The organism is Bradyrhizobium sp. AZCC 1678, assembly GCF_036924765.1.
Lineage (GTDB): Bacteria > Pseudomonadota > Alphaproteobacteria > Rhizobiales > Xanthobacteraceae > Bradyrhizobium > Bradyrhizobium algeriense.
Map to the genome: position 1 here is coordinate 4,439,232 of NZ_JAZHSE010000001.1, position 56,094 is coordinate 4,495,325.

Consider the following 56,094-nt stretch of genomic DNA (forward strand, 5'->3'; position numbering starts at 1 on the left):
ATTGCGTTGCTGGCGGGGTTCCGCAGCCTGCGTCGCTTCAATGCGGTCTTTGCAGAAGTGTACAAGCGTCCCCCGACCGAAATTCGGCGGGCGCAGCGGAACGGTTAGAAATCTTGGGATCAAAAGCAAACGCGCGCCGGGTGGGCGCGCGGTGACATCGCTTCGACAGTTTAAGTCAATTACAGGCGAACCGCTTGACCGAATGTTTGGTCACGAATCCGTAACCGCAGGTGTCGCAGGTCCAGAGATAGCTGATCACGTTGTCGTTGAGGTAGGCGGAAGCTTCCGCAGCCACCATGGTATCGGCGCACACAGGGCACGTCGGCAGATCACAGCCGCGCGGATCGGGCTTATACGCTACGGTCGACAGGATTTCAGCAATAGCTGGCATCGTGACCCTCCTTCGCGATCTGAACTTCTGGGGACCTCTGGCTCAGTTCGCGACGAAAGTATAACCAAAACCCTTGACGATGTCGCAACACAAATGAGTTGATTTCGCGATATTTAGCGACGTTCTTGTTTGCAATGCAGCGAACTCTTCGCTCCGGCAATTCCGACTTGCGCATCGGTGCGGCCGCCTCCTAAGTAAGAGAGCCGCCAATTCCCCGCACATGATTTGTTACAGGAGTGTTGAGATGGATGCGTCGTCGGTAACGAGTGCAGTGCAACGTCCGGGGCGGGGTCGGGTTTTCGATTCCATCGTCGATGCGATCGGCGACACGCCGATTGTCCGCCTGCGCAAATTGCCGGAGGCGCATGGTGTTAGCGCAACCATCCTGGCCAAGCTCGAATATTTCAATCCCGCCGCGAGCGTGAAAGACCGCATCGGCGCGGCGATGGTGATCGCGATGGAGAAAGCCGGCGTGATCAACGCCGACACCGTGCTGATCGAGCCGACGTCAGGCAATACCGGTATCGCGCTCGCCTTCGTCGCGGCCTCGCGCGGCTACCGGCTGAAACTGGTGATGCCGGAGTCGATGTCGATCGAGCGGCGCAAGATGCTGGCCTTCCTCGGCGCCGAGATCATCCTGACGCCGGCAGCCCAGGGCATGAAGGGCTCGATCGCGACCGCGGAGGAACTGGTGCGGACCACGCCCAACGCCGTGATGCCGCAGCAGTTCAAGAACCTCGCCAACCCCGAAATTCACCGCCGCACCACGGCGGAAGAAATCTGGAATGACACCGGCGGCAATATCGATTTCTTCGTCGCCGGCGTCGGCACCGGCGGCACCATTACCGGCGTCGGACAGGTGCTCAAGCCGCGCAAGCCGTCGTTGCGGATCGTCGCTGTCGAGCCGGAAGAAAGCCCGGTACTGTCGGGCGGGCAGCATACGCCGCATAAGATTCAAGGCATCGGCGCCGGCTTCGTTCCGGACATTCTGGATCGCTCTGTTATCGACGAGATCGTTAGGGTCAACGGGCCGACTGCGATCGAGATGTCGCGCGCGCTGGCGCGCATGGAAGGCATTCCCGGCGGCATTTCCTCGGGCGCCGCGATCGCGGCGGCACTCGAGATCGGCAAAAGGCCCGAGAGCGCCGGCAAGACCATCCTCGCGATCGTGCCGTCATTCTCCGAGCGTTATTTGTCAACCGCACTGTTTGAAGGAATCTAGCGATGGCGGACCAGCCGCGGCGGCCGAGAACCCTGAACGACGCGCGCACCGAGGCTGAGGCGGCGTTCAAGCGCACCACCACCAAGGTGGCGGAAGCGCCGCCGAAGACGCCCACGCTTCCCGGCGTGAGGGAATTGGTCTCGCTGCGCATCGATCAGGATGTGCTGGAATATTTCCAGGAGGGCGGCCCCGGCTGGCAGGACCGCATCAACGAGGCATTGCGAAAGGCCGCGGGCAAATAGATCGCCGCGAGCATTTTAATTTTGCGAAGTGCAGAATGAAGAAGCGCAGAATGAAAAAGGCCCGGGATGAACCCGGGCCTTTTTGTAAATGGATCGCTTGCGCCTTAGCGTAGCATGCCGCCCACGACGCCGCCGATGAAGCGCCCGGCGCCGGCGGGGTCAGGACCGGGCGCACTGTGCTGGCGCGGTTGCGGTTGAGCTTGCACTTGCGGTTGAGCTTGCGGTGGGCTGCTGGCACGGCGCTTGGCAGGACGCTCCTCGTCGGAACTCGCGGTCGGCGCGGCCGCGACGATCTCGGTCAGCAGCGCCTTGTGCTGCAGCTTGTTGAGGTAGCCGCTCTTGGGATAGCCGCGGGCGGCCTGCCAGCGCGCGATCACGCCGCGGGTGGCCGGATCGAACTGGCCAGTGGCCTTGGTGTCGAAGCCGAGCCCGGTGAGGCGGCGCTGCACGTCGCGGCGCTGGCCCTTGTCGAGGCCGATCTGGTCCTCGGTGGTCTGGTCCGCTTCCTCCTTGAAGGTCGCGGGATCGATGCCGGTGCTCAGGTTGCGGGTGGCATCGGGTTTGGGACCGGACTCAAGCGAAGCAATGCGCGACAAGGCCAGCGAGCGGAACTGACCGTTGGGATAGTTGGTCAGATAGGCGTTGAGTTCTTCCGGCTTGTTGGAATCCTTGATCGAGCGCCAGAACTCCAGTTCCACGTCCGACGCCTTTGAAGCGGACCCCGCCGGCGCTGCCGCCGCCACGGCGCCAGGCGCGGGCGCGCCGTTCAGGTAGACCGTACCGATCAGGTTGGTGTGACCCCAGGGCAATTGTCCCTTGTTGGTCTCCTCATTGACCTGGGCGCGGACCTTAGTCATCGCCTGCTGGATCTCGACACCGGGCTGGGTGAGGTTGGCGAGCAGGGCGCGCGTGAACGGGCTGTTGCTACCTTCCTGGCCGTCGAGCGCGGTCTGGCCCGGGCCGGTCGCGAACGCGATCAGCGTGCCTTCGCCGGATTTCATTTCGGCCAGACCCGTCTGCACGTTGACGCTGCGGGTCGCGGCGTTCGACTTGATCTTGGCTGCAAACGGGTTGTCGCGGCAGGCATCGAGGAACACCAGCTTGACCTTGGCGTCGCCCATGGTCTGCTCGAGGGTGAGGTCGATGTTGATCGCGGCGCCGAGCTTGACGTCCATTTCGGATTTGATGTCGGCGTCGATCGGCAACAGATAGTTGGTGCCGGAGATGGCAATGCCGTGACCGGCGTAGAAGAACAGCGCGACGTCGGCGCCTTGCGCCTTCTTGCCGAAGTCGAGCAGCCGCTCGGTCATCTTGTCGCGCGTGAGATTGGAGCCCTCGACGACTTCGAATCCGACATTGCGCAGTGTCGCGGCTATCGCTTTCGCATCGACCGACGGGTTCGGCAGCGGGGCGACGTTCTTGTAGGCGCCGTTACCGACGACGAAGGCAACACGCTTGTCGGCGCTGGCTGTGCCCGCCGTAAAAAGCATGCAGATGGCGGACAAAATGAGGGTTGGGTAGCGCATAGGAAATCCCCCTGCAGAATCGATAAAGGCTTTGGTTCTAACTCTAGACGGACAGTACCGAAAATCACCCGCTTCGCGCCACAAAAAAGCGGGCGAATAACCAAATCCGGGGCCATCCGTTACCGTTGTGCCACGCGCTGTCGCGTGATCTAGATCACAGCCCGGCAAATAAATTTCAGCTTTGGGCGGATGCCTTAGTCGAAGGATTCGGTTTTAGGTTCAACAGATTGCCGGTGAGGATCAGCGCCGCGCCGAGCACGGTGAACAGGTCCAGCCGTTCCGAATAGATCAGCCAGCCGGCGGCGGCGCTCAGTGGAACCCGCAGAAAATCCATCGGGATCACCACAGTGGCATCCGCATGCAGCATCGCGCGCGCCATGCAGTAGTGGGAGAACGTGCCGCAAAACGCGATCACCACGACCCAGCCCCACAGATAGGTCGGCGGCCACGTCCAGACGTAGAGCGCGGGAAAGAGACCTGCCACCGATTGCACCACCAGCATCCAGAACATGATCGAGAGCGGCTGCTCGGTCCGGGTGAGCGACTTGACCATCGCGACCGACACGCCGAATCCGACGGCTGCGGCAAGCGCGATCAACTGGCCCGGATTGACCTCGCTGGTGGCGGGGCGAACGATCACGACGACACCGACGATGCCGAGCACGATCGCCGCGATCTTCCAGATCGTCATGCGCTCGCCGAGAAACGTCACGGCCAGGATCGCGGTCCAGATCGGCATGGTGAATTCGATCGCCACCACCTGGCCGATCGGGATCAGCGTCAGCGCAAAGAACCAGCCGAGCTGCGCGCCGTAGTGGATGAGGTTGCGCGCCACGTGCTGCGGCAGTCGCGTCGTCTTCATCGCGCCAAATCCGCCGCTGGCGCGGATCAGCGGGTACAGCATCAGGAAGCCGAGGATCGAGCGCATCTCCATGAGCTGGAACACGTTGATCTCGCGCGCCGCCTCGCGTCCGGCGACCGCCATGATCAGCATCAGGCTGAGCCAGCCGGCCATCCACAGCGCGGCCAGGGTTTTGGATTGTGTGCGGTCCATTCGGCAGGAGATCGGTTGAGGGCAGACCGGTATCGGCGAGCACGCCACAATTTGCAATGCGTATATGCAGCGGGGCAGCGATGCGCCGACCCAATTTCACTGTGGGAGCGCGCCTCCGTTCAATGCTAAGGGATCGTCCAACATTGTCGGTCACGGGAATTGAGGAGGACTTACGCATGCGTATCTTGCAACCGGCCGAATGGTCGAAACCCCGCGGCTTCTCGCACGGTGTCGAGGTGGACGGTCCCGGCAAATGGATTGTGCTGGCCGGCCAGACCGGCGGCGACGAGAAGGGCGATTATGCCCCTGACATGGCCGCCCAGGTCGGTACGGCGCTGAAGCGCATCGTCAAGCTGCTCGGAGAAGCCGGCGCGGGACCGGAGCACATCGTGCGCCTGACCTGGTATCTGACCAGCCGCAGCGAATACGAAGCCGCAGGTCCCGGCATCGGCGCAGCCTGGAAGGAAACGCTCGGCCGCAATTTCCCGCCATCGACGCTGCTCTACATCGACGGGCTGGTCGACGTCAGGGCGAAGGTCGAAATCGAAGTCACCGCCTATGTGCCCAAGCCCTAGAGCCCAAGGCCTAGTGCCAAAGGCTTAGTGGCCAAGGCGGAACCAGACATCACAAGGAGCGGGCGCTTTCCACGTCAGGCGCGCCGGAAAAGACAAAAGGATATCGTGAGCCAATGACCAGTCGATCGACCTCTGCAGACTTCGTGACCGCCTTCGCAACCGGCTGGCCCGAGCACCAGCCCGACATCATGGTGCTGTCGCTGACCACCCAGCGGGGCGTGCAGGATTTTGCGTTCAACAAGGAGCAGGCTTTGTTGATCGCCAAGACGATCAAGGAGACCGCGGCGAAGCTCGAGAAGCCAAAGACGAGTTAGTGCGACGGCACAACTGTCATCGCCAGCCTTGTGCGCAATTGCGCACTGGAGCGGGCGAGCCAGTATTCCAGAGATGTTATGACTGAAACGCCAGGGCGCGGCGTACTGGGTACCCCGCTTTCGCGGGGTACGACAGCCAGGCCTACTTCGACAGCGAGATATTGGCAGCGCGGAACTGGCTGTCGGCCTTCATGGCGATGTGCTGCTTGTTGCCGGTGGTCTTCAGCGCGATGCTGGCGCCGAAGCCCGCCGCCTGGGCGATCACCTGGAAGCTGCCGTTGGCGCCACGGCCCTGGATGTTGCCGCCGACATTGCGGCTGGTCTCGCTCCAGGTGCCGCTGACTTCGCCGCCCGCCGCGACCACCGCCGCTTGCAGGTTGAACCGGTAGGCGTCGCTGGCGCAGGTGAGGACCATTTCCATGGTGGGGCCGTTCACCTTGTAGGTCGCTCGGCAGCGGATCCGCTCGCTCGAACCATCATCCAGCGTCACGGTGCCGGGGCCGGACCAGGTGCCTGCCATGCCGGCGAACGCGCTGGACTGGGCGTAGCTGGTGGAGGCCGCGAAAGCCGTCAAAAAAAACGCGACGGCTGCGAATGTCAGCCGCCGCGCTTTGGCGAAAAATTCTGAAGTCTGGCTTGCCTTACTGACGGGACGCTTCCCATCGACCGCTGCACGCGACACCAGCTGAAGCCCCATTCCATTTCCCCGATCCGGAGTTGCCACTGAGTTGACCGTTCGCATATGCACCATTGATCGAGACTCGCACAAGTCCCCCGCTGCCGACGCTGCCGGAAACCGGACCGCCCGAAATCTTGCCGTCGGCGACATTCACGGTCGACGTAGTCTGCGCATCGCAACTGCCCGTTTTTGTGACAACGGTAACCTGCCAAAGGCCGTCATAGGGCGACTGGGCGGAGGCTGGAGCTGCGGCCAAGGTCGCGGCGGCGGCAAGAAACGAGGCAAACAAAATGTCGCTGATGCGATTGGCGCGCATGGATCAATTCCTTGAGATGTGTGTGATGGCGTGCCTTATCTGGTCACAATGTGTCCAAACTTGGGTGCGACGCAATACTGTGGAAAGTTCCCGGGATTTCAAACACATCAAGGTGAATCTGGTTCCGGTCGGGGAACGAAAAAATCGTCCCTTTGATGCCAAATTCGGCGCGAACCGGAGGCTTGAGGTATTTTGGTAAGGGTCAGTGCTTGCCGTCGGACAGGCTCGGCGCTTGGGTGGCGAATTCTTCCTCCTGCGGCGTAGCAGGGAGGTTGTGGTGGGTCCTGGCGTGAAAGATGACGTCAGCGAGCAGTTTCTGGCCCAGCGGGGCCAGCGCGCGCTCCCAGAGCTCGCGGGCGGTCTCTCCCTTTCTGACGAAGACCCACTCCTGCGCGGCGATGGCGCCGGCATCCATCCGGTCGGCGAGGTGGTAGACCGTGCCGCCTGTGATCGGATCGCCTTCCTTGATGGTCCATTCCACGGCGGCGATGCCGCGATGCCGGGGCAGGAGCGAAGGGTGATAGCCGATGCCGCCGAGTTTGGCGGCAGCCAGCGCTTCCCGGGTGACGCGGGCATGGCTATGGGCGGTCACGATCAGGTCGGTATTGGGTGCGATTTCCGATGCGGCCACGCGTTTCGGATCGGCCTGCACGACGACCTCGATCCCGGCGGCCCGCGCGGCAGCGGCAAGCCGGTCCTCGCCATCGTGAACGACGACGAGGACGATATCGACCCCGTGTTGGCGCAGCGTATTGAATGTCGTCACGCCGAAATGGCGGGAACCGACCAGGGTGATCCGCATGTGTTCTGTCCGTCGTCGTTAATCAGGCCGTTATGCCGATAGCACACCATGGCGGCCTGTTTCGACGCCGGCCCCGGGGCGTGGGGGTTATCAACAGGGTGGCGATAGCGTTTTCCAGCGAAGTGGAGGCCGGTTCGCGGCAGGAAAACGCGTCAAATCAGAAATCTAGCCTTTGACGGCGCAACTCGGGTAGGGCGCGGCCTCGCCGGGGACGATCGGGCAGAAGCGGATCGGCTGCGCCAGGCATAGGCCGGTTCTCGTCATCGCAGATCCCCCAATGCGCCTGCGACTATCGAGCGGAGCCTGAGCACCAGCCAGCGTGAGTGGCATCACAGCGGCAACGAACGACGCAGCGCTACAGTTCGGGCCAGGATTAGCAACCACGGACTGTCAGCATGAAACGCTTTCTGATCTTCGCCGCCGTCGCGCCGCCGCTTGGCTTCATCGTCGCGTTCTGGGTGATGCTGCAGATTGCCAATTGGCTTGCGGGCAGCCCGACCACGTTCGATGTCGCCCAGATCATGATGCTGCCGACGATATATCTGGTCGGGTTGATCCCGGCGCTATCGGCCGCGTGGTTCGACCATGCGCTGGCAAAGCGCAACGTCTCGTACCGCATCGCGCTCACGGCGCTGTTCGGCTACACGATCAGCTACCTGCCGTTTGCAGCGGCGTTCTGGATCGGCTTCGGCCACGGTCCGTATGTCCTGCTGCTCGGCCTCATCGGCGCGGTGCCGTCAGCGCTGTGTTCGTGGCTGGCGGCCGAACGGCAGGCGCCTGACCTTGTTCCGTCACCATGAAAGGATTCGCAGCGCTGACCGGGAGTAGGTCGGGATCGGTTGCTCGACCGGCCCGGACTGTTGTTCGGCCGCCATCTGCAGCCGTGCCCGCAGGTCGGCGCTGCACTGCTTCATCTGGTTGCGCAACTCGCGCCGGCTGAAGGTGGTGAGGGAGGGATCGCCAAGCTGCCGCCAGGCAGCGCGCAGCCACTGCTGCAGGGCGTGGATATCGGAATCGAGGACCTCAGGCTGGTTCATTGCCGCCGAAATCTCAAAACGTGACCGCGCCATGATTAGGTCTGATTCTTTCGCCGACGCCTACTCCGTAGCAGGGCGGACGGCAGAAAAAGCCGACGCGCTGGAAGCAGAGGATCTGGAGCCAAGGATCTGGAGGCGAGGGAACGCGCGCCCCATATGATCGTTGCATGAGTGCCTCCTGGAGCGATCTCGATGTCCCGCAATCCGGCGCTTGTTCTTTTCGTGGCGCTCGTCCTGATCGCCCCCGCCAGGGCATTCGCACAATTGACGCCGCCAGCCGGCTCGGCCGGCGCCGGCAACTCGTCGATATCAGGTGTACCGTTCGGCCCGGCCAATCCCAGGGCGCTCTCCGATCCCAGCGGCATCGGCAACGCCGCGAATATCCCGCCGCTCAGGCCCAACCCTCCACCGCCGCCCGTCTCCTACGGATCGGTTGATCAGCCGGCGCGGGCACGCCTGGTGACGCCGCCCTATGCGGGCGCTTCGCAGCGGATCATCAGCCCGCGTCAGGCTCGCCAGCAAAAGCCGCCGGTTCGGCGGCGGACGCGACCGGAGGTGAGCAGTTTCACGGGGATCTGCCGGGGTTGCTAGAGCATGATCCGGAAAAGTAGCCCCCCGGTTTTCCCTCGCGACAAACCCGGAGCGTTTGCCCGGAGATCATGCTCTATCGGTCGAATTGCGATCCATTCCGCAAGCAGCGACCACGCAAGGAAACGGACGTTTCGATGCCCGGCCTTCGCGGGGAACGATTGTCTCTTGCTGGACTTAAGAGCTTGGCGGTCATGCGTGCTGATCCTGCATGTGCTGAAGCCGAGTATCGTGTGATGCAAGATTGCCCCCACGGGGCAGGAATAGCGGGAATGAACATCCAGCAACGGACGGCCAAGACTCTTTCCCCGCCGGGCCAGTCCGCCACTCCGGACGTCGCTCGGGCGCTTCGCGAACGAAGGCTGCGCGCGCGCGAAGAGAGGCTGGCTGTCACAGCCGAACAGGCGCTGGCGCGCCGCAGCGAAGAGCAGGCGGCCCTGTTCCACTTCTCCGAAAGGCTCCAATACGCCACGTCACTTCCAGATGTTTACGACGCCGGCCTGGATGCCATCCTCGCGGCACTCGCCTGCGAGCGCGCCTCCATCCTCCTGTTTGACGACAGCGATGCGATGCGTTTCGTCGGATGGCGGGGCCTGTCGGACGGGTACCGGATGGCCGTCGAAGGCCATTCGCCATGGAACAGGGACGAAGCAAATCCGCGTCCGGTCACCTTCGAGGATATCGGCGTTTCAGCACTTTCGGATGCGCTCAAGGAAACGATCGCGCGAGAACATATCGCAGCGGTTGCTTTTATTCCGATCATGATCGGCGGCCGGCTCGCCGGAAAATTCATGGCCTATTACGACAGGCCGCATCACTTCGTCGAACCGGAGATCGACGTCGCGTTGACGCTGGCGCGGCAACTGGGCTTCGGCATCGCGAGATTGAGGACGGAACAGGCGCGGTGCGCCGCCGAAGAGCGTGCGAGGCAGCTCGTGTCCATCGTGGAATCCTCCGACGATGCGATCATCAGTAAAGACCTGGACGGGATCATCCGGAGCTGGAATCCAGGCGCCGAGCGGCTGTTCGGCTATACGGCCGGCGAGGCGATCGGCAAGCCCGTGACCATTCTTTTCCCACCAGGACACGAGGATGAGGAACTCGGGATACTCGCGCGCATCGCGCGCGGCGAACGCATCCACCATTATGAAACCGTTCGCCGGCGCAAGGACGGCAGCCTTCTGGATATTTCGCTGACCGTCTCGCCCGTGTGCGACGGCACGGGGCGCATTGTCGGCGCATCGAAGATCGCCCGCGACATCACCGATCGCAAGGACGCCGAACGCAAGCTTCGGGAGAGCGAGCAGCGTCTCACCGAATTGCTCGCGGCTATACCGGCCGCGATCTACACGACCGACGCGCAGGGGAAAATTACCTATTTCAACCAGGCGGCGGTCGAATTCTCCGGCCGGACGCCGACACTCGGCAGCGACGAATGGTGTATCACCTGGAAGCTGTTCATGCCGGACGGCACGCCGCTCCCGCACGATGAGTGTCCGATGGCTATCGCGCTCAGGGAAGGGCGCGCCGTGCGTGGCGCCGAAGCGGTCGCCGAGCGGCCGGACGGGACGCGGGTGCCCTTCATTCCGTTCCCGACGCCGCTGCGGGATGCTTTCGGCAGGATCACCGGCGCCATCAACATGCTGGTGGATATCAGCGAGCGGCGGCAGGCGGAAACCCAGCAGCGGCTTCTGCTCGATGAACTCAACCATCGCACCAAGAACAACATGCAGATGCTGCAGTCGCTGCTGTTCTGCGCGGCAAGGACCGCGCACAGCGAGGAGGCGCGGAAAGTCCTGAAGGAGGCCAGCGCGCGGATCGCGGCGATGGCGGCGGCGCAGCGTGTGCTGTACGGCCGCAGCGATGCAAGCCATTTCGCAGCGGAAGAATTCCTGCTGGCGGTCTGCGGAACCATCCGGCAATTGCTGCCGCCGGATGCGCGAATTGAATGCGGTATTGCGCGCGGCGTGCTTTCCAACGACGTGGCGATGCCGCTCGCACTGATATTGAACGAGCTGCTGACAAACGCCGTAAAGCACGGCGTCAAGGATCATGCGAGGCAGGGCGTCCGGGTCAACTTGACCGGCGAGGGCGGGCGGCTGGCGCTCTGCGTCGAAGATGACGGGGAAGGGTTCGACCTCGAGGAGGTACGCAAGACCTCGTCCGGACTGCAACTCGTGCTCGGCCTCGCGCGCCAGCTGCATGGAACGCTCTACGTCACGAAAAATCCCTCGCGGGCGTGCCTCGATTTCCCCGCTGCGAAAATCTAGAGCGGTGACCGATGACGCCTCAGCAGCGCGCAGGGCATTTTGCGTTGCCGTCCAAGCCGGACCGGAACCCGCCGCCTGCCGAAGAGGCTCGGCGGATAGAAGACAAGAAGGGCCCACTACGCGTTCTCGTCGTCGAGGATGATTTTCTGATCGCCATGCAAACCGAAGTCGCGCTGACGGCAGCCGGCTTTGAGGTTGTCGGGCCGGCCATGACCGCCGAGGAAGCCGTCGCGCTGGCCGGCGAGGCGCAACCGACGCTCGCCGTGATGGACATTCGTCTCGCCAGCACCCGCGACGGCATCGACGCCGCACGGCAACTCTATCAGGACTTCGCCATTCGCTGCATCTTTGCGACCGCGCATGACGATGCGCACACGCGCGGACGCGCCGAACCCTATGCCCCGCTCGGATGGCTGCCGAAGCCGTACACCATGGCTTCGCTCGTCGCGGTGGTTGCCGATGCTGTCGCGGAGCTGCGCCGCCGACCGTAGCGCTCCGGCAAGCGCGCTTGCAGGTGCTTTCCCGTTCCCGATCCGCTTCAGTCGACCGGAAGGCTCAGTCTCGATAGTAGTACCGGCCCCGCGGCGGGCGTTGGTAGTACCCGTCGCCGTAATACTGTTGACGCCCCTGCTGATATTGCGGCGGTACCATCCCGTTCGGGTAACATTGGCCATCCCTGACATCGAGGTCGGCGCCATGGCCACAAGGAACGGGGTAGCGGCCGCCGCGATAGTAACGCGGATATTGCCTTGCGGCCTGGTCCTGCGGCGGCAGATAGCCGTTCGGATAGCAGAGGCCATCGCGCGCGCTCAGGTCCCAGCCATGGCCGCATGGCGGCGGATGGGCGGGGACACCGTATTGCACGGCTTGAGGCAAGACAGGTGCATCCAAGACGGGTGCAACAGCGCTTCCAGGCGTCATGCTCAACTGAACGGCCAGTGCTGCGGCGGCAATGCTGACGATCATGGTCCTTCTCCGATCAAACCAGAAGCTGCCGGCGTCTCCACGACGTGCTTACCGGTCGCTGCGTTGCGTCCATACAAAACGCGCGCTGAATATCCGGTGAACGCATTTCAAGTATCGGAAGTCAAATCCCTGCAACGACCGCCACGGGACAGCCGCTGTACGGCGAACAGCTGTTCAGCGTCGCCGCGCTAGCGCATTTCGTAGTAGCCGTTTCGTCGATAGTGATAGCCCGGGCGGCCTTCCTGATACTGCCGTGGCACCGTGCCCGTCGGGTAGCAGAGCCCATCGCGAATATCGCTGTCTGCGCCGTGACCGCATGGTACCGGGCGCCGGCCGCCGCCGTACTCCAGGGGATAATACCGGCCCGATTGAAACCGCGGCGGCACCGTCCCGTTCGGGTAGCACTTGCCGTCCCGCTCATCGAGATCGTAACCGTGGCCGCACGGCGGCGGACGGCCGTCACGGCGGTACCGGATTTCATGGGCCAAGAATTCATGGGTCAAGAATTCATGGGTCAAGATTTCCTGGACCAAGGGCGTGCTTTCGTTAGGCGAATGGGCTGGTACTCCCAATTGTAGCGCGAGGGCTATGCCGGCAATGCTGGCGAACATCTTTCGGTCCCTCCGGTGAACACTCAATCTCCCTGCGGCCGATCTTCGCTCCGGAAATGGCCAGGGGAAAGTGCGTTTCCATATCGATGCTGTGTGTGCGCTCGGGAAGGCCCGGCCTACCGAAATTATGACGTCCTTCCGGAGCGACGTTCCTGCGGCAGTCGGTAGGCGACAAAGGAGACTATCACGCAATGGCGGCTGAACAGGCGATCGCCGCGCATTCAGCGGAGCAGAGGTTGGCAGCCCGAGGCGTGAAAACAAAAGGCCGCCCGGAGGCAGCCTTTAATGCTGATGGATCAGGCTTGTTGAAGATCAGCCTTGTTGAGGATCAGGCTTGGCGAGGCGCGACCGCCCCGCTTTCGTCCGCCCCCGTCGCTCAGGTCGTCCGCGCGGGAATATCCAGCGATGTCAGGCCAACGTTTCTTCATCCCGACGGCAATCTTTTGGACCAGTCGGTTTCCACACTGAAGAAACGGCGTGAACGACGCCCGACGTTCCGCTCTCAATCGTGCGCGGTGGCGTCGAAGATATCTTTTGGATCGCGTATGCATGAGGCATCGCTCCAAGCTCGATAGTCATTAACAAAAAGGCGCCGACCGGAAAGCGGCCTGAGGATGTTCCGGCAGCAAAAAAGCGACGCCTGTTTAATCTGTTTAATTTAATAGTTGAATGTGGCAATAATGTCACCATCCGGAACCAAGGTCAATCGATTTAATCACGGTTAAATTGCGCGACCGCCGGGGGTGACGACGACCGGCGGGACGCGGGGGCGTCGGTCCCGCGCCCTCCGTTTGGCATGATGTTCGCATCCCTGTCGCATCCTGTCTTGGAGCTCACATGGGCGAAGTTGTGCGATTTATCCCAAAGTCTGATCTCGACCGGGCTCGTTTAATTCGAGAGGCCCGCGCGATATACGAGCGCATATTCCCGACGACTGAGCCCGTCAGGGAGCAGCGGGACGACCCCAAGGAATGAGCTTTGCAACGCGGTGATGATGGGCCGCACGATGACGTAGAGGGCGACAAGGCTGCCCAATGTGATCGCTGCATCTGCCGGCGCAATCACGCGCTTGGTGGAGACGCGAATGCCGCGGAATCACGAAGATATCCGACGCCAAGGCGATGCACATTCTTGCGCGGGCGCGGACGCGCAATCAATCTCGCCAGAACTTCTCGCCCTCGAACCTCGCATAGCGAATTGAGGTTAGCCCGCCGGTTCACGCTGGCGGGCCCGCCTCGCAGCTTCCTGAAGGGGCACCCCAAAAGATCCGATTGGACACCCAATAGAGCAGGTACGGGGTACCCTGCCATTTGCTATCAAGTGGATGTGCCGAACTCAGTTTGTTTCTCGGCACTGACGCATAATCCTTACTTGCGGCCCCAGCCCCCAAGCCCGCTGGGGCCGTATTTTGGTTGGCGGCGTTCTTGCAGTCTACAGCGCCCGAGCACCTGCCCAATGGCGCTGGCTAGCTTTGCCGCCAGGAAGCGGGGCTCACTGGCATCCGATGCAAGCTTAAGAAATCGTTAATCTCAGGTTGCTACGAATTTCCCAATCGCGGAAACCCGCCCAAGCCCCCGCGAGAGTGCGAAACCCGCCGATCTCAACCCGGCGGGTTTCTGCATGACGCGCAATTCTGCCAAGAATCACACCCAGCTTGAATAGGCCATTCCGGTGGGTGAACCGCAGTGGTAAGGCCCGGCGTATGTCGTCCGGCAACGTCGTGCGTCGGGCCGCCTCGACTTTCGAGGGCTGCCCATCTGCTTGGCTTCGATGTGAATAATATATAGCGGCCGTCTGGCTTCGTCGGTCACCTCCAAGGTCGACCGGGCCTAAGATTGCCGTCTATGGCTTTGAAAATCTCGCCAGCGGTGATGGTAGCCTGCCGCCAAGCAGCTTCCTTGTCGGGGGAGGTTGTCGCCCTTCGGTCCCGCGCTCTAATTCGAGGCCGACCATTGACCTATCTCAAGGGATTTATTCACGGGGAATGTTTGTTGAACGCCATGGATCGCAGCACCTTGTACTTCCGGTTCTCGCTGATCTGGTTGGCCCTACTGGCAGCCATCGGATTCGCGCTCTTGCTGTTCACGTAGACGGATGCGCCTGATCTGAGCGGGAACATTGCCACTTGTTCCCGAATTGTAGGTAGGTGCCTTTGATCCTGATTGCCCCGAGGCACACATCTGGCGGCCCCAGCCTTCCCCCTGGGGCCGTTTCTTTGAGCGCACGTGGACGGCTAATCTATGCGCATGATCCGTACTCTTACGGACCAAATTCCGATTCCTAGGTAACAAAGCGAACCGACGCTTGTTCTATTCTGATCTAAGATGTTCGCGTTTCATCACGTTCGGAATGTTTGCGAATCGCCCGGCCCAAAGCCGGGCTTTCGTTTGAGAAAAGAAACGGCCCCAGCAGGGGGCTTAAGGCTGGGGCCGTCATTCCAATGCGCCAGGCGGCAAAGCCGGCGCGTACCTAAAACGCACTCCGGCTCCTCTCGTTCCGATTTTTCCCGAAACTCGATGTAGAGTCTGGTACCGGACAGACGGCTGAAGGGCGGGGAATTTTAAATGGCCTCACAGGGAGGCAGCGCCATGGGAAAACGGGGACGCATCAAAAACGAGAAGACGTTTGAAGAGCGACTGGCGGAAGAGGCCCGACGCTTTAAAGAGGCAGCAGATAAGCTCCCTCACGGCCCGGCCCGGGAACTACTTCTACGGCGGGCTCGCCAGGCTGAGACGGCCGCTCACATCAATGAGTGGCTGAGATCGCCCGGACTGCAATCCCCCACCTCATTGGGAAACTTGCTGCCGGACCAGGAGAAGTAAGGCCGCCTCAGTCGGCGGCCTCTTTCGTGCGGGCCCGGGACGGCCTCGCAGACTCGCCCCTGCGCTGGCGCCGATCGACCGGCACAACGACAGAAGCCGCAAGATGAATGATCTCTGAAATCCCAAACTTCGCGATTAGCTGCGCAACTCGCCGCTGATCCCCGATGTCCTCAACGAAAACCGAAACTCCGGATGGTATTGCCCATTTGAAGCCCGACGAAAAATCATCGATCACGACGGGTAGTTCGCCACGATCGGCAAGTTCGTACACCATGTGGCTCCCAATGTATCCGGCACCGCCGGTGATAAGGATCGCCATTGCTATCGCCTAAGGAGACCTGATTTGAAACTTCGGAACAAAGTTCCCTTCAGGAGTGTTATGCCCATGCCAAGGACAACACTCGAGGTGTGCTGGGGGTTCGGTCCCGATTAAGCGATTTAGCTGGGTGTCGCCTGATGTGATGCAGGCGGCGGTGTCGGCCGATGGCAGAACCGTCTGCGTCTCGATCCGCCGCTTGAAAATCCTCGTGCAGCCGCTCGATCGCATTGGTGGTAGTAGCGATGTTGGCGATTCCGCCGCGCGAATTCCCACAACATTTCCAGGCGGCACCAGTGCCGTTGTCATGCAACCAGTTAAGGACAATGCATGGCGCTTGAACAGGTGGATGGCGACGGCTCTGGGTTTGCGAGGCCGAAACTCGGCCTCGCATTTGCTGCTCGCCATGCCGAGACGTTGCTCGTGCTCCTTGTGCTGAGCGTGGCCTTGGTCATCGGGCTTGCGACCGCCGCGGATTACGGGCTGTCGACCGACGAATTCAACACCGACGATTACGGCCCCAAGGCGCTTGCCTGGTACACGAGCGCCTTTGCGGACCGGTCTCAGTTCGAGACGGTCGAAGAGTATCTGTGGATGTATGGACCGTGGTTTCAGATGCTCGTCGCGGCCGTGCAGTCGCTTGAGCTCGCGAGCCCGATCACGGTCCGGCACGCCATGACCTTCCTGTTCGGCCTCGCTGGGCTCGCCGCCGTCGTGCCGATGGCATGGCTCGCGGTCGGGCACTGGGCTGGGTTGACGGCGCTAACCCTGTGCCTGCTGACCGGCTACCTGTACGGCAACCTGTTCTTTGCCCCCATCGACGTGCCGTTCCTGTTCGCCATGAGCTGGTCGACGCTCGCGATCGTCCTGATGGTGCGGCAGGAGGTGCCGAGCTGGCGTTTGACCCTTGCGACCGGCCTTGCCACTGGCCTCGCCATCGCGACGCGCACCGGCGGGGTGATCACGCACGCCTACCTCGTCGGCGGCATGAGCCTGTGCGCGCTCGAGGCGCTGCTGCGCAATGGCCGCGCGGGCTATGGCCAATTGCGCCAGATCGGCTTGCATACGCTGCTCGCCATCCTCGTCGCCTGGCTGACGGCGATTGCGCTCTGGCCGTGGTTACAGATTGGACATCCGCTCACACAATTCCTCGAGGCCTATCGGCACTTTGCTCCGCTCGACACCTCGTTCGAATTCCAGAACTGGGGCCAGCGCACGTTCACCGATAAGCTGCCCGCCTGGTACATCCCCGGACAGCTTCTGGCGCGTTTGCCCGAGGGCTTTTTGGCGTTACTGTCGCTCGGCATGGCGGTCTGGATCGGTGCTGCAGGGTCGTGGACGCGCGCTGCCCTCGGCGCCCTGCGTCGGTCCGGCATCGTGGGACTGCGACCAGTCGCGGCCGAGCTCGCAGGATCGCGCGCGGTGCTGGTCGTCAGTGTGGCGGCGTTCGGGCCCATCGGGGTGCTCATCCTGCAGGGCTCGACGCTCTATGACGGTGTCCGCCACGTATTGTTCGTGATCCCAATGCTCGCCATCGTGGCCGCGCGCGGGCTGACGAGCCTTTTGCCCTTCTTGCTACGCCACCCGATTGTGCCCGCGGCCCTCGCCGTCGCGCACACGGCCGTCATCGTGGTGACGCTCGTCATCCTGCATCCGCTCGAATATATCGCAATGAACAGTCTGGCAGGCGGCGTCGCAGGCGCTTACGGCCGATTCGACCTTGACTATTGGGGCATGGCGGCTCCCGAGGCGCTGCGCCGCCTCGAGGGTCGAATTGACGCCGAAGGCCGGTTCGCGGGCGATCCACCGCGCGTGCTGGTCTGCCTGGGCTGGCGCGAGCAACTGGCCGGCGTGATGTTCCGTCGCAACTGGATTGCCGAAACCGATCTGCGCAAGGCCGACTACCTGATCGCCACCGAGCGCTGGCCTTGTGCCAACGGCACGTCGGCCGTACTGGTTGATGAGGTCACACGATTTGGCCGCCCGTTCGCCCAGATCTACGCCAATCGTCGCGGGCTCGGCGAGTGACGCCAACTCCGAGCGCGACTTGACAATGGCATCTACTTCTTCGGCATCTACTTCTTCGCCTGCAATTCGATCGGGGGCGCCTCGGCCTTTCGGCCCAACATGACCGGGCGACGTTTTCGCGGCGGGCCTGTCTCACGCCGGCTCTCCTTGGCGCGATCGATCGCGACGGCGCGCGCCAGACGCGTGATCATATCGAGCTGGAGCCGCAACTTGAGATGCAAGTTGAGCATGATGAGCAGGCTGATCACGACCCAGGTGTAGACGATGAGATCGGAACCGCGGCCGATTCCCACGAAGGCCGCAAGCGCGGTGGCATGCTCCGGCACCCAGACGAAGTAGAGGCCGGCGAGCGCAGCGCCGCTCGCGAGCAGGCCGATGATCGGCACCGTCCGGTGCGCCGACCAGGCGTAGACCAGAACCAACGCCAGAAAGGCCGTCAGCAATAGCTGCGCGATCATCGGTAGAGCCTCCGCGCAAACAGATCGATCAGGATGGCCAGCGCATCGGTGATGCGTTGACCCTTGCCCAGCGAATAGGCGCTGTACTCGATGTTCACCGGCACCTCGACAAAGCGCAGGCGGCTCTGCGCGATCTGGTGCAGGATCTCCGACGCGTGCGCCATTCGGTTCTGTCGCAAGGAGATCGCGCGGGCGCCGCGCGCGGTCATCGCCCGTAGGCCATTGTGGGTATCGGTGAGCGGCAGTCCGGTGCTCGCGCGCGAGAACCAGAGCGCGGCGCTGAGCAGGATGCGGCGCGACGCCGGCAGATTTGCCGTCGCGCCGGTGAGAAAGCGGCTGCCAAGCGCGAAATCGATGCCGGGCTGCTCGATCGCCGCGAGCAGCGCCGCGATGGCCACGGGGGAATGCTGGCCATCGGCGTCGAACGTGACGAGCGCATCCGCACGCTGCTCGAGGGCGTAGTCGATCCCGGTCTGCAGCGCGGCGCCCTGTCCGAGGTTGACCGGATGCCGGACGACGACTGCGCCTGCGAGCAACGCGACGTCGCCGGTCCGGTCACTGGAGCCGTCATCGACCACGACGACCGCGTATCCGGCGCGGCGAATACCGGACACGACGCTGCCGACCACCGGCGCTTCATTGTACGCCGCAACAACGACCCAGGGATTGCGAATCCGGCCGGTCATGTCTTATCACACCCACAACAAGAACAAACCACAACAAGGCCGCAGGCGATCACCGCGAGTCCCAACCGAGAGACGCGCCGCCAGCAAGATGCAATCTGGCCGAGGTTGAGGCGCTCTGTCATGGGGGGCTCGTATCCGGACATGGTGGCGCCTTGCTCAAGACCACGCGCATCGCGTCGAACAGGTTCACCGGAATGGCGAACCGGTTGCCGGTCGGGCTGGCCGCGAACTTGCGGCCGAGCATGCGACCGACCTGGAAGGCGATCAGCGAGAACGGCACGAATTTCCAGGGGTAATCGGAACTCTCGACGCGGAAGCCGACCGAATGGGCCAGAGACGCGATGCTGGCGCGATTGAAGAACCACAGGTGCTGGGGAGGTGTCATCAGGCGCCAGTGCGCGCCGGTCGACCGCGCCGCCAAGGAACCGAAGTCTCCGGTCGTCAGCACGATGATTCCGTCCGGCCGGAGATGGTCCGCGAGTAGCGCGAGGGCTTCCTGCGGATCGGGCAGATGCTCGATGACGTCGAGGAGGACGATAACATCCAGGGTGCCAAGCGACTCGAGAGTCGCTTCGTTCAGCAGGCCGCAGATGACGTTCAAGCCGAGATCGCCAGCATGGGCAGCAGCCGACTCCGCCGGCTCGATGCCGCTCACCTCAAATCCCGCGCGGCGGGCTTCATCGAGAAAGAAGCCGTAGGCGCAACCGATCTCGAGCAGGGAGCCCTGTGGCTTGCGGTGTTGGATGAACTCGACCGTACGGGCGAACTCGCGCCGTAGCACGGGTTCGGCGCCGCGATAGTCGGCGTAGCCGTCGGACTGACGGCCGGAAAAGTAGCCATCGTCATAATAAGCGAGCGGATCGAAGCTCGATGCCTCGGTGCGTCCCAGTCCGCAGTCCCGACATTGAAAGATGTCGCAACCGTTCTTGATGTAAAGAAACCGATGTGGCGTCGCCCGACTGCACGCCGGACACTTAAGCGTAAGCGCAGTTCGGTCGTTTCGCATCAGCACATGCGTCCCCAAAAAGCGTTTCTTCCGTGCGAAAAAACGCTTCCGATGCCGAACTGTTCCGGTTGGCGAACGGCCACGGGGTCGCAGGCTGCCTTGTCTGGGCTTCGAATATTGGCCCTGTCGCGTCAACCGCGACCCGGTCAGAGTCTTATTTCTTTCGACAATGCCTCAGATGGTTAGGTGCAACGCGAAGGGGCCAACCTTGGACGCCGATCCGAGCGAACATCGTTGGCCCGCTCGACTTGGCGATCAGCATCAGCGCTTCGATGGCGGCTTGCCATTCCGGCAAGGCGGATTCCTTGCTTGGGAGGCCGGTGATGTAGTCGGCGGAATCGAGCAGGGTCACGAACTTGCCGCCGTCCGCCAGCGCGATCGGCTCGTCAAACTTGCGGCTCCACCCTGACGAACGCTCCGACATCTCGCTCGCCCCAAGGATATCCAACCCCAGGCCGCCGGGCGGGCAAGGGCTACGCCAGATCCGAAACTATTTGGTCAGGTGCGCCACCATGGCCTCACAGGCCTTCTCGGCTTCCGCAAACGTCTTGAAGGGTGATCCACCTATCCGGATGGCGGGCCTGTTGAAATCGATGGAGCGCCAAGAAGCTACAAAGCCAGGTTGTCCGTGGAGTCCAGGACCACTGCGACTCTCATTACTGATTACAAATGAGAAGCCGCTCTCGCTTGCGCTCCATATTTCTAGCTCCTCTGTCGCGGGAGCGACGCGGCTGAAGTGCAGGGGCATTCCACCATCCAGACAACCCTTAAACGGCTCCAGCCTGTTGGAAGCTGGAGCCGTCAACCCTCGAAGGGGTTTTCATCCGGTGGGGCTTTGGGGGCTAGAACCGGAAGCCATAATAGATTCATTTCGAGGCCATCCGTTCCATCGCTCTGCCGTTTTTCCCGAAACTCGATGTAGAGTCCGGTTCCGGACAGACGGGTGAGCGGCGCGGGATTTTAATTGGCGTCGTGGGGGGCGGGGCCGCGATGCGTCAGCAATTAAAGACAGCAGAGTCGCCGATTAGACGGCAAGCCGCAGACGCCTTGCGGCGCGCCCGCAAGCTTCCAGTCGGCCACGCCAGAAACGACCTGAGGCAACTGGCGCTTGGACTTCGCTGGCTCGAAAAGAGAGGGTCCGTTGCCATCGTGCAAGATCGCGATGGCATCCTGGAGATAGCGAGGCAAGTCTAAGCTGAGGCAGCCTTACGCAATCGTTCCGCCCGCGCATTTGCGCCGCTGGGACGAATAACAGTGCACCCACCCCCGGCGTAGGCGAGGCTTGCTCTTGGTATAATTCGCTGATCGTTTCATGCGGAACCTGTTACGCAACGCAAGGCCGAGCAGGAAGAGCAACACCACGCCGGATGTCGATTCCCGGCCGGCTGGGAGTGCTTGGATAAACCACGAGGCTGGGCGATCACCAACCGATTCGACGGGAATGCATTCGACACGCATCAAGCTTCCAGACGGGACAGTCGTCGGCATCGCAAAGTCCCACCCGAGAGAGTCAACGACCGAAGTGTGGTGCGTGTGATCGAGGCCCTAGAAGAATGAAGGTTGCGTTGGCTATGCGCGCCGCCTCTGCCACGGCTTGTGAGAGTCGGAGGAATCGAACTAAGTGTTTGATTTCATTGGTGAGCGCGGAGGGACTCGAACCCTCGACCCCATGATTAAAAGTCACGTGCTCTACCACCTGAGCTACGCGCTCACTCGCCGCGCTGTGTAGGGGGAGGGCCCCTGCGGGTCAATAGTGCCGGCGCGACAAAAGCGGCACTCGCGTAATCCAAATTTTCTTTGTGCCCGTGACGCTTAGCAAGGCTTGTTGAAGCGGACGGGACCTCTTCATCCACCGTCAGTTCGCCTCGCGGCGAATTTCCGACGCAACCGGCTGGGACTGGCTGCCGACCGCCGGCAGGCTGACCGGGCGCAGCCCGATCAGTTCCGCCGTCCGCACCGCGCTGTTGCGCCAGAAGGCGAAGGAATTGGCGCGGGAGTTTTCCAGCAGCGCGATCGAGACGGCGGCCAGGAACGGCAGGCTCTGCAGCACCAGGACGCCGGCGAAGATGTAGATCTCGCGCACCTGCTTGTAGCCGTTCGTCACGACCAGCACGGTGGCGCCGATCAGCAGCAGCACGCCGAGCACGGCCTCCCAGAACGCCTGGAACTCGATCGACATCACCGACAGGCCGCCCTTGGAGGTGCGGGCGAACGGCAGATGCTCGGTGATCAGGCCCTGGGCCACCGCGCGCGACACCGTCCATTGCACGCTCATCGCCGCGATCATGGCGCCCAGCATCTGGCCGGCTTTGACATGCACGCGGAGCCGATACAGCGCCACGAAATGGATCAGCGAGACGACAAAGGAGGCGATGATCGGCAAAGTGAGAATCTTGTCGGGAATGGCGATGTCGGCAAACGCCACGATCGGCACCCAGATCAGGTTGAGGATCGCCACCAGCACGCCGAGGCTTTCAGCCCCCAGCCAGTTCAGCCAGCCGAGCGAGAATTCGCGGCGCTGATCCGGCGTCAACCGGCTCGCGCCGGGCAGGAAGCGCCGCCAGTGCTTCTTGACGATCTGGAAGCCGCCATAGGCCCAGCGGTGGCGCTGCTTCTTGAAGGCCTCATAGGTGTCCGGCAGCAGGCCATGGCCGTAGCGGTGGTTGGTGTAATGCGTCAGCCAGCCGTGCTCGATGATCGCGAGACCGAGGTCAGTATCCTCGCAGATGGTGTCGCCGGCCCAGCCGCCTGCCATGTCCATCGCCGCGCGGCGGATCAGGCACATCGTGCCGTGCACGATGATGGCGTTGCTTTCGTTGCGCTGGACCATGCCGATGTCGAAGAACCCGGCATACTCGCCGTTCATGATGTAGTGCATCAGCGAACGGTCGCCATCGCGATGCTCCTGCGGCGCCTGCACGAGGCCGACGCGCGGATCGGCGAACACCGGCACCAGATCCTTCAGCCAGTCCGGCTGCACCACATAGTCGGCGTCGATGATGCCGATGATTTCGGCGTCGACTGCCGTGCGCTCCATGGCGATGCGCAGGGCGCCCGCCTTGAAGCCCTTGACCTTCTCGGCGTTGATGAACTTGAAGCGCTCGCCGAGCGTGCGGCAATGGTCCTGAATCGGCTGCCAGAACTCCGGATCGGGCGTGTTGTTGATGATGACCACGCATTCGAAGTTCGGATAGTCGAGCCGGGACACCGCATCCAGCGTCTGCTTGAGCATCTCGACCGGCTCGAAATAGGCGGGGATGTGGATCGAGACCTTCGGAAAGGCGACGTTCTCGCCGATGGTGGCTGGCGCCAGCGGCGCGCTCTTCGTGATCAGCCGGCGCGGACCGCGGCCGAAGGCAATCGCCGCGATTTCGTCGATGCGCGCCATTGCGATCAGGACCAGCGGCACCAGCAGGATCAGGCCGAGCGTCAGCGCAAACGCCGAGCCGAACACGAAATAGTGCCCGGCCCAGTAGGCGAACACGGTGGAAGCCCAGGCGCCGACGCCGTTGGCCGCGGCTGAAAGCACCACGGCCTGCATGACGGTCGGCTGCTCGAGCCGCAGGATCGGCAGCGACATCAGGATGCCGACCAGGAGCGCGATCGCCGCCAGCTTCCAGTAGTTCTCGTTCACGATCGGGCCGGTCCACGCGAATTTCGGTTCGCGGGAAGCATCGAGAATGCCCCAATAGGGTCCGACGCCGCCTTCGAAGAACTTCCAGGGCTGATCGATCGCCTCGACGATGTTGTAGTCCATGCCGATGGCTTCGGCGCGGGTGACGAAATTGCGCAGCACCGAGGCCTGTTCGAACGGTCCGGGCTCGGCGTTCCTCAAATTGTATCCGGCGCTCGGCCAGCCGAATTCGGCAATGACGATCCGTTTTCCCGGAAACTGGTCGCGCAGCAGCTGGAACATCGCCACGGCCTGATCGACGGCCTGCTTGGAGGTGAAGTTTTCCCAATAGGGCAGCACGTGCGCGGCGATGAAATCGACGGAGGAAGCAAGCTCCGGATTGTCGCGCCAGATGTTCCAGATCTCGCCGGTCGTCACGGGGACGTTGACGGACTTCTTCACCTGCTTGATCAGCTCGATCAGGTCGTCGATCTTCTGCTCGCCGCGGAAAATGGTTTCGTTGCCGACGACGATGCCGTTGACGTTGCTGTTGCGCTTGGCCAGCGTGATCGCCGCCTCGATCTCGCGCTTGTTGCGATCGGAATTCTTGTCGATCCAGGCGCCGACGGTGACCTTCAGGCCGAACTCGGCGGCGATCGGCGGCACCAGTTCGACGCCGCCGGTCGAGGAGTAGAGACGGATCGCGCGCGTGATCGTCGACAGCTTCTTCAGGTCGGCGCGAATCTTTTCGATCTGCGGAATATTGTCGACGTCGGGATGCGCCGATCCCTCGAACGGCGCATAGGAGACGCTTGGCAAAATGCCTCTGAAATCGGGTGCCGGCTGCTTTTCCTGAAACAGGCCCCACAGCCCGGCGTGAGCTGCGGTCACAAACAGCAGAACGGCAACGACGGCGCGCATTGGCAGCTAAACCATACGGGGCTGCGATTGATGGGAAGCGAACCTGTCCCCTAGGTTCGACCGACACGGCGGCATCATAAGGATAGTCCTGCCCTGCGAATTCACAACTGGTATGACGCCATGACTTTTTTAAGGACGGCGTTTTGAGCGCGCGGCCAATCCAAACGCCAAACGCCGGACAAATAGGATCGTTCCGCTGAACGAATCCTGAATGGCGGGCGGCTATTTCGCCGGCGGGGCGGGGCTGGCGCTGGGGGCCGGCGAGGGCGAAGCGGCCGCGGCTGGCGCCGCATTGCCGGCGGTCGCAGGCGCCGGGCTGGCCGCCGCAGCAGCCTGGGGCTGGGCGCCCGGATTGATCCAGCAGACGTGGATGCGGCTGTCGAGGGTTTCGGCCACTTTGGGATCGATCTGTCCGCCAAAGCGGGTCAGGCAGCGGAAGGCCGCCTGGACATGGCCGCCGGGGCAGCCGAACCGGTCGTAGAGATCGAGATGCCGGAACGCGGTGTCGAGGTCGTCGCGCCACATCAGGCGAACCACGCGGCGGCCGAGCCAGACGCATTCGGGGTTTCCACCCGGGCCGTTGATGGCCTGGGCCGCCTCGACGAATTCGTCGGCCTTGCGCTGATTGTCCTTGTTGACGTCGGCGGCATTGGCGGGCGGCTTGCCGGACTGATCCTGGGGCGCCGGGGTGCCGCTCTGGGCAAACGCGCCGGCCGATCCGATCAGGAGGGCCAGGCCGGCAGCGGCGAAGCGCCGCAAAACCGCAACTCTTGGATCAAGCACCCGTCGACGCATACATTCCCCGATTAGTTTCCAGCCGCGCGGCTGGTGTGGTGGTCTGGCTTGTTGCCGCCCAAATTCGTCCCCAATGCGGCGGACAAGCTCGACGATTCACATGACGGGTATTTCGGATTTTGTCCAGCAAAGTCACAACTTTATCATGGCGGTGGTAAAACTGCCGCAGGGGATGAGGGGCAATAGGACCACCGTGCATCTTGGCAGAACGCCGTTGAACGGGTAATCGACGGTCCCCGCCCGGAGGATGGAACCGATTTCTCTTCGTACGCCGCTGGCGCTTCTCCTTTCATCGCTAGGTATGATCGCGGCCCTTTGGTGGTGGCTTGCCACCCCGATCACGCTTGTGCGCGCGCCGATCGATCCCAGCGCAAAACTGCAATGCGTTTCCTACGCGCCGTTCCGCGGCGCGCAGACGCCGCTGATTCCGTCCACGCAGATTCTTCCTGAACAGATCGCGCAGGATCTGGCGCAGCTTGCCAAGATCACCGACTGCGTGCGGACCTATTCGATCGAGAACGGGCTCGACCAGGTTCCGGCGCTGGCCGCCAAGGTCGGCCTGAAGGTGATCCAGGGAATCTGGCTCTCCAGCAACCGGATCAAGAATCTCGCCCAGATTTCGGTCGCGGTCGAACTGACCAAGGAACACCCTGACGTCATCACCGCGCTGGTGGTCGGCAACGAGGTGCTGCTGCGCGGCGAGATGACGACATCGGACCTCGCGGCCCACATCCGCTCGGTCAAGTCGCGCGTCACCGTCCCCGTGACCTATGCCGATGTCTGGGAATTCTGGCTGCGCAACCGCGAAGTCTATGACGCCGTCGACTTCGTTACGATCCACATCCTGCCTTACTGGGAAGACATCCCGGTGCGCGCGAAGCACGCCGCCGGCCATGTCGACGATATCCGCAAGCGGATGGCGGTGGCGTTTCCAAACAAGGAAATCCTGATCGGCGAAACCGGCTGGCCGAGCGCGGGCAGGATGCGCGAAGGCGCGCTGCCGTCGCGCACCAACCAGGCGCGCGTCGTGTCCGAAATCCTCGACCTCGCCAAGCGCGAAAAGTTTCGGGTCAATTTGATCGAGGCCTACGACCAGCCGTGGAAGCGCCAGCTCGAAGGCACCGTCGGCGGCTATTGGGGCCTGATCGATGACGCGCAGCGCGCGGTGAAATATCCGCCCGGAGAGCCGATCAGCAATTATCCGTCCTGGAAACTGCAGATGGGAAGCGGGATGGCGCTCAGCGCCTTCGTCTTCCTGACGGGCTGGCTGACGCTGCGACGGCGACCGTGGAAGCCGCGGCCGGCCGCGTGGATCGCGGTCGGGACGTCGGCGACAACCGCCGGCATGCTGCTCGGGGTCGCCGTCGACAAGATGTATTATGAGAGCTACGGCGCCGGCGGCTGGCTGCAATGGGGGGCGCTGCTGGCGGCCGGCATTGCCTCACCCTTGCTGTGCGCGAACGCTGCGATGTCGGGACGGCCGCTACCGACATTCCTCGAATTGTTCGGGCCGCGCAACTTCCGGACCAAATCGGTGCTGACGGCGCTGTTGGGTTTCGTGCTTGTCGTCACCACGGTGATCGCAGCGGAAACCGCACTCGGCTTTACGTTCGATCCGCGCTACCGCGATTTTCCGTTCGCCTCGCTGACCATGGCGGTGGTGCCGTTCGCGGCCCTGATGCTGCTCAACCGGCCGGTGGAGGGCGTGCGCCCGATCGCTGAATCTACCTTTGCCGGTCTGCTGGTCGCCGCCGCGCTCTTCACCGGCTTCAACGAGGGCAACCAGAACTGGCAGTCGATGTGGACTTGCGCGATCTATCTGCTGCTGGCGCTCACGCTGTGGCGGGCGCGGGCCGTGCAAATCCCAAAATGAGCAGGCCGATCGCAATTCCCGACAGCACGATATTGTAGAGCACGATCCCGAATCCCGCCGCGATCAGCCCGCCGGTCAACAGCACGATCGACGGCCGCATGACGTGAAGCGTCGCAATGATCAGCGCGGCGATGCCGAATACCGAATTCTTGAAAAGGTACGTCGCAAGCGTCCGCGACTTGCACAGCATGCTTTGCAGGCCGGCGTCGCAGGCCAGCGCGACGGTTGAGAACTCGACCGCGAGGTAGCGCAGGTAAAGCGCGTAGCCGACGGTGACGAAGCCGACCACCAACAGGAATTGGACTTGATAGGGCGTGAGCCGGAACGGGGATTTTTTCATGGGCGCAATATGGTCGGGATTGGCTGCCGGGACAAGCGTTCGCCAATGGCGATAGCGCTTGTCAAAAGTTCGGCGTAACGCGCTGTAGTCAAAAGATTATTGTGAACTTTTCCTGTTGAAGAAGGACGATAATGTCGTCTGCGTCGCCGGTGGCGGCGGTTCCGGCTTCTTCGCTGTTTCCTCGACGACCGCCGCCGCCCGTTTGGCGATGCTGGGCCGGCGCGGCGTCGGCTTGGCGGCGGTGGGCGGCGGATCATCCGGCTTCAGCGACAGCCGCTGGCCCTCGAAGATCGCGGTCTCGCAAGGCCGTTTGTTTTCGGTCAGGACAGCGCAGATCCTGGCGGCGGCGCCGGCGTCGTTGAGCGGACCGGCGACCAGGCGAAGCTGCATGCCGAGCCCATTGGTGTTTTCCTTGATGACGATGATCGGACGCAACGCCGTCAGGAGGGCGTTCGATCTCGATTTCAACAGCCCGAGCCACAACGCGCGCAGCCCGTTCACCGAATTGGCACTGCCGAGATCGACCCCGAACTCGGTTCGCCGCAGCGAGACTTTCGGCGCGGTGTCATCGTCGGTTTCCGCATCGGTCGGCGATGGCGTCGCCGCCACGACATCAGGGATCGGGCTCGCGATGACCGGGTTTGGCGCCTTGCCCGGCTCGATCAGCTTGCCGGCGGCGGAATCGGGCGGGGTCATCATCGACTGCGACGCCACCAGCGGCGCGGCGGGCGAAGGTTTTGCGGACTCCGGCTTGACGGCGTCGGCCTTTGCCGCCTCGACCTTTGCCAAGTCCGACTTTGCCAAGTCCGCTTTTGTCAAGTCCGCTTTTGCCATCTCCGCCTTCGCCGTTTCGAGCTTGGCGCTATCCGCTTTGGCCGCGTCGGTCTTCGCAGCATCCTTTGCGGCGGAATAAACCGCAGCAGGGGCGGGCTCCGGGGTGGCGGCAACGGGTTTGTCGGCAACGGGCGCCGTGGCCGTCGTGGTTATTACCGGCGCGACGGGTGGCGAAGGTTGCGGGTTTTGGGCGGCCTGCGGTTCCGCATGTGCAACAGGCGGCGAAGCCGCGGCGGAACCCTGCCGGGCGATGGCCCCGGTGACGGAGTCGAGCCCCTGTTCCAGACCGGTAACCCGGGAATACAGCCTGTCGCGATCGCTATTGAGCGTGTCGATGGCGGCGGCAAGCCGTCGCGCCTCGTTCTGGGTTTCTCTCGCAACCATCTGGATCTGTTGCGCTTGCCGGGCCAGATCGGCGGCGGCGACCTGTTCCCGCTTCAATCCGAGCGACGACTGGTTGGCCATCACGGCCAGAATCACCGCAGCCGTGGCGCCGACGCCCCATGATCCGATCCGCCACAGCGCGCGGCGGTCGAGCTCGTCCTCGTCGGCCAACAGGTTGCCCAGCACGCCACCGGTGTCATCCGCCTCGAAGTCCGCGAGATGGTCTGGTTTCTTGGCCAAGCGCCCCTGGCCCTCCTCAAGGCCCTGCCGAATCACAGGGGCAAACATTAACAGGAAAAGCGGCGCCCACTTGAATCCGGACGTTTTCGGGGCGGCGAATCGGTTTGATCTCCGGGGGAAAACAATTAAAGACGGCCGGCGCCATCCGAATTGTCCGCTAGGAAGTAGAATGACCGCTCGATCCAGCCTGACTGTCGTGCTTGCGGCCGGTGAGGGGACGCGCATGCGATCCTCGCTGCCGAAGGTGTTGCACCCCGTCGCCGGCCAGTCGCTGCTGGCGCATGTGCTGGACGCGGCCCCGCACGGCGAGGGCGCTGCACTGGCGGTCGTGATCGGGCCGGACCACAAGGCGGTCGCCGACGAGGTCAAGCGCATCCGCACCGATGCAGCAACGTTCATTCAGGCCGAGCGCCTCGGCACGGCCCATGCCGTGCTGGCCGCCCGCGCGGCAATCGCGCGCGGTGCTGATGATTTGCTGGTGGCGTTCGGCGACACGCCGCTGATTTCGGCAGAAACCTTTACGCGGCTGCGCGCGCCGCTGGAGCAGGGCGCAGCCCTTGCCGTGCTTGGCTTCCGCGCCGCGGATCCGACCGGCTATGGCCGGCTGCTGCTCGAGGGCGGCCGCCTGGTGACAGTCCGCGAGCACGCCGACGCGACCGAAGAAGAGCGCAAGGTGACGCTGTGCAATGCCGGCGTGATGGCGTTCGACGGCCACCGCGCGCTGGAAATTCTCGACCGGATTGGAAAAGCCAACAGCAAGGGCGAGTATTATCTGGTTGATGCCGTCGCTATTGTCAGGGAAATGGGATTGGAGGCCGTCGTGATCGAAACCAGCGAAGACGAAGTGCGCGGCATCAATAACAAGAGCCAGCTCGCCGAAGCCGAAGCGGTGATGCAGGCGCGGCTGCGCAAGGCGGCGCTCGATGCCGGCGTGACGCTGATCGCGCCGGAGACGGTCTATCTCGCGGCCGATACCACGTTCGGCAACGATGTCACCATAGAGCCGTTCGTGGTGATCGGCCCCGGCGTCACCATTGCCGACGGCGCGGTGATCCATTCGTTCTCGCACATCGTGCAGGCCTCGATCGGCAAGAAGGCGTCCGTCGGCCCCTATGCCCGCCTGCGCCCCGGCACCTCGCTTGGCGACGGCGTCCGGATCGGCAACTTCGTGGAGACCAAAGCCGCGACGCTCGAGGCGGGCGCCAAGGTCAACCATCTCTCCTATGTCGGCGACGCCCATGTCGGCGCCAACGCCAATCTCGGCGCCGGCACCGTCACCTGCAACTATGACGGCTTCTTCAAGCACAAGACCACGATCGGCACCGGCGCCTTCGTCGGCACCAACTCCTCGCTGGTGGCGCCGGTGAAAATCGGCAACGGCGCCTATATCGGCTCGGGCTCCGTCATCACCAAGGACGTGCCTGATGATGCGATGGCCGTGGAGCGCAGCCCGCAGAGCAACCGCGAAGGCGGGGCGGCGCGGTACCGCGAGATGAAGATGCGGGCGAAGAAGCCGAAACAGGGGTAGGCGGAGGGGCTTGTGGAGCTTAACTCACTTTAGCTCCACCGCCTTCTTGGTCACGAAGGCCGGCTAGATGATCTTCAGTGCACTCAATTGCAGTGCACTCAATTGCAATGGCCCAGCGGCAGATTAACTGCCACCGTAACGCCGTAACGCGCCGTTGAAGCTTACATCTTAGGCCGCGGTCTCAAAACCGTGATCGCCGAGATACTTCTGCAGTTGCTCGATCCGCTGCCGCATCGAGGCAGCGGTATCGCTCGGGCCGAGCATATAGACAGGCTTGCCGTCGCGACCGAACCGAAACACCGCGTCGCCGGCGTCCGCGCTCACGTCGCCGAATATCGGCTCCACCGCCGCGAAGTCCCGGTGCGGCGCAAAGCCTATCGATTGCGACCACGCGGCGAGATCGCGCAGCAGCTTGCGCGCGTAACCCGGATCGACGGCAACCATGGGCGACCCGGCTTCCATCAAGTCCATGTACATCTTGAAATCCTCGCTTTCGAGGGATTTGAACATCACATCCTTGATGCCGAGACAGAACACGTCGATCAGAAACGAACCTGCCGCGAGGTAGTGCTGCGTGGCGCCGCGCGCCAGAACCAGCGTTCCTACGCCAACGTCGAACACGGACTCGGTAAGAAGGCAGTGTTGAATGGGCGCCTGGGCGGCCCGGAGCACACGGGCGGGCAGACCTGCCTCCAATGCCTCGGCCCGTCGCTTCTGCGCCACCACCTGTTTGCGCCGTTGTGCTTTTTTGGCGCGCTTTTGCACCATGTTTTTCGCCATGGCCGGTGCCTCCGCTGATTCGGAATTCCGGTATGATACATGCAGAGATTCCGTCTGGTAGAGAGGCGGCGCGTCAAATATTCTGGGGACAAGGTTCTGATCGAAATTCCCTGGCGGAGCGTTCGCCTGGCGCGTTCACCACGATCTCAACAAGCCTCAGTCCGGTGCCATGAGCCTTTCAGCCGAAGCCCTGTACAAGATGTCCGACGTGGAATTGCTGGCGGCCTATGTTGAAGCCCGGCGGCAATTCGTGGAAAAGAAGTTCACCCGCGATACCCATCGGGCGCGGCTGACGTGGATCAAGGCCAAGATGTTCGTCGGCAGTTCGGGTGGGGTCACCGAGCGCAACATGGCCATCGACGTCTCCGAGGAATTTGCCCGCAAGGGCCAGGAACTACGCGAGATGACGCGCGACCTCGATCTGCTCAAGGTCGATGTCGACATCATCGCGATCGTCATTCGATTCCGCGGCGCACCGGCGCCGGCAGACGCGCACGGCGAAGACGCGGTTGAAGGCGATCCCGAGCGCGAAGGCCATCGGGTTGCCGCGTCCGACTGACGTTAAGGGCCGCATCAAATCGCACAAAATCTTACCATGGCGCGCCATTTTCAATCAAAGCTGCGAATGCCGGCCGCCGCCGGTTCAATGCCGCCGGGCGGTGATGCTCATCGGGTTTTTACCGCCGCGCAGAACTGTTCCGTGACCGCCGTCGTTTCCTCGGTGACGTTCCAGCCGTTCGTCTCGGCGTTTTCCTTGGCCAACTTTTGCTCGTTCTGAAGCATCTTCTTGATCTGCGCGTACGGTTTCCAGTCGGCCTTGGACAGCTTGACGGGGGGCGCACCGCAGACGTTGTGGGCAATCGCTTTCTGCACACCAGTGCTGACGTCGCTCATGTGGCCCTCGACCACGGCGGTAAAGCGCGCCTTGGCGTATTGGCTGTTGGCTGCGATGAAGTCCCTGCAGAAGGCGACCCGTTGACCTCCGTCGCGGGCCTTGATGTAGGCCGTCTGCGTTTCGTAATGGAGGCGGTAGGCGAGCTTGTTGGCGTTCGGGTCGGATTTCACCGCTTCGAGCATGGCGCGGTGGTCACCCGAGGTGGCGTCATTGATCCTGATGTCACATACTTTGGCGAGGGAGACGACCGGAACGTAGGCCCGCACCTTGGCCTCCAAGGCATCGTTGGCGGGCGCAACCGGTGCGTACAGGCTGGCGACGATTGCGAAAGCAGCGAGACGGCGTTTCATGGTGACATGCTCCAGATCACCGAACGGCAAGCGGCGGCAGGGTTGGGATCGCGGTGGTGACCCCAGCGCGGCGACCCAGCCGCGAAGAGTCCAGCCCAGAAAAACGGGTTGAACAACTTTACTGTGCGAATTCGTTGGGCGGCTGTCGAGCGACCATCTTGATCTAAATCATGGTTCCGCATCCCGATTAGCCCTGCAAGTCGTCAAGGGCACCGTCAACGTGTCCGCGCGGTCGATCGCCGCCGCAGATACCACCTCGCAACCTGCCAGCGGGCATTGCTGGGCGAAAACTCGCCGGTCTGTCACCGTAATTCCGATTGGCCTGACGGTCCGCTGAAGCGGCGTATCACGGTGCTGCCACTGTGAGTGAGAGGGGTTTCCGTCAACCTGGCCGCGTCTTTCTTTAGCGGGTCGACCTTATAGCTGAAGATGGACTTTCATAAAACCTTATTAATACTGACGCGACATTGACGCGACAGACGATCCACACTCCTGGCAAGCGGCAGAGCCGCTGCATGACAGGAGATTTCGTTCGATGAATAAGTTTTTCCGTTTTCTGGCGACGTTCGGCTTCGTTTGCGTGGCCGGTTCGGCGCACGCCGCAGTCCTCACTGAAAGCTTCGATGGTCCGAACTTCGCCGACTGGCAAAGCGGTTGGTTTGGTCAGAACAGCAATGCCAAGCCCTTCTTCGCCAACCCGAATGAACGCGGCAACAACATCACGGGCCTGACCATTTATGACGGCAACAGTGACGACGGTCGCGCGGTCGGGATATTCTTCAATGCCGCATTCGCGGCGACAATCACCAATTTCTCGTTTGACATGCTGAATTACACGAGCGGTCTCGACCAGTTGCTCGAAGTGTTCGACAAGGACGGCCATACGCTGTTCGGCACGGTCTTACCCGTGGTAGCGCAGGATCCGTCGGCCGATAACGGCAGCAACAACGGCTATGATTTCGCAGACAGCAAATACACCCGCTACAGTGTGGACTCGACCAATGGAATTGGCGGCTTCCGCATCCGGCCGTTTGGCTCCGAGGGCAATGTCTCTGTCGATGACCTCAGCGCAACCATTGCTGCCGTCCCAGAACCGTCCACGTGGGCGATGATGATCCTGGGCTTCGCCAGCGTTGCTTACGTGACCTATCGCCGGCGGAAGTCGACCGAGCTCAGCGTGATCTGATCATCCAGCCTCGATCAGAAGCCACCGACAGGCCGCCTTCGGGCGGCCTTTGCGCTGGACCCGGTTGCGGATTGCGGTGACAGTGCTGGACTGCACCCGTCAGTACGTGTGGCTGGGGAAGCTTAACTGAGCCGGGAGACTAATTACTGTTCGAGGACGATCTGGGCTTTAATGTCGGCGTCGCTCGAGAACTCTTCAGGCAGGACAAAGAGAGTGAAGCCGTCGCTTATTTGGAGGAGTTCATCGCGATAGGCTCAGCTGTGGCGATGATCGAAATGGCTGAGTATTCGGAGAACAAAGGAGATCACTTCTCCGGCTTGGCTTGGATGGAGAGAGCTGAGAAGTCTATTGCCGACGATGATTTCAATTCACTCCTCTATCTTTCGGGAGCCTTGCGAAGGGGACTCGGTGTCGGGACAGCGATGCAGCGGTATTTCAAGGCATTCTATGGGACGACGGGCAAATCAATTCGGATTTTCCGAAATCGTGTCAAGCCCCGGAATCAAAAATATTCCGCTTCCACCTTTGGCCAAATCACCGCTATCACTCCGCCCGTCCACCCCGGCAAGAGGGGCGTATCGCGATCGTCACGGACGCGGGGTTGGATGCGGTGGACGCAGCGGCGTCGGGCGCGATCGTGGTCGCAGGGCGGGTTCTCCCGTGAGTGATCCAACGTTTGCGCAGACGACCGGCGTTTCAAGGCCTTCGCCAGAACTTCGCACCGGCATCTCGCCGATCGGAGTGGCGGTGAGGGCGCTGCGTACGGCGAAGTCGTGTGGTTCTGGCATCCGTGGCTGATGTCAAGCCAGCGGAGATGCGTCGGCCCGACCGGGCTTAGGCAAATCTCAATCCGCTGGCGACGGTGGCAAAAGGAATTCGTCGCCGGGAAGAGCGCGTTATAAGCCGTAAAGCCATTGCGCAGGGAATGCCGGATTGCCTCCGCTGAACCTGTATGCTCGTGTGCGTTTCCTTCTACCCATTGCACGCGAGACCGCGGGTGCAGCGCGCATCCGGCATTCCCTGCTCCCTCTCTTTCGGGGGAACCAAGGCCAAAGCTCGGGCAGGTCATGCCGCGAGATCGCGGAGCCGTATTCCGCACGCCTCGCGGATGTGACAGGTTAATCCCTGGTTAGGTGGTCCGTTAAGCTTTCCACTTAAGACTGTCTCAATACGCAACAATTATTGAGTATCTGTCAGACTGTATTTCTCGTTAAGAGACGGGCGGGTTGCGACGCGCTTCGTCGTTTTGGGGATATAAAACCGCATGTGCGGCATTGTCGGCATTCTTGGGAAAGCTCCGGTCGCGGAGCTGTTGGTGGATTCACTCAAGCGGCTTGAATATCGCGGCTATGATTCCGCAGGCGTCGCCACGCTGGAAGGCGGGCACCTCGCGCGCCGCCGCGCCGAGGGCAAGCTGAAGAACCTCGAAAAGCGGCTGGATGCCGAACCGCTCGCGGGCCACACCGGGATCGGGCACACCCGCTGGGCAACCCACGGCAAGCCGACCGAGAACAACGCGCATCCGCATGCGACCGATCGCGTCGCCGTGGTTCACAACGGCATCATCGAGAACTTTCGCGAGCTGCGCGAAGCGCTCGAGAAGAAGGGGACGGTGTTCAAGACCGAAACCGATACCGAGATCGTTCTGCACCTGGTCGACAGCCTGCTGCAGCAGGGCATCAAGCCGGTCGAAGCGGTGAGGGCGGCGCTGTCGGAACTGCGCGGCGCATTCGCGCTCGGGTTCATCTTCTCAGGCGACGACGACCTGATGATCGGCGCCCGCAACGGCCCGCCGCTGGCGATCGGTCACGGCGACGGCGAAATGTATCTGGGGTCGGATGCGATCGCGCTCGGGCCGTTCACCGATACGATCAGCTATCTCGAAGACGGCGACTGGGTCGTGCTGACGCGCAAGGGCGCTGTTATCTACGACAAGAACAACGCGATCGTTCGCCGCGACGCGGTCAAGCACACGGCCTCGACCTCGCTGGTCGACAAGGCGAACTACCGCCACTTCATGGCCAAGGAAATCCACGAGCAGCCGGAAGTGGTCGGCCATACCCTTGCCCGATATGTCGACATGGCGAGCGAGCGCGTGATGCTGCCGGTCAAGCTGCCGTTCGACTTCAAGGACATTCAGCGCATTTCGATCACCGCCTGCGGCACCGCGAGCTATGCCGGCTACGTCGCCAAATACTGGTTCGAGCGGTTCGCGCGCGTACCGGTCGAAGTCGATGTCGCCTCGGAATTCCGCTACCGCGAGGCGCCCTTGCGCAAGGGCGATCTTGCGATCTTCATTTCGCAGTCGGGCGAGACCGCCGATACGCTGGCCGCGCTGCGCTACGCCAAGGCCGAGGGCGTGCACACGGTGTCGGTGGTCAACGTGCCGACCTCGACGATCGCGCGCGAAAGCGAAACCGTGCTGCAGACGCTGGCCGGCCCCGAAATCGGCGTCGCCTCGACCAAGGCGTTCACCTGCCAGTTGATGGTGCTGGCCTTGCTCGCGGTCGCGGCCGGCAAGGCGCGCGGCGAGTTGTCGGAGGAGGACGAGACAAAACTCGTCCACGGCCTCGTCGAGATTCCGCGGCTGATGGCGGCGGCCCTGACGTCAGAACCGCAGATCGAAAAACTGGCGCGCGACATCTCGAAATCAAAGGACGTGCTCTATCTCGGCCGCGGCACCAGCTATCCATTGGCGCTGGAAGGCGCGCTGAAGCTGAAGGAAATTTCCTACATTCACGCCGAGGGCTATGCCGCCGGCGAACTCAAGCACGGGCCGATCGCGCTGATCGACGAAAACATGCCGGTCGTGGTAATCGCGCCGTTCGACCGGGTGTTCGAGAAGACCGTCTCCAACATGCAGGAAGTCGCAGCCCGTGGCGGCAACATCATCCTGATGACCGACGCCAAGGGGGCGGCGGAAGCCACCATCGAATCCCTGGTCACCATCGTGCTGCCCGACATGGCGGCGGCGTTCACCCCGATGGTCTACGCCGTCCCGGTGCAGCTGCTGGCCTATCATACCGCCGTGGTGATGGGGACCGACGTCGATCAGCCGCGAAATCTCGCCAAATCGGTAACCGTCGAATAGTCAAGTCAATCGACTGTCACGTTGGCCCTTCAAAAATCTGCTAGGATGGCTTAGCTGGCATAGAGCCGGCTGCCCCGACCTGGAACCCGAATGAACCGCGAAGAATTGCCCCCGACCGCGTCCCCGGAGGAACCCCCGCCGGACGCGCACCATGCCGGGCTGATGGCCCGTTTCCGGAACTATTTTCTGACCGGACTGATTGTCGCAGGGCCGGTCGCGATCACGCTCTATTTGACCTGGTGGTTCGTGAACTGGGTCGACAGCATCGTCCGTCCGTTCGTGCCGACGGTCTACCGGCCGGAAACCTACCTGCCATTCGGCCTGCCCGGGTCGGGGCTGATCGTCGCCGTGGTGGCGCTGACGCTGCTCGGTTTCCTCACCGCCAACCTGATCGGGCGGACGCTGGTCGATCTCGGCGAACGCCTGCTCGGCCGCATGCCGGTGGTGCGCGCGATCTACCGCGGCCTCAAGCAGGTGTTCGAGACGCTGTTCTCGGGCAAGGGATCGAGCTTTCGCAAGGTCGGTCTGGTCGAATTTCCCTCGCCGGGCATGTGGTCGATCGTTTTGATCTCGCAGTCGCCGAGCGTGAACATCGCCAGCCAGCTTCCCGGCCAGGAGGAGCATATCTCGGTGTTCCTGCCCTGCGCGCCGAACCCGACCACGGGCTTCTTCTTCTACGTCCCGAAGAGCAAGATCATCGAAGTCGACATGAGCACCGAAGACGCGGCGACCCTGATCATGTCGGCCGGCGTGGTGCAGCCCGGCTCCGATCAACAGAAACGCAATGGCGCGCTGGCCGGCATGGCGAACGCGGCGCGTGTGGCCAATTCGGCCGCGCTGCAGGCGGCGCCCGCAAAGGTGAAGGTGGAGTAGGGTCTCCGTGTCGAAGAAGATCGAAGGCATCATTCCCGTGATGATCACGCCGTTTACGGAAAACGGCCAGATCGACTATCCGGGCCTCGGCCGGCTGGTGGAATGGTACATCGACAATGGTTCGGACGCGCTGTTTGCGGTCTGTCAGTCCAGCGAGATGCAGTATCTCAGCCTGGAAGAACGGGTTGAACTCGCCGCCTTCGTCAGACAAGCCGCCGCCGGCCGCGTGCCGGTGATCGCTTCCGGCCACATCAGCGAAAGCCTGGAAGACCAGCTTGCCGAATTGACCGCGATTGCCGCCACCGGGGTTGACGGCATGGTGCTCGTCACCAATCGTCTCGACGCGAAGCGGGAAGGCGGCGGCAAGTTCATCGACGATCTGAGCTGGCTCCTCGCGCGGTTGCCAAAGCAAGTGCCCCTCGGCCTCTACGAGTGCCCGGCGCCCTATCGCCGTCTGCTCACCGACGATGAACTGACCTTCTGCGCGGGTACCGGCCGCTTCGTCATCCTCAAGGACGTCTCCTGCGACCTCGAAACGGTAAAACGCCGGGTGGCGCTGACCAGGGGCACGCCGCTTGCGATCGTCAACGCCAATGCGGCGATTGCCTATGAGGCGATGAAAGCCGGTTCGCGCGGCTTTACCGGCGTGTTCACGAACTTTCATCCCGATCTCTACCAGTGGCTGATGACCGAGGCGGCCGCCCATCCGGCGCTGGCGGACGAGCTTTCCGTCTACCTCGCGCTGTCGGCGATGGCCGAACCGATGGGCTATCCGAAGCTCGCAAAGCTCTACCACCAGCGTCTCGGTACGTTTTCCTGCACCGACAGCCGCGCCGTCACCTTCGATGTCCACGAAAAATTCTGGGCGCTGGAAGCGTTGATCGACAAGATCGTCGAGGGCACCGAGCACTACCGGCTTCGCATCGCCGCCGCCGGAGCGCGCTATCCCGCACCGATCAGCGGCACGGCCTCGTCGCGTTCGTACAGGTAAAGCAGGCAACGCAGCGCTTCGCCGCGCTCGCCCTTGAGTTTTGGATTGTCCTTCATGATCCGTAGCGCCTCGTCGCGGGCCTGCGTGATCAGTTGGGCGTGCACGTCGGAGCGGGCGATGCGATAGCCGGGCAGGCCGCTCTGGCGGATGCCGAGCACGTCGCCTTCGCCGCGCAGCTTCAGGTCCTCCTCGGCGATCCGAAAACCGTCGGTGGTCTCGCGGATCACCTTCAGCCGCGCCTTCGACATTTCGCCGAGCGGCTCCTTGTAGAGCAGCAGGCAGGTAGACGCCTCCGAGCCGCGCCCGATCCGGCCGCGCAGCTGGTGCAATTGCGCGAGCCCGAAGCGCTCGGCGTTCTCGATCACCATGATGGTCGCGGCCGGGACGTCGACGCCGACCTCGACCACCGTGGTCGCCACCAGGAGCCCGATCTCGTGGGCGGCGAATTGCGCCATCACGCGGTCCTTCTCCGTGCCCTTCATCTGCCCGTGGACGAGACCAACCTTGTCGCCGAAGCGTTGCTGCAGCTTTTCAAACCGCTCCGTGGCGTTGGTGAGGTGCTCGGTCCCTTCGGCTTCGGATTCCTCCACCAGCGGGCAGATCCAGTAGACCAGCTTGCCGGCCTGTAGCGCGCGGCCGACGCCATCGGTCACCTCGTCGAGGCGGCTCATCGATATGGTGCGGGTTTCGATCGGCTGGCGGCCCGCCGGCTTCTCGCGCAGCTCGGAGACGTCCATGTCGCCGAAATATGTGAGCACCAGCGTGCGGGGGATCGGCGTCGCGCTCAGGACCAGCACGTCGACCGCTTCGCCCTTGTTGGTCAGCGCCAGCCGTTCGCGCACGCCGAAGCGGTGTTGTTCGTCGACCACGGCGAGCGCTAGCGCCTTGAAGATCACGTCGTCCTGGATCAGCGCGTGGGTGCCAACCAGGAAATCGATCTCGCCGGCTTCGAGCTGCGCCAGTATCTCGCGGCGCTCCTTGCCCTTCTCGCGGCCGGTCAGGATCGCCACGCGCAAGCCGGCGCGTTCGGCCAGCGGCGTGATGGTCTTGATATGCTGGCGGGCGAGGATTTCGGTCGGCGCCATCAGGGCGGCCTGCTTGCCGACCTCCGTAACCGCAGCGGCGGCCAAGAGCGCCACCACCGTCTTGCCGGAGCCGACGTCACCCTGCAGCAGCCGCAGCATCCTAACCGGCTGGCGCAGATCCTCGGCGATGGCGGCCATCGCCTCGCGCTGCGAGTTGGTGAGGGCATAAGGCAGCGCGTCAATGATCCTGTGGCGCAGATGACCGTCGCCGGCGTTGCGGTCGCCGGCCGGGCGCCGCAATTGCGCGCGCACCAGCGCCAGCGCCAGTTGACCGGCCAAGAGTTCGTCGAACGCCATCCGTGACCAGAACGGGCCATCGGGCAAAATGTCGGTGAGTTCGAGCGGCACATGCACTCGGTTCAGCGCTTCCCGGATCGGCGGAAAGCTGCATCGGCGGATCACTTCCGGACTGATCCATTCGGGCAGTTCCGGCAGCTTTAGCAGCGCCTGCGCGATCGCCCGGCGGAGCGAACCCAGCGCGAGACCTTCGGTAAGCGGATAGACAGGATCGATGCCGGACAGTTTTGAAAACGCTGCTTCATCCACGACGCGATCGGGATGCACAATCTGCGGAATGCCGTCATACATCTGGAGCGTACCGGAAACGTAGCGCGTCTCGCCGACCGGCAGCAGCTTTTCGACATAGCCGGGCTTGGCGCGGAAGAACGTCAGCACCACGTCGCCGGTATCGTCGCTCGCGTAGACGAGGTAGGGCGCGCGGGAATTGCGCGGCGGCGGCGGCCGGTGGCGGTCCACGGTGACTTCCAGCGTCACCATGGTTCCCTGTACCGCCTCGCGGATCTTCGGCTGCGCCCGGCGGTCGATCACGCTCGCCGGCAGGTGCAGCAGCAGATCGACCAGCCGCGGCGTCTCATCGCGCGACAGCAGATAGCGCAACAGCTTGTCCTGCTTCGGCCCGACGCCGGGAAGGGTCGTGACCGGTGCAAACAGCGGATTGAGCAGGGTGGGGCGCATCAAGGAAACCTAAGACCGTTTTGTGCCGTCATGCGCGGGTTTGAGCGAGACGTCCACGGCTTTTTTCCGACCAGGGTTCAACGATTACGACGCCCGGAAGGCGGTGCCCTTGAACCGCTTCACCGGACGTCCGCGCTCAAGGCGATCATGCACCGCGTGCGCATCGTTCTGCGCGGTGATTGCTTCCAGTTCGCCCTGCAGCCTGAGCAGCGCCGCGATCCGCTCCAGTGCCAGCGCCTTGTTTCGGTGCTGCGAGCGCTCCTCTCTCGCGACGACGGAGAGGCCGCTGGCAACGTGGGTGGCACGGACAGCGCTTTCCGTCTTGTTCTGATGCTGGCCGCCGGGGCCGCCAGCGCGGAAGGATTCGAAGCGAACATCCTGGATCGCCAGCGCTTTCGGTGCGTCCGGCAATGCCGGTAGCTCGAACACGCCGATGAACCAGTTCTTCCGCTTGTGATGTGGCCGGAGGGGGCTTTGCGCCACCCACTGGATCGCTCCGATCCACGGCCGCGTGAATGCCGCCGCAGCATCGCCATGGATCACGATAATCGCCGACGCTGGACCATGCCCGTCTGCGTTCGGCCCCTCCAGGCAATCGGTATCGAGCCCGAGCGAAGCAGCTTCGGCAGCAAGCGTTGCAACAGCCTTCCGTATCGCGATCCGGCACTCCGCTGGACCGCGTCCGCTGGTGAAGAGAAGTCGGATCATCGGCGATCCTCCTTCCAGGATTTCTCCCGCTTGCCGCCACCGGCTGCGGCATTCGCCTGCGCCTTCTTGAACGTCACCAGCGGCCGGAACGTCGCCACCACACGCGCCAGGCCGAACTCGACCAGATCGGCGATGACGCGTTCAATGTTCTTGTAGGCCTCCGGCGCCTCTTCCGCGAGCAGGCCGCGATCACCGCAGACGACGATGCCGCCATAGGGATTGCGTTCCAGCCGCGCCACGTCGGACTTCTTGACCCGGACGCGGCCGTGCATGGAGCCGCGGTCGTATTTGCGGCCCGCGCCATGCGCGAGCGAGGCGAGCGCCTCCGTTCGCATCGCCGGAAGCGGCTCCACCAGATACGACAGCGTCCCGCGCGAGCCCGGCACCGGCACCAGCCCACGATCGGACGCCGCCGCGCCTTTTCGGTGCAGCGCCATGACGTCGCCGCCTGCGCTGTGCGCACGCTCGACCATGTTGTGCGCGAGATCGTTGACGGGACGCAGGTCCGCACGCGCCGCCACTGCTGCCCGTTCCGCGATGATGCGACGATTGAGTTTGGCCCACTGCACGGCGTGATCGTGCACGTCCATGTAGGCTCCGCCTCCATCGCTCGCGGGATCAAGTGCTGCCTGCCCCTTCAGCAGGATGCGCTCCAGGATCGAGAAGCCGAGGCCCCGCGAGCCGGAATGGACCAGGACATACGCACGGTCGCGGTCGAGCCCCGCCTGCGCGGCAATCTCAGGCTCAAGGATTTCCTCGATGGCCTGGAGTTCGCAGAAGTGGTTGCCGCCACCGATGCTGCCAAGCGAGGCATCAAAGGTGGTGGCGTGTAGGCCGGCGTCGGCCATGACGCTGTTGATGTCGCCGTCCCACGGCTGATCGAGCGCGTGCAGCCGGTCGGCCAGTTGGTCGAGCCGCAGCTTGCGCGCTGCGATATCGAGCTCGAACAGCCCCATCCCGCAGCCGATGTCGGAGCCGACCAGTTGCGGGTGAATGCGATCCGCCAGAACGGCGCAGCCGACCGGGCCATATTTGCCGGGATGGAGATCCGGCATGGCCGCGACCGCCCGCACGCCGGGCAGTCCGGCGACCTGCTGGAGTTGAAGCGTGGCATTACCCTCGATCCAGGATTTGGACGAGGCGAAGACGTGGATCGGCGCGCGGCCGTCCACCTTGGGAGAAGTGCCCATTGAAAAGCTTTCAGAAGATTTGAGAATCGTCGACGCGCGCAACGCAGATATCGCTGACTTAAGCGCGCGAATTCCCAAGCGGCGCGGCTAACGCACGCGCCCTTAGGCGATGCCCTCGACGGGGCGGCGAGACAACGTCATCGAGCCTTCTCCGTGATGATCGTGCCAAAATCGGCCACCGATCGCGCGAGACACATAGCGGCGAAATGGAAAAGCTGCAAGTCCCGCCACGGGCTGAGAGGGCGGACGTCGAAGCAACCAGCGCGGGAGGTGCGAGGGCAGTGGACCGTCTCGCAATCCATACACGCCACTTTCGCATGGATCTGTGGGCGAAACGCTACTGACATTCTCCAGTGCGAGGGCTATATCAACCCCGCCCGGCACGTCCGGGCTTTTGGCGTTCGAAATGGAATGGGACAATGACGGGTACGACACGATCAAGCGGTGGCCTCGACGACCGCCGCAAGCGGCTTTTATTCCGCTGCTGGCATCGCGGTACCCGCGAGATGGATCTCATCCTCGGCCGCTTTGCAGATGCCGAGATATCCGCCATGCGCGATGAAGATCTGGCCGAACTCGAACGCCTGATCGAGGTGCCCGATCCCGATCTCTATGCCGCGGTGATCGGCGACACGCCGCTCGATCCGGAATATGCGACCGCGCTGTTCGACCGCATCAAGGCGTTTCGCGCCGTGGATCACGACGCATGAAGTCGCCTGTCAAATCGCCTGCCGCGTTGCTGACTCCCGGCCGCGCGCTGACCTTTGCCAACGTCGCCGAAGGCGCCGAGGGGCTGGTCGTATCCGATCTGGCGCGCGCGGTGGCGGCACGGCCAAAACCGCCAGCAGTCAGCCTTGCCGTCGTCTGCCGCGACGGCCCGCGGATGCAGCAACTCGCGCGGGCGCTGGAGTTCTTCGCCCCCGATTTGCCGGTCATGCAGTTTCCGGCCTGGGATTGCCAGCCCTATGACCGGGTGTCGCCGCATGGCGGCATCCTGGCGCAGCGCCTGACCACGCTGGCGCGGTTGTCGCGCCTGCAGGGCAGCGACAAGCCGCTGATCGTGCTGACGACGGTCAACGCCATCGTGCAGCGCGTGCCGGCGCGCGAGGTGGTGGCGGCACAGGCGCTGTCGGTTGCGCCCGGCCACGTCGTGCCGATGGACTCGATCGTGGCCTGGCTGGAGCACAATGGCTACAACCGCTCGTCGACCGTGCGCGAGCCCGGCGAATACGCCGTGCGCGGCGGTATCCTCGATCTGTTTCCGGCCGGTCTCGACCAGCCCGTGCGGTTCGACTTCTTCGGCGACAGCCTTGAATCGATCCGTACGTTCGATGCGGAAACCCAGCGCACGCTGCTCGACATGCGCGCGCTCGATCTGGTTCCGGTCTCGGAATTCCAGCTCGTCACCGAAACCATCCGCCGCTTTCGCATGGGCTATGTCGCGACCTTCGGCGCGCCGCAGCGCGACGATCTGCTCTATGAGGCCGTCAGCGAGGGCCGCCGGCATCCCGGCATGGAGCATTGGCTGCCGCTGTTCCAGGAGCGGATGGATACGCTGTTCGACTATCTCGACGGCGCGCCGGTTGCGATCGAGCCGCAGAGCGAGGACGCCGCGCGCGAACGCTTCAAGCAGATCCAGGATTATTATGAGGCCAGGCGCGAGGCGCTGGAACACCCGGGCTCCGGTGCGATCTACAAGCCATTGCCGCCGGACCGGCTCTATCTGACGGAGGCCGAGTGGACCGAGCGCCTCGGTGAGGCGGCGGTGGCGCGGCTGACGCCATTTGCGGTGCCTGAGGGTAGTGCCGATATGTTCGACGCCGGCGCGCGGCAGGGCCGCAATTTCACGCCCGAGCGCGCCGATGGTTCGGTCAACGTGTTCGAAGCCGTGGTGGCGCACGTGCTGGCGTTGCAGGCGCAACGCAAGAAGGTGGTGATCACGCTGTGGAGCGAAGGCTCCCGCGACCGCATGGGTAGCATGCTGCGGGATCACAAGCTCGCCAATCTCACCAGCGTCAACGCCTGGCGCACGGTGCAGGCGACGCCGCGCAACGAGGCCATGCTGGCGGTTGTCGGCATGGAGAGCGGTTTTGAGACCGACGAATTCGCTGTCATCAGCGAACAGGACATCCTCGGCGACCGTCTGGTGCGGCCGCGCAAATCGAGCCGCAAACTCGACAACTTCATCTCGGAGGTCACGAGCCTTTCGACCGGCGATCTCGTGGTCCATGTCGAGCACGGCATCGGACGCTTCGTCGGATTGCAGACCATCGAGGTCGGCGGCGCGCCGCATGACTGCCTCGAACTGCATTATGCCGCCGAAACAAAACTGTTCCTGCCGGTCGAAAACATCGAACTGCTGTCACGCTACGGCTCCGACCACGCCAATGTCGAACTGGACAGGCTGGGCGGCGGCGGCTGGCAGGCGCGCAAGGCCAAACTCAAGAACCGCATCCGCGAGATCGCCGGCGAACTGATCAAGATCGCGGCCGAGCGGCATCTGCACGAAGCGCCGAAAATGCCGGTGCAGCCGCATGTCTATGACGAGTTCTGCGCGCGCTTCCCATACGAGGAAACCGAGGACCAGTTAGGGGCGATCACGTCCACGCTGAAGGATCTCGAAAGCGGCAGGCCGATGGACCGGCTGATCTGCGGCGACGTCGGCTTCGGCAAGACCGAGGTGGCGCTGCGGGCGGCGTTTGCCGTCGCGCTCGATGGCAAGCAGGTCGCTGTGGTGGTGCCGACCACGCTGCTCGCGCGGCAGCACAGCAAGAATTTTGCCGAACGTTTTCGCGGTTTCCCGGTCAATGTCGCGCAGGCCTCCCGCCTGATCCCGGCCAAGGAGCTGACGCAGGTCAAGAAGGGGTTGACCGATGGTAATGTCGACATCGTGGTCGGCACCCATGCGCTGCTCGGCAAGGCGATCAAGTTCAGAGATTTAGGGCTTCTGATCGTCGACGAGGAACAGCATTTTGGCGTCAGCCACAAGGAGCGGCTGAAGCAATTGCGCGCGCAAGTACACGTGCTGACGCTGAGCGCCACGCCGATCCCGCGTACGCTGCAGCTCGCGCTCACCGGCGTTCGCGATCTCTCGATCATCGCCTCGCCCCCGGTCGATCGCCTCGCGGTGCGCACCTTCGTGGCGCCGCACGATCCGCTAATGATCCGCGAGGCGCTGCTGCGCGAACGCTACCGCGGCGGGCAGGCGTTCTACGTGGTGCCGCGGATCGAGGATCTCGCCGGCGTCAAGGACTTCCTCGACAAGAACGTGCCGGAGATGAAGGTTGCGGTCGCGCACGGCCAGATGGCGCCGACCGTGATGGAAGACATCATGTCGGCGTTCTACGACGGCAAATACGACATCCTGCTCTCGACCACCATCATCGAGTCCGGCCTCGATATTCCCACCGCCAATACGCTGATCGTGCACCGCGCCGACATGTTCGGGCTGGCGCAGCTCTATCAGCTGCGCGGCCGGGTGGGGCGTTCGAAGCTGCGGGCCTATGCGCTGTTCACATTGCCGGCGCAGCAGAAGATCACAGCCCAGGCCGAGCGGCGGCTGAAGGTGCTGCAGTCGCTGGAAACGCTCGGCGCGGGCTTCCAGCTGGCCTCGCACGACCTCGACATCCGCGGCGCCGGCAATCTGCTCGGCGAGGAGCAGTCCGGCCACATCAAGGAAGTCGGCTTCGAGCTCTATCAATCGATGCTGGAGGAGGCGATCCTCAACCTCAAGGCCGGCGTGGCGGAGCCTGCCGCCGACCGCTGGTCGCCGCAGATCACCATCGGCATGCCGGTGCTGATCCCCGAGGATTACGTCAACGACCTCGCGGTGCGGCTGTCGCTGTACCGGCGGCTCGCCGATCTCGAGACCGACGAGGAGATCGACAATTTCGCCGCCGAAATGCGCGACCGCTTTGGCGTGCTGCCGGACGAAGTCCGCTATCTCTTCAAGGTCGCGGCCATCAAGGCCTATTGCCGGCGTGCCAATGTCGAGAAGGTTGACGCCGGACCGAAGGGCGCGGTGATCTCGTTCCGCGACAACAAATTCGCGCAGCCGGACCGGCTGGTGTTCTTCATCCGCCAGCACGGCCAGGCCGCCAAGGTGCGACCCGACATGAAGGTGGTGTTCCTGCAGACATGGAAGACTCCGGAAGAGCGGTTGATGGGCACGACCGAAATCCTGCGGCAACTCGCCAATCTCGCGGAGAGCAAGAAGGCGGCGTAGCGCGCTTCGATCCGTCCACGTCATTGCCTGCGACAAACGCGAAGCGTTTGCGCAAGGGAGCGAAGCGACGAAGCAATCCATAGTTCCGCAAAGCGGAGAGATGGATTGCTTCGCTACGCTCGCAATGACGTGGATAGACATTACGCCTAGAGCATGATCCGGAAAAGTGGGTACCGGTTTTCCGAAAAGATCATGCGTAAATCAAAGAGATAGAGTGGGATGACGATTCGAAGAAAAGTCATCCCGCTCTAGGGCAACTTCACGACGCCGCGCGATGCGCCTCTTCCTGCAGTCGTGACCGCAGCGACTTCGCGGAATCGTTCGGCAGCAGCGTTGCCACGGTGACCGCCGGCTCCGATCGTGCGTCGCGCGTGCCGTGGCTGGTATGGCGCATCACGCTCGACAGCCGCCGTGCGATGGTGTGCGCCGTCTTCAGGTCGGTTTCGGCAAAGACCACGACAACCGAGCCGTCTTGCTGGGCGGCGCCGAAATCCATTTGCCGCATCAGGCGGCTGATGATCCGCGCGCCGTCGACTTGCGCGCGGGGATGCTCGGGATCGAACGCAAAGCGTGCGACCGACAACCCGCCGCCGCGTTGCTGCGTCTGGTAGATGGCGCTGGCGAAGTCGCGCTCGAAGGCGTCCCGGGTGAGCAGGCCGGTCCGCGCGTCGATCAGGCCATCGGCGTCGATGGCCTTCAGCGTGCGGCTCAGATGCACTTCGAAGGCATGCTGGCGGATCAGCGGCAGCGCCGCCGCGACCACCAGGGTGGCGTCGTCGGAGACGATTTCGAGGTTCGGCAGATCGTAGGCCGGCGCCAGATCGTTTGCCGTCACGACGACGGGAAGGTTGCGGAAACGGGCATCCTCCGTCAGCACGGTGAGGAAGGCGTCGACCACGCGCGGGCTGAAACCTTCGCCGAGCACGATGCCGTCGATGTCTCTGACGTTGAGATGCTTCGCAGCCGCCTCGATCGAGAGTGCGCCGACCACGCCGGTGCGCTCGCCAAGCGCGACCGACAGCGTCGGATAGGCGCCGCCGCGGCCGATCAGCAGCACGGTAGCGTCGCGCGCCGGATCGATATGCGACAGCGCCATCGATGTTGCCGGCACCAGCCGGCGCATCACGGTCGCGTGCAGCGAGCGCACGCGCAGCGCGGCACGCAGTCGTGCCACCAGACGGTCGGAGCCGCCTTGAGGTTGCGAGGTTTGGGTCTGAAAGAAAGAAATGACGTTGTCCGGATGCGGGAGCCGCGGGTCGACCGCGATCAGCGGCAGATACGGCTGGCGTGCTGCAGCCCGCGCTGCCAGCTCCGCGAGGCCAGCTGCATCGGCGTCGGAGGTATCAGCCAGCACGGCGGCCGGTTGCACCTGTTCGACGGCGCGCACCGCGTCCGCCCACTCGGTCTCGACCACCGGAAACAGCTTCGCGAGGTCGAGCGTGGCGGCAAAGGACGGCCGTCTCGCGGTCGACACGACGAGGATCGGACCTTGCTGGGACATCTTGGGAAACTCGGATCAAGCGCGCATCTGGAGCCTGCGACTCTAGTTTGCGGCGCTTAATGCGGCGTCAACGCCGGCCTCGCCTGGAGGCTCTCAGGCCGCGCTGCTCCGATCGCGAAATGCTTCCACCATCAATGGGTTAAGACCGAGTTCTGTCAGCGCGTCGCGGGCGCGCGCGTTGTCGAGCGCGCGGCCGGCGAGCCGGTGGCCGCTGAGGCGGTCGGGCAATGCGGTCAAGAGCGCGCCTTGGCCGAGCCGCCGCGCCCACTCCTGCAGGTCCTGCGCCAGGAAGCGGTAGCCGCCGACGGCCATGACGCCGGACGGAGGCGCCGTGATGTTGATCGCGCCGGTCACGCGGTCGAGCCGCGCCGCGTAGTCCGTATCGACGTAGTCGCGCGGCGGCGAGGCGATCAGGGAGTCGCTCGGCGGCGGAGGCGGTGCATAGGCTGCGACCGGCACCATCGGCCCGCGCAATCCCAACGTGCCGCGTGGCGTCAGCAGGATCTCGCCCGCGATCGACGATCCCGGCAACTCGCGGGGCGGGCCGTGGGGACCGGGCTTGATCAGGGCCGGCGAGCCGTCTTCCGCGATCCGGCGCGCACCGAACAATCCGGCCTCGCCGAACAGATAGACATCCGTCAGCGTCGCCTGCTGCGCGGTCCAGCACGCGCTGGAGCCGACCTGTTCCGGCGTGCGCCACAGGCCGACGACATTGCGCAGGCTCGGCATCCGCGCAGCGAGGTCCATCTCGTCCAGCCGCAGCGCCAGTTGGGCCGGTGCAATCAGCGTATCGCAGGCCTGCTCGATGATCTGTTGTTCCAGCGCCTCCTCGTCGAACGGATGGTGCAGCACCAGCGTTCCGCCCGACAAGAGCCAGACCGCCAGCGACGAGGCAAGGCCGGCAAACGACATCGGCGAGAAGGCCGACAGCACCGTTGCGCCCTGCGGCACGTCGCTTTCGAGCGACATGGAAAGGCCGCCGGCAATCAGGCCGAGATGGGCGCGCGGAACCGGCCGGAAGCCGTCCGAGGTGACGTCGAACGAAATCAGCGCCGCCTTGCGGCCGTCCTGGATCACGGCGCGCGAGGTCAGGGATTCCCGGAAAATCGCGTTGTCGAGCGAGGCCATGCCTTCGGGCAGGTCGCTGCCGAAGCCGCAGACATGGCGGATCGAGAACGCTTCGGCGGCGGCGTTCATGGCGATGTCCGAATAGACCACGCCGTCGATCTTGCCCGAGGTTACGATCCCCCGCGCGGCGGTGCGGTTGAGCGCCATGGTCAATTCCGACTGCCGCCAGAGCAGCGGCAGCACCGCGACGACGAGGCCGGCGCGGAAGGCGGCGAGCACGGTGAGCGCGAATTCGATGGTGTTGGGCAGTTGAACCGCGATCACGGAATTGGACGGCAAGCCGGATTCGATGAAATGCGCTGATAGCGACGAGATCATGCGGTCGGCCTGCGCGAAGGTAAGACGCTTCGGCGGCTGCCCCGTGATGCGCTGCTTGTTGAGGGGGTCGACCAGCGCCAGCGCATCCGGCTGTCGCGCCAGGTTCCGTTTGAACAATGTATCGAGCGTTGGCGAAGCGGTGGGCTGGGTCACGGCGTTACTTCGGCTCTGTCGCGGGGGGTTGCATCACTTGGGTGAGTTCACTTCGTTCCCGGCTTCTGCCACCAGGTTTCCGGCAGATAGCCCGTCAACGCGGTCGCTACAGGTCGTTCTACCCGATTCCAGCGCGCGATCCATTGCTCCTGCACGTTAATAACGGGGATAGCGTAGAAGCCCGACATCAGGACGCGGTCGAGCGCCCGTACCGCAGAGACGAAAGCCGGGCGCTCGCGTGCCTCGAGCAGCGCCGCGATCAGGGCGTCGATGGCGGGCTCCTTCGCCCCCATGTAATTCCGCGTGCCGGGAATGTCGGCGGCCTGGCTGCCAAAGTAGAAAGACTGCTCGTTGCCGGGGGACAGCGATTGATCCCAGCGGTTCTGCAGCATGTCGAACTCGTAGCCGAGCCGGCGCTGGTCCAACTGCACGGGATCGACCGCGCGAACGCTGGCCTCGATGCCGGCGCGCTTGAGGTCGCGCTGATAGGCCAGTGCGATCCGCTCCTGATCGCGCGTCGTCACCAGGATTTCGAAGGCGAGGGGGACTTTGGTCGCGCGCTGCCGCAACACGGTTCCATCAAGCTCGTAACCGGCTTCCGACAGCAGTTTGAGCGCGCTGCGCAGCGTCGTGCGATCGCGGCCCGATCCGTCGGTGACGGGCAGGCGGTAGCTGCCGTCCAGAATATCCGGCCGGATGCGCTCGGTGAACGGTTTCAAAAGCTCGCGCTCGCGATCGTCGGCCGGACGACCATAGGCGGAGAGTTCCGAACCGGCGAAGAAGCCCGCTGAGCGCGTATAGAGCCCGAAAAAGTAATTCCGGTTGATCCACTCGAAATCGAACAACAGCGTCAGCGCCTGACGTACGCGGATATCGGAAAAGATCGGACGCCTGGTATTGAACACCAGAAATTGCGAGGGCTGCGGCATCGAGATCCGGGCCGTCTCGCGGATCACCTCGCCGTTGCGGGCGGCGGCAAAATCGTAACCGTCGTGCCAGCGCAGCGGTTCGGTCTCGACCCGAAAATCGTAAAGGCTGCGCTTGAACGCCTCGAACTCGCCATTGGCATCGCGATAATAGTCGAGCCTGACTTCGTCGAAATTCCAAAGACCCCGGTTAACGGGCAGGTCGCGTCCCCAGTAATCGGGGTTACGCATGAACGTGACGCTGGCGCCGGGCCTGACGGCCGTGACCCGATAGGGGCCGGAGCCGGTTGGCGCCGTCATCGAGGTTTCTTCGAACGTCGCAACGTCCACGGCATGCCGCGGCAGAATCGGCATCAGGCCGAGGATCAACGGCAATTCGCGATCGGGGACGCCGCCGAAGTCGAACCGCACCGTGAGCGGGTCGGGCGCCTCGGCCTTCGCGACCTTGGAATAATACTGGCGATGATTTGGCCGTCCCTTGTCGCGCAGCAAGGCCCATGTGAACAGCACATCATCGGCGAGCACGGGCTGTCCGTCGGAGAAGCGGGCCTTGGGATCGAGATGAAAGGTGACGTAACTCCTGTCGTCGTCGGTTTCCACACTTTTCGCCAGCAGCCCGTAAAGCGTGAACGGCTCGTCATTGTTGCGCACCAGCAGGCTCTCGAGCACGAGGCCGCGTTCGAACGGAAGACCCCGGACCTGTTGCACGGCGACACCCCGGACGATCAGGGGGTTGAGGCTGTCAAACGTGCCGAGTATGCCCTCCACCAGCCGCCCGCCCTTCGGCGCATCGGGGTTGGCGTAGGGCATATGCGTGAAGTTGGGGGGAAGGGCCGGCGCGCCATGCATCGCCAGCGCGTGGCTTTCGGCCGCCTTTGCTGCGCAGAACGGCGCGAGCGGCGTTACACCCAGCGCGAGGGCAACACACGCCAACACACGCAGGCGGATACGCCCGCAAACGGTCATAGGCGGGCAGGGATTTGATTCGAAAATGCGCACCCGAAAGCTTTACCATAGGCTTCGGCCTGGACCTTCGGGGAATGCCAAAGATGCCTGTCGGCATTGATCTTTTCGCCTGTCGCTGTATTGAAGGCGGGCAATTGATGATGGCGGGAACACCTGTCACGTATCCGCCTCAATTGCCAACGAGACAGCCGCCTCAGCGCGGCTAGGTGTCGGTGCCTGTAGCGGTTTCGGGCGCTGCGGTTCAGAAAGGGTTTTCCGCAATGAATTTCCGTATCTTGGCCGGGTCGATCCGGCCGCGTGGGCAGATCATCGCCCTGTTGGCGGCCTCGGCATTGTCGGCAACGTTGATCGCTTCGGCCGCTCAGGCCCAGCAGCCGGCGCCCGGCGCGCCGAAGGCACCTCCGAAGGCTGCTCCCAAGGCTCCGGCCGCGCAAGCCCCTCCGGCTGGCGCTCCTCCCGCCGCCGCTGCCCCCCAGCCGCAGGAACAGCAAGTCCAGCTGATCTACGCGCCCTGGACCAAGTTCTGCCTCAAGGGTCAGGAAGCCGGCGCCAAGCAGGTTTGCTTCACCGGCAAGGACGGCCGCATCGAGTCCGGCCAGCCCGTCATCGCCGCCGTCATCATCGAGCCGGAAGGCGAGCCGAAAAAGCTCTTGCGCGTGACACTGCCGCTCGGCATGCAGCTCGTGCACGGAACCCGGATCATCGTCGACAGCAATGCGCCGCTGCAGGGCCCCTACGTCATCTGCTTCCAGAACGGTTGCATGTCCGACTACGAAGCAACGCCCGAGCTGATCGCCAGCTTGAAGAAGGGCCAGAATCTCGTTGTTCAGGCGATCAATTCCAACGGCGCGCCGCTGACGCTGCCGCTGCCGCTCGCGGGTGAATTCGCCAAGGCCTATGACGGTCCGCCGACCGATCCGAAGGTGTTCGAGGAAAACCAGAAGAAGCTGCAGGAAGAGCTGCAGAAGCGGGCTGAAGAGCAGCGCAAGAAGCTCGAGGGTGGCGGCGGCGCCAATCCGGCGGCGAAGTAAGAGCCGCATCGCTCGACAAAACACAAAAGGCGCCCGGGCAGGGCGCCTTTTTTATTTCGGTTTCTATCGTGCTGGTCAGTGAGGACGCTCGACCCGCGGTCTCGCGTCGGCCGCGCTAGTTCAGCGACGGATTGCGCGGGCGATAGCCGCCCGACTTGTCCTTCACGAAGATCTCGGCGACCTGCGAATGGCGGATCGGCTCGCCGGAATCGTCCGGCAGCAGGTTTTGTTCGGAGACATAGGCGACGTATTCGGACTCCGAATTTTCCGCGAGTAGGTGATAGAACGGCTGATCCTTGTGAGGCCGAAGCTCCTCGGGAATCGACAACCACCATTCCTCGGTATTGTTGAATTCCGGATCGATGTCGAAAATCACGCCCCGGAATGAAAACACCCGGTGGCGGACGATCTGCCCGATCTGAAATTTGGCGGTGCGCGCTTTGATCATGTTCCGTCGAATAGACCATGATTGTGGCCGATGCTAGGGGCAATAGGACGAATTAACCTTTACATGTGGTGGCCGCGTCCGGCGCCATGCCCCCGAAATCACTGACGAAAAGACGTTTTCGAGATGGTCGATATCCTCAACCTCGCGCTTCCCTATTTTGGGTTGATTTTCATCGGCTTTGCCTGCGGCAAGACCAGAGGGCTGCCGGAATCGGGGCTCGCCTGGATGAACTTCTTCCTGCTGTACGTTTCTCTGCCGGCGTTGCTGTTTCGCATCATGTCGGAGACACCGTTTTCCGAACTGAACAACCCGCCATTCCTGATCGCGACGACGATCGGCACGGTCAGCGCGTTCGTGCTGGCGATGGTGACAGGGCGGATCATCGGCGACCTCTCGCTGCGCAAGGCGACGATCTCGGGCCTTGCCGGCGCCTACGGAAATATCGGCTACATGGGACCGGGGCTGGCGCTGGCGGTGCTTGGCAGCAAGGCGGCGGCGCCGACGGCGCTGATCTTCTGCTGCGACAGCATTTTCCTGTTCTCGATCGTGCCGCTGTTGATGGCGCTGACCGATCGCAAGCATCCCTCCTTCCTGCACGCGATTGGCGTCGCCGTGCGGCAGATCGTGCTGAACCCGCTGATCATGTCGGCTGCCGCCGGAGCGCTCGCTGCGGCGCTACAAATTCAACTGCCCGTTGCGGTCGACAAAACGCTGCTGTTCCTGCAGAACGCGGCCGCGCCGACCGCACTGTTCGTGCTCGGCGTCACCGTGGCACTGCGCCCGTTCGATCGCGTGCCCTGGGAAGTGCCCGGCGTGATCGCGATCAAGCTGCTGGTCCATCCGCTGATCGTGTTCGGCTTGATGCTGCTGTTCGGGCCGTTCGCGCAGCCCTGGGCGGCGACCGCGGTCCTGATGGCAGCGCTGCCGCCGGCGCTGAACGTGTTCGTGATGGCGCGGCAGAACAATACCTGGATCGAGCCGGCGTCGGTCGCCGTCCTGATCGGGACCTTCGCCTCCGTGGTCACGCTGACCGGCGTGATGTGGTTCATCCAGAGCGGCCGGCTGGTGTTTCCGTAAGGCGTGGCACGGGTGCTCGAGACACAAAATCGCGAAAACAACCCCATGCAAAGTAGAACAGGGCTCGGCTCGCAGCACTCACGCCGCCGGCGTCCGGCTCTAGCTGACGCGCTTCCAGGTCGGCGCCAGCCCCTCCCGCATCGCGAGCCGCCGCAGCGGGCCAAATGAGCCAAGAAGGTGCATGCCCACCGCGCGCAGCGATTGCATGGGCAGGAAGTCGCTGAGCAGTGAGCGATTGGCGACATCGATGGCAATCAGCCGGCTTGCGACGTCGGCGCGGCGGGCGGACTGATACCGCGCCAGCACCGCTGGCGATCCTGGATCTTCCCCGAGCGAGATTGCGCTGCCTGCGATGTCGGCGATATCGGCGGCATCGCGCAATCCCATGTTGAGGCCCTGCGCGCCGATCGGGGGCACCACATGGGCGGATTCGCCGACCAGCGCGACGCGATGGCTGGCGAATTGGTCGGGACGCTCGATCGTCAGCGGAAACACGTTGCGCCCGGCTTCAACCTGGACGCGGCCGAGAATGGAGTGCGACTGCGTTTCCGCGGCCTCCGACAATTCGTCGTCGCTGAGCGACATCAGCCGCTCGGCTTCCCTGGTCGTCGAGACCCACACCACGCTGCAGCGGTTGCCGGGCAGGGGCACGAATACGCATGGACCTTGCGCGGTGTGAAATTCGGTGGAGATGCCGTTGTGCGGCCGCGAATGGGTGATGTTGAGGGTCAGCGCCGACTGATGCAGGTCGCGGCGGCTGATCCCGATTCCGGCCGCCTCGCGGGAAGGCGATTGCCGCCCGTCGGCGCCGATCACCAGCCGCGCGGTGAGTTGCTCGCCCTTGCCGGTATGGATGGTGACGACCGCGTCCTGCGGACCGATCATTGCCGCCTCATCGTCAAATCGGGTCAGGTTCGAAAGCTCGGCGGCGCGCTCTTCGAGGGCGACCATCAGCGAGCGGTTGTCGATGTTGTAGCCGAACTGTTCGAGACCGATCTCGTCCGAGGAAAATCGCACCTCGGGCGCGCGGATCAGCCGGCCGGTGTCGTCGACGAGGCGCATGGTCCGCAAGGCGGCGGCCTTGTCGCGGCAGCGGGGCCAGACCTCCAGACGTTCGAGCAGGTCGGTGGAAGCCCCGAGCAGCGCCGTGGTGCGGTTGTCGGCATAGGGGACGCGGCGGGCGAGCAGTGCGACCTTCGCGCCGGTCGCGGCCAGCGCGATGGCCGCGGTCAATCCCGCCGGGCCGCCGCCGATCACGGCGGCGTCATAAACTTGCGATGCATCGTTCATATTGGGACAATTGACGTTCGGAGCGGCATTTTCAAGCCATCAACTGGCCGAAATGTTTCCGCCCAATCGCGCGGCGGAACGCCGCAAGCGCCGATATGCAAATCGGGGCGATTCCTGATAGCACTGCCGGAGCAATGGACCAGACAACCGAGCCAGATTCCGCACCCACGACCAGCCGAATGCGGACCGCAGCATTCGCCGTGCATCTCTTCACGGCGATGGGCGCGGGCGTGGCGTTGCTGGCGATGCTGGAGGCCGTGCGCGAACACTGGGCCAACATGTTCGGCTGGCTTGGCGTCGCCTTGGTCATCGATGCGATCGATGGCCCGCTGGCGCGAAAACTGGAGGTCGTTCGGTTACAGCCGAACTGGTCGGGCGAGGTGCTCGATCTCGTCGTCGATTACGTGACCTACGTCTTCGTGCCCGCCTATGCCATCACCGCGAGCGGGATGCTGCTGCCGGTGGCGGCG

Annotated in this window: 51 protein-coding genes and 1 tRNA gene (2 of these 52 running past the window's edge); 23 read left to right on the top strand and 29 right to left on the bottom strand. The window is 63.4% G+C overall.

Annotated elements, in window-relative coordinates; genetic code table 11:
* Positions 1 to 108: the 3' end of a helix-turn-helix transcriptional regulator gene (locus V1294_RS20915; RefSeq protein WP_334489691.1), read on the top strand. The gene continues 216 nt to the left of window position 1, outside the view; the window shows 108 of its 324 coding nt (coding positions 217-324); its start codon lies off the left edge, out of view; the stop codon is at positions 106 to 108.
* A gap of 67 nt (positions 109 to 175) precedes the next feature.
* Here V1294_RS20915 and V1294_RS20920 read toward each other — a convergent pair whose 3' ends face one another.
* Positions 176 to 391, bottom strand: coding sequence for a hypothetical protein (locus V1294_RS20920; protein WP_108515848.1), 216 nt, complete (start codon positions 389 to 391; stop codon positions 176 to 178).
* A 244-nt stretch (positions 392 to 635) separates the two neighbouring features.
* Here V1294_RS20920 and cysK point away from each other — a divergent pair, with 244 nt between their 5' ends.
* A complete protein-coding gene (gene cysK / locus V1294_RS20925; protein WP_334480892.1) occupies positions 636 to 1,613 on the top strand; it encodes a cysteine synthase A in 978 nt (325 codons plus the stop codon).
* 2 nt (positions 1,614 to 1,615) lie between these two features.
* The gene (locus V1294_RS20930) at positions 1,616 to 1,855 is read left to right on the top strand and encodes a BrnA antitoxin family protein (protein WP_108515844.1); all 240 of its coding nucleotides are present in this window, start codon (positions 1,616 to 1,618) and stop codon (positions 1,853 to 1,855) included.
* A gap of 104 nt (positions 1,856 to 1,959) precedes the next feature.
* Here the strand turns inward: V1294_RS20930 and V1294_RS20935 are convergent, their stop codons facing one another.
* Positions 1,960 to 3,381, bottom strand: coding sequence for a caspase family protein (locus V1294_RS20935; protein ID WP_334480890.1), 1,422 nt, complete (start codon positions 3,379 to 3,381; stop codon positions 1,960 to 1,962).
* 175 nt (positions 3,382 to 3,556) lie between these two features.
* The gene (locus V1294_RS20940; protein ID WP_334499774.1) at positions 3,557 to 4,435 is read right to left on the bottom strand and encodes a DMT family transporter; all 879 of its coding nucleotides are present in this window, start codon (positions 4,433 to 4,435) and stop codon (positions 3,557 to 3,559) included.
* 176 nt (positions 4,436 to 4,611) lie between these two features.
* Here V1294_RS20940 and V1294_RS20945 point away from each other — a divergent pair, with 176 nt between their 5' ends.
* Positions 4,612 to 5,010, top strand: coding sequence for a RidA family protein (locus V1294_RS20945; protein WP_334480888.1), 399 nt, complete (start codon positions 4,612 to 4,614; stop codon positions 5,008 to 5,010).
* A gap of 113 nt (positions 5,011 to 5,123) precedes the next feature.
* Positions 5,124 to 5,324 carry a hypothetical protein gene (locus V1294_RS20950; RefSeq protein WP_108515834.1) on the top strand — a complete coding sequence of 67 codons (201 nt, stop codon included), beginning with the start codon at positions 5,124 to 5,126 and terminating at the stop codon, positions 5,322 to 5,324.
* A 142-nt stretch (positions 5,325 to 5,466) separates the two neighbouring features.
* Here the strand turns inward: V1294_RS20950 and V1294_RS20955 are convergent, their stop codons facing one another.
* The 3 genes from V1294_RS20955 to V1294_RS20965 all read right to left on the bottom strand — a co-directional run bounded on the left by V1294_RS20955 (position 5,467) and on the right by V1294_RS20965 (position 7,121).
* Positions 5,467 to 6,021 carry a hypothetical protein gene (locus tag V1294_RS20955; protein ID WP_334499776.1) on the bottom strand — a complete coding sequence of 185 codons (555 nt, stop codon included), beginning with the start codon at positions 6,019 to 6,021 and terminating at the stop codon, positions 5,467 to 5,469.
* On the bottom strand, positions 5,966 to 6,319 hold the full coding sequence (locus V1294_RS20960) for a hypothetical protein (RefSeq protein WP_108515832.1): 354 nt from the start codon (positions 6,317 to 6,319) through the stop codon (positions 5,966 to 5,968). Before V1294_RS20960 ends, V1294_RS20955 begins: the two co-directional genes overlap by 56 nt.
* Before the next feature lie 202 nt (positions 6,320 to 6,521).
* Positions 6,522 to 7,121, bottom strand: coding sequence for a formyltransferase family protein (locus V1294_RS20965; protein WP_334499777.1), 600 nt, complete (start codon positions 7,119 to 7,121; stop codon positions 6,522 to 6,524).
* A gap of 395 nt (positions 7,122 to 7,516) precedes the next feature.
* Here V1294_RS20965 and V1294_RS20970 point away from each other — a divergent pair, with 395 nt between their 5' ends.
* The gene (locus V1294_RS20970) at positions 7,517 to 7,921 is read left to right on the top strand and encodes a DUF5413 family protein (RefSeq protein WP_334499779.1); all 405 of its coding nucleotides are present in this window, start codon (positions 7,517 to 7,519) and stop codon (positions 7,919 to 7,921) included.
* On the opposite strand, the gene V1294_RS20975 is transcribed toward V1294_RS20970, so the two are convergent.
* Positions 7,913 to 8,158, bottom strand: coding sequence for a hypothetical protein (locus tag V1294_RS20975; RefSeq protein WP_334499781.1), 246 nt, complete (start codon positions 8,156 to 8,158; stop codon positions 7,913 to 7,915). The genes V1294_RS20970 and V1294_RS20975 overlap by 9 nt on opposite strands.
* A gap of 192 nt (positions 8,159 to 8,350) precedes the next feature.
* Between V1294_RS20975 and V1294_RS20980 the strand changes: the two genes are divergently transcribed.
* The 3 genes from V1294_RS20980 to V1294_RS20990 all read left to right on the top strand — a co-directional run bounded on the left by V1294_RS20980 (position 8,351) and on the right by V1294_RS20990 (position 11,507).
* Positions 8,351 to 8,749, top strand: a complete 399-nt coding sequence (locus tag V1294_RS20980) for a hypothetical protein (protein WP_334499783.1) — start codon at positions 8,351 to 8,353, stop codon at positions 8,747 to 8,749.
* A 269-nt stretch (positions 8,750 to 9,018) separates the two neighbouring features.
* Complete coding sequence (locus V1294_RS20985; protein WP_334499785.1) at positions 9,019 to 11,016, top strand: PAS domain S-box protein; 1,998 nt, start codon at positions 9,019 to 9,021, stop codon at positions 11,014 to 11,016.
* 11 nt (positions 11,017 to 11,027) lie between these two features.
* Entirely contained in the window at positions 11,028 to 11,507 is a 480-nt protein-coding gene (locus V1294_RS20990) for a response regulator (RefSeq protein WP_334499787.1), read from the top strand.
* A 64-nt stretch (positions 11,508 to 11,571) separates the two neighbouring features.
* Here the strand turns inward: V1294_RS20990 and V1294_RS20995 are convergent, their stop codons facing one another.
* Together V1294_RS20995 and V1294_RS21000 are read right to left on the bottom strand one after the other, a co-directional pair.
* Entirely contained in the window at positions 11,572 to 11,982 is a 411-nt protein-coding gene (locus V1294_RS20995; RefSeq protein ID WP_334480882.1) for a hypothetical protein, read from the bottom strand.
* Between the two features lie 188 nt (positions 11,983 to 12,170).
* Positions 12,171 to 12,593 (bottom strand): hypothetical protein, encoded by a 423-nt coding sequence (locus V1294_RS21000; protein WP_334499789.1) that lies wholly within the window; start codon positions 12,591 to 12,593, stop codon positions 12,171 to 12,173.
* 191 nt (positions 12,594 to 12,784) lie between these two features.
* Between V1294_RS21000 and V1294_RS21005 the strand changes: the two genes are divergently transcribed.
* Positions 12,785 to 13,168 (top strand): hypothetical protein, encoded by a 384-nt coding sequence (locus V1294_RS21005; protein WP_334499791.1) that lies wholly within the window; start codon positions 12,785 to 12,787, stop codon positions 13,166 to 13,168.
* A 2,254-nt stretch (positions 13,169 to 15,422) separates the two neighbouring features.
* On the opposite strand, the gene V1294_RS21010 is transcribed toward V1294_RS21005, so the two are convergent.
* The gene (locus V1294_RS21010; protein WP_334499793.1) at positions 15,423 to 15,734 is read right to left on the bottom strand and encodes an NAD-dependent epimerase/dehydratase family protein; all 312 of its coding nucleotides are present in this window, start codon (positions 15,732 to 15,734) and stop codon (positions 15,423 to 15,425) included.
* 327 nt (positions 15,735 to 16,061) lie between these two features.
* On the opposite strand from V1294_RS21010, the gene V1294_RS21015 reads away from it, so the two are divergent.
* Positions 16,062 to 17,759, top strand: coding sequence for a hypothetical protein (locus V1294_RS21015; RefSeq protein ID WP_334499794.1), 1,698 nt, complete (start codon positions 16,062 to 16,064; stop codon positions 17,757 to 17,759).
* A 47-nt stretch (positions 17,760 to 17,806) separates the two neighbouring features.
* Here V1294_RS21015 and V1294_RS21020 read toward each other — a convergent pair whose 3' ends face one another.
* From V1294_RS21020 to V1294_RS21050, 7 genes are all read right to left on the bottom strand, one after another.
* A complete protein-coding gene (locus tag V1294_RS21020; RefSeq protein ID WP_334499796.1) occupies positions 17,807 to 18,217 on the bottom strand; it encodes a DUF2304 domain-containing protein in 411 nt (136 codons plus the stop codon).
* Positions 18,214 to 18,903 (bottom strand): glycosyltransferase family 2 protein, encoded by a 690-nt coding sequence (locus V1294_RS21025; RefSeq protein ID WP_334499798.1) that lies wholly within the window; start codon positions 18,901 to 18,903, stop codon positions 18,214 to 18,216. The genes V1294_RS21020 and V1294_RS21025 overlap by 4 nt, the downstream gene beginning before the upstream one ends.
* Positions 18,904 to 19,021: 118 nt before the next feature.
* Positions 19,022 to 19,909 (bottom strand): class I SAM-dependent methyltransferase, encoded by an 888-nt coding sequence (locus tag V1294_RS21030; protein WP_334504749.1) that lies wholly within the window; start codon positions 19,907 to 19,909, stop codon positions 19,022 to 19,024.
* A gap of 154 nt (positions 19,910 to 20,063) precedes the next feature.
* On the bottom strand, positions 20,064 to 20,333 hold the full coding sequence (locus V1294_RS21035; protein WP_334499800.1) for a hypothetical protein: 270 nt from the start codon (positions 20,331 to 20,333) through the stop codon (positions 20,064 to 20,066).
* A gap of 1,211 nt (positions 20,334 to 21,544) precedes the next feature.
* Positions 21,545 to 21,620: transfer RNA gene (locus V1294_RS21040), tRNA-Lys, on the bottom strand.
* Between the two features lie 144 nt (positions 21,621 to 21,764).
* Positions 21,765 to 24,443 (bottom strand): glycosyltransferase, encoded by a 2,679-nt coding sequence (locus tag V1294_RS21045; RefSeq protein WP_334499802.1) that lies wholly within the window; start codon positions 24,441 to 24,443, stop codon positions 21,765 to 21,767.
* A 222-nt stretch (positions 24,444 to 24,665) separates the two neighbouring features.
* A complete protein-coding gene (locus tag V1294_RS21050; protein WP_334499804.1) occupies positions 24,666 to 25,238 on the bottom strand; it encodes a beta-1-3, beta-1-6-glucan biosynthesis protein in 573 nt (190 codons plus the stop codon).
* Positions 25,239 to 25,485: 247 nt separating this feature from the next.
* Between V1294_RS21050 and V1294_RS21055 the strand changes: the two genes are divergently transcribed.
* Positions 25,486 to 27,111: a glycoside hydrolase family 17 protein gene (locus V1294_RS21055; protein ID WP_334480870.1), complete on the top strand. Its 1,626-nt coding sequence runs from the start codon at positions 25,486 to 25,488 to the stop codon at positions 27,109 to 27,111.
* Here the strand turns inward: V1294_RS21055 and V1294_RS21060 are convergent.
* Positions 27,071 to 27,451 (bottom strand): hypothetical protein, encoded by a 381-nt coding sequence (locus V1294_RS21060; protein WP_334499806.1) that lies wholly within the window; start codon positions 27,449 to 27,451, stop codon positions 27,071 to 27,073. The two genes, V1294_RS21055 and V1294_RS21060, sit on opposite strands and share 41 nt — an antisense overlap.
* Before the next feature lie 96 nt (positions 27,452 to 27,547).
* Positions 27,548 to 28,909, bottom strand: coding sequence for a hypothetical protein (locus V1294_RS21065; RefSeq protein WP_334499808.1), 1,362 nt, complete (start codon positions 28,907 to 28,909; stop codon positions 27,548 to 27,550).
* Positions 28,910 to 29,078: 169 nt separating this feature from the next.
* Here V1294_RS21065 and glmU point away from each other — a divergent pair, with 169 nt between their 5' ends.
* A complete protein-coding gene (gene glmU, locus V1294_RS21070) occupies positions 29,079 to 30,437 on the top strand; it encodes a bifunctional UDP-N-acetylglucosamine diphosphorylase/glucosamine-1-phosphate N-acetyltransferase GlmU (protein WP_334499810.1) in 1,359 nt (452 codons plus the stop codon).
* 168 nt (positions 30,438 to 30,605) lie between these two features.
* On the opposite strand, the gene V1294_RS21075 is transcribed toward glmU, so the two are convergent.
* A complete protein-coding gene (locus V1294_RS21075; protein ID WP_334499813.1) occupies positions 30,606 to 31,205 on the bottom strand; it encodes a hypothetical protein in 600 nt (199 codons plus the stop codon).
* 181 nt (positions 31,206 to 31,386) lie between these two features.
* Here V1294_RS21075 and V1294_RS21080 point away from each other — a divergent pair, with 181 nt between their 5' ends.
* A complete protein-coding gene (locus V1294_RS21080) occupies positions 31,387 to 31,776 on the top strand; it encodes a hypothetical protein (RefSeq protein WP_334480863.1) in 390 nt (129 codons plus the stop codon).
* A gap of 107 nt (positions 31,777 to 31,883) precedes the next feature.
* Here the strand turns inward: V1294_RS21080 and V1294_RS21085 are convergent, their stop codons facing one another.
* Positions 31,884 to 32,462 carry a hypothetical protein gene (locus tag V1294_RS21085; RefSeq protein ID WP_334499815.1) on the bottom strand — a complete coding sequence of 193 codons (579 nt, stop codon included), beginning with the start codon at positions 32,460 to 32,462 and terminating at the stop codon, positions 31,884 to 31,886.
* A gap of 535 nt (positions 32,463 to 32,997) precedes the next feature.
* Between V1294_RS21085 and V1294_RS21090 the strand changes: the two genes are divergently transcribed.
* The 4 genes from V1294_RS21090 to V1294_RS21105 all read left to right on the top strand — a co-directional run bounded on the left by V1294_RS21090 (position 32,998) and on the right by V1294_RS21105 (position 38,603).
* Complete coding sequence (locus tag V1294_RS21090) at positions 32,998 to 33,648, top strand: PEPxxWA-CTERM sorting domain-containing protein (RefSeq protein WP_334499817.1); 651 nt, start codon at positions 32,998 to 33,000, stop codon at positions 33,646 to 33,648.
* A 1,264-nt stretch (positions 33,649 to 34,912) separates the two neighbouring features.
* Positions 34,913 to 36,739: a glutamine--fructose-6-phosphate transaminase (isomerizing) gene (gene glmS, locus V1294_RS21095; RefSeq protein ID WP_334499819.1), complete on the top strand. Its 1,827-nt coding sequence runs from the start codon at positions 34,913 to 34,915 to the stop codon at positions 36,737 to 36,739.
* Positions 36,740 to 36,829: 90 nt separating this feature from the next.
* Positions 36,830 to 37,612 carry a DUF502 domain-containing protein gene (locus tag V1294_RS21100; protein ID WP_334499821.1) on the top strand — a complete coding sequence of 261 codons (783 nt, stop codon included), beginning with the start codon at positions 36,830 to 36,832 and terminating at the stop codon, positions 37,610 to 37,612.
* 7 nt (positions 37,613 to 37,619) lie between these two features.
* Positions 37,620 to 38,603, top strand: coding sequence for a dihydrodipicolinate synthase family protein (locus V1294_RS21105; protein WP_334499823.1), 984 nt, complete (start codon positions 37,620 to 37,622; stop codon positions 38,601 to 38,603).
* Here V1294_RS21105 and recG read toward each other — a convergent pair.
* The 3 genes from recG to V1294_RS21120 all read right to left on the bottom strand — a co-directional run bounded on the left by recG (position 38,555) and on the right by V1294_RS21120 (position 42,561).
* Positions 38,555 to 40,663: an ATP-dependent DNA helicase RecG gene (recG, locus tag V1294_RS21110; protein ID WP_334499825.1), complete on the bottom strand. Its 2,109-nt coding sequence runs from the start codon at positions 40,661 to 40,663 to the stop codon at positions 38,555 to 38,557. The genes V1294_RS21105 and recG overlap by 49 nt on opposite strands.
* Before the next feature lie 84 nt (positions 40,664 to 40,747).
* On the bottom strand, positions 40,748 to 41,371 hold the full coding sequence (prfH, locus tag V1294_RS21115) for a peptide chain release factor H (protein ID WP_334499827.1): 624 nt from the start codon (positions 41,369 to 41,371) through the stop codon (positions 40,748 to 40,750).
* On the bottom strand, positions 41,368 to 42,561 hold the full coding sequence (locus V1294_RS21120; RefSeq protein WP_334499829.1) for an RNA ligase RtcB family protein: 1,194 nt from the start codon (positions 42,559 to 42,561) through the stop codon (positions 41,368 to 41,370). Before V1294_RS21120 ends, prfH begins: the two co-directional genes overlap by 4 nt.
* Positions 42,562 to 42,980: 419 nt before the next feature.
* On the opposite strand from V1294_RS21120, the gene V1294_RS21125 reads away from it, so the two are divergent.
* Both V1294_RS21125 and mfd read left to right on the top strand, forming a co-directional pair.
* A complete protein-coding gene (locus V1294_RS21125) occupies positions 42,981 to 43,271 on the top strand; it encodes an FAD assembly factor SdhE (RefSeq protein ID WP_334480846.1) in 291 nt (96 codons plus the stop codon).
* On the top strand, positions 43,268 to 46,786 hold the full coding sequence (mfd, locus tag V1294_RS21130; protein WP_334499831.1) for a transcription-repair coupling factor: 3,519 nt from the start codon (positions 43,268 to 43,270) through the stop codon (positions 46,784 to 46,786). Before V1294_RS21125 ends, mfd begins: the two co-directional genes overlap by 4 nt.
* A 259-nt stretch (positions 46,787 to 47,045) precedes the next feature.
* Here mfd and V1294_RS21135 read toward each other — a convergent pair whose 3' ends face one another.
* The 3 genes from V1294_RS21135 to V1294_RS21145 all read right to left on the bottom strand — a co-directional run bounded on the left by V1294_RS21135 (position 47,046) and on the right by V1294_RS21145 (position 51,778).
* The gene (locus tag V1294_RS21135) at positions 47,046 to 48,287 is read right to left on the bottom strand and encodes a GGDEF domain-containing protein (RefSeq protein ID WP_334499833.1); all 1,242 of its coding nucleotides are present in this window, start codon (positions 48,285 to 48,287) and stop codon (positions 47,046 to 47,048) included.
* A gap of 93 nt (positions 48,288 to 48,380) precedes the next feature.
* The gene (locus tag V1294_RS21140; RefSeq protein ID WP_334499835.1) at positions 48,381 to 49,886 is read right to left on the bottom strand and encodes a class I adenylate-forming enzyme family protein; all 1,506 of its coding nucleotides are present in this window, start codon (positions 49,884 to 49,886) and stop codon (positions 48,381 to 48,383) included.
* A 47-nt stretch (positions 49,887 to 49,933) separates the two neighbouring features.
* The gene (locus V1294_RS21145; protein WP_334504751.1) at positions 49,934 to 51,778 is read right to left on the bottom strand and encodes an extracellular solute-binding protein; all 1,845 of its coding nucleotides are present in this window, start codon (positions 51,776 to 51,778) and stop codon (positions 49,934 to 49,936) included.
* A gap of 260 nt (positions 51,779 to 52,038) precedes the next feature.
* Between V1294_RS21145 and V1294_RS21150 the strand changes: the two genes are divergently transcribed.
* The gene (locus V1294_RS21150) at positions 52,039 to 52,809 is read left to right on the top strand and encodes an invasion associated locus B family protein (protein WP_334499838.1); all 771 of its coding nucleotides are present in this window, start codon (positions 52,039 to 52,041) and stop codon (positions 52,807 to 52,809) included.
* Positions 52,810 to 52,924: 115 nt separating this feature from the next.
* Here V1294_RS21150 and hspQ read toward each other — a convergent pair whose 3' ends face one another.
* Positions 52,925 to 53,257 (bottom strand): heat shock protein HspQ, encoded by a 333-nt coding sequence (gene hspQ, locus V1294_RS21155; RefSeq protein ID WP_108515756.1) that lies wholly within the window; start codon positions 53,255 to 53,257, stop codon positions 52,925 to 52,927.
* A gap of 123 nt (positions 53,258 to 53,380) precedes the next feature.
* Between hspQ and V1294_RS21160 the strand changes: the two genes are divergently transcribed.
* A complete protein-coding gene (locus tag V1294_RS21160; RefSeq protein ID WP_334480839.1) occupies positions 53,381 to 54,334 on the top strand; it encodes an AEC family transporter in 954 nt (317 codons plus the stop codon).
* A 99-nt stretch (positions 54,335 to 54,433) separates the two neighbouring features.
* Here V1294_RS21160 and V1294_RS21165 read toward each other — a convergent pair whose 3' ends face one another.
* Complete coding sequence (locus V1294_RS21165) at positions 54,434 to 55,624, bottom strand: UbiH/UbiF family hydroxylase (protein WP_334499840.1); 1,191 nt, start codon at positions 55,622 to 55,624, stop codon at positions 54,434 to 54,436.
* Between the two features lie 134 nt (positions 55,625 to 55,758).
* Between V1294_RS21165 and pcsA the strand changes: the two genes are divergently transcribed.
* Positions 55,759 to 56,094: the 5' end (the start) of a phosphatidylcholine synthase gene (gene pcsA, locus V1294_RS21170; RefSeq protein ID WP_334499843.1), read on the top strand. The gene runs 399 nt beyond the window's last position; only the first 336 of its 735 coding nucleotides appear in the window; it begins with the start codon at positions 55,759 to 55,761; its stop codon lies off the right edge, out of view.

Excerpts from the sequence above, each read along its gene's own strand:
- V1294_RS21060 (WP_334499806.1), bottom strand. The coding sequence starts at position 27,451 with ATGAAAAAATCCCCGTTCCGGCTCACGCCCTATCAAGTCCAATTCCTG.
- V1294_RS21035 (WP_334499800.1), bottom strand. The coding sequence starts at position 20,333 with ATGTCGGAGCGTTCGTCAGGGTGGAGCCGCAAGTTTGACGAGCCGATC.
- V1294_RS21150 (WP_334499838.1), top strand. The coding sequence starts at position 52,039 with ATGAATTTCCGTATCTTGGCCGGGTCGATCCGGCCGCGTGGGCAGATC.
- V1294_RS21010 (WP_334499793.1), bottom strand. The coding sequence starts at position 15,734 with ATGGCGATCCTTATCACCGGCGGTGCCGGATACATTGGGAGCCACATG.
- hspQ (WP_108515756.1), bottom strand. The coding sequence starts at position 53,257 with ATGATCAAAGCGCGCACCGCCAAATTTCAGATCGGGCAGATCGTCCGC.
- V1294_RS20955 (WP_334499776.1), bottom strand. The coding sequence starts at position 6,021 with ATGGGGCTTCAGCTGGTGTCGCGTGCAGCGGTCGATGGGAAGCGTCCC.
- V1294_RS21000 (WP_334499789.1), bottom strand. The coding sequence starts at position 12,593 with ATGTTCGCCAGCATTGCCGGCATAGCCCTCGCGCTACAATTGGGAGTA.
- V1294_RS20970 (WP_334499779.1), top strand. The coding sequence starts at position 7,517 with ATGAAACGCTTTCTGATCTTCGCCGCCGTCGCGCCGCCGCTTGGCTTC.
- V1294_RS21055 (WP_334480870.1), top strand. The coding sequence starts at position 25,486 with ATGGAACCGATTTCTCTTCGTACGCCGCTGGCGCTTCTCCTTTCATCG.
- V1294_RS21135 (WP_334499833.1), bottom strand. The coding sequence starts at position 48,287 with ATGTCCCAGCAAGGTCCGATCCTCGTCGTGTCGACCGCGAGACGGCCG.
- V1294_RS21165 (WP_334499840.1), bottom strand. The coding sequence starts at position 55,624 with ATGAACGATGCATCGCAAGTTTATGACGCCGCCGTGATCGGCGGCGGC.
- glmU (WP_334499810.1), top strand. The coding sequence starts at position 29,079 with ATGACCGCTCGATCCAGCCTGACTGTCGTGCTTGCGGCCGGTGAGGGG.
- cysK (WP_334480892.1), top strand. The coding sequence starts at position 636 with ATGGATGCGTCGTCGGTAACGAGTGCAGTGCAACGTCCGGGGCGGGGT.
- V1294_RS21015 (WP_334499794.1), top strand. The coding sequence starts at position 16,062 with ATGGCGCTTGAACAGGTGGATGGCGACGGCTCTGGGTTTGCGAGGCCG.
- V1294_RS21160 (WP_334480839.1), top strand. The coding sequence starts at position 53,381 with ATGGTCGATATCCTCAACCTCGCGCTTCCCTATTTTGGGTTGATTTTC.
- V1294_RS20965 (WP_334499777.1), bottom strand. The coding sequence starts at position 7,121 with ATGCGGATCACCCTGGTCGGTTCCCGCCATTTCGGCGTGACGACATTC.
- V1294_RS21080 (WP_334480863.1), top strand. The coding sequence starts at position 31,387 with ATGAGCCTTTCAGCCGAAGCCCTGTACAAGATGTCCGACGTGGAATTG.
- V1294_RS20985 (WP_334499785.1), top strand. The coding sequence starts at position 9,019 with ATGAACATCCAGCAACGGACGGCCAAGACTCTTTCCCCGCCGGGCCAG.
- V1294_RS20975 (WP_334499781.1), bottom strand. The coding sequence starts at position 8,158 with ATGAACCAGCCTGAGGTCCTCGATTCCGATATCCACGCCCTGCAGCAG.
- V1294_RS20945 (WP_334480888.1), top strand. The coding sequence starts at position 4,612 with ATGCGTATCTTGCAACCGGCCGAATGGTCGAAACCCCGCGGCTTCTCG.
- V1294_RS21020 (WP_334499796.1), bottom strand. The coding sequence starts at position 18,217 with ATGATCGCGCAGCTATTGCTGACGGCCTTTCTGGCGTTGGTTCTGGTC.
- V1294_RS21025 (WP_334499798.1), bottom strand. The coding sequence starts at position 18,903 with ATGACCGGCCGGATTCGCAATCCCTGGGTCGTTGTTGCGGCGTACAAT.
- V1294_RS21005 (WP_334499791.1), top strand. The coding sequence starts at position 12,785 with ATGGCGGCTGAACAGGCGATCGCCGCGCATTCAGCGGAGCAGAGGTTG.
- glmS (WP_334499819.1), top strand. The coding sequence starts at position 34,913 with ATGTGCGGCATTGTCGGCATTCTTGGGAAAGCTCCGGTCGCGGAGCTG.
- V1294_RS20935 (WP_334480890.1), bottom strand. The coding sequence starts at position 3,381 with ATGCGCTACCCAACCCTCATTTTGTCCGCCATCTGCATGCTTTTTACG.
- V1294_RS21125 (WP_334480846.1), top strand. The coding sequence starts at position 42,981 with ATGACGGGTACGACACGATCAAGCGGTGGCCTCGACGACCGCCGCAAG.
- V1294_RS21050 (WP_334499804.1), bottom strand. The coding sequence starts at position 25,238 with ATGCGTCGACGGGTGCTTGATCCAAGAGTTGCGGTTTTGCGGCGCTTC.
- mfd (WP_334499831.1), top strand. The coding sequence starts at position 43,268 with ATGAAGTCGCCTGTCAAATCGCCTGCCGCGTTGCTGACTCCCGGCCGC.
- V1294_RS20920 (WP_108515848.1), bottom strand. The coding sequence starts at position 391 with ATGCCAGCTATTGCTGAAATCCTGTCGACCGTAGCGTATAAGCCCGAT.
- V1294_RS21120 (WP_334499829.1), bottom strand. The coding sequence starts at position 42,561 with ATGGGCACTTCTCCCAAGGTGGACGGCCGCGCGCCGATCCACGTCTTC.
- V1294_RS21075 (WP_334499813.1), bottom strand. The coding sequence starts at position 31,205 with ATGGTGCAAAAGCGCGCCAAAAAAGCACAACGGCGCAAACAGGTGGTG.
- prfH (WP_334499827.1), bottom strand. The coding sequence starts at position 41,371 with ATGATCCGACTTCTCTTCACCAGCGGACGCGGTCCAGCGGAGTGCCGG.
- V1294_RS20930 (WP_108515844.1), top strand. The coding sequence starts at position 1,616 with ATGGCGGACCAGCCGCGGCGGCCGAGAACCCTGAACGACGCGCGCACC.
- V1294_RS21100 (WP_334499821.1), top strand. The coding sequence starts at position 36,830 with ATGAACCGCGAAGAATTGCCCCCGACCGCGTCCCCGGAGGAACCCCCG.
- V1294_RS21090 (WP_334499817.1), top strand. The coding sequence starts at position 32,998 with ATGAATAAGTTTTTCCGTTTTCTGGCGACGTTCGGCTTCGTTTGCGTG.
- recG (WP_334499825.1), bottom strand. The coding sequence starts at position 40,663 with ATGCGCCCCACCCTGCTCAATCCGCTGTTTGCACCGGTCACGACCCTT.
- V1294_RS21030 (WP_334504749.1), bottom strand. The coding sequence starts at position 19,909 with ATGCGAAACGACCGAACTGCGCTTACGCTTAAGTGTCCGGCGTGCAGT.
- V1294_RS20995 (WP_334480882.1), bottom strand. The coding sequence starts at position 11,982 with ATGATCGTCAGCATTGCCGCCGCAGCACTGGCCGTTCAGTTGAGCATG.
- V1294_RS20980 (WP_334499783.1), top strand. The coding sequence starts at position 8,351 with ATGTCCCGCAATCCGGCGCTTGTTCTTTTCGTGGCGCTCGTCCTGATC.
- V1294_RS21145 (WP_334504751.1), bottom strand. The coding sequence starts at position 51,778 with ATGACCGTTTGCGGGCGTATCCGCCTGCGTGTGTTGGCGTGTGTTGCC.
- V1294_RS20960 (WP_108515832.1), bottom strand. The coding sequence starts at position 6,319 with ATGCGCGCCAATCGCATCAGCGACATTTTGTTTGCCTCGTTTCTTGCC.
- V1294_RS21045 (WP_334499802.1), bottom strand. The coding sequence starts at position 24,443 with ATGCGCGCCGTCGTTGCCGTTCTGCTGTTTGTGACCGCAGCTCACGCC.
- V1294_RS20990 (WP_334499787.1), top strand. The coding sequence starts at position 11,028 with ATGACGCCTCAGCAGCGCGCAGGGCATTTTGCGTTGCCGTCCAAGCCG.
- V1294_RS21085 (WP_334499815.1), bottom strand. The coding sequence starts at position 32,462 with ATGAAACGCCGTCTCGCTGCTTTCGCAATCGTCGCCAGCCTGTACGCA.
- V1294_RS20950 (WP_108515834.1), top strand. The coding sequence starts at position 5,124 with ATGACCAGTCGATCGACCTCTGCAGACTTCGTGACCGCCTTCGCAACC.
- V1294_RS20940 (WP_334499774.1), bottom strand. The coding sequence starts at position 4,435 with ATGGACCGCACACAATCCAAAACCCTGGCCGCGCTGTGGATGGCCGGC.